This is a genomic window from Jezberella montanilacus (assembly GCF_003003055.1).
GTDB classification, from domain to species: Bacteria; Pseudomonadota; Gammaproteobacteria; order Burkholderiales; family Burkholderiaceae_B; genus Zwartia; species Zwartia montanilacus.
Window position 1 is genome coordinate 115344 of record NZ_PVTV01000017.1, and the last position, 57671, is coordinate 173014.

At 48.5% G+C, this 57671-nt stretch carries 60 protein-coding genes (2 of these 60 cut by a window edge); 37 read left to right on the forward strand and 23 right to left on the reverse strand.

What is annotated here, in order from left to right:
• Positions 1-436 carry the 5' portion of a TetR/AcrR family transcriptional regulator gene (locus BCM14_RS13685; RefSeq protein ID WP_259673639.1) on the reverse strand. 200 nt of this gene lie to the left of the window's left edge, so the window shows 436 of its 636 coding nt (coding positions 1-436); it begins with the start codon at positions 434-436; its stop codon lies beyond the left edge, outside the window.
• Positions 437-634: 198 nt separating this feature from the next.
• On the opposite strand from BCM14_RS13685, the gene BCM14_RS13695 reads away from it, so the two are divergent.
• The 5 genes from BCM14_RS13695 to BCM14_RS13715 are packed head-to-tail and all read left to right on the forward strand — an operon-like array spanning position 635 to position 5178.
• Positions 635-1117: an SRPBCC family protein gene (locus tag BCM14_RS13695; protein ID WP_106228611.1), complete on the forward strand. Its 483-nt coding sequence runs from the start codon at positions 635-637 to the stop codon at positions 1115-1117.
• A gap of 9 nt (positions 1118-1126) precedes the next feature.
• The gene (locus tag BCM14_RS13700; protein WP_106228612.1) at positions 1127-1981 is read left to right on the forward strand and encodes an FAD binding domain-containing protein; all 855 of its coding nucleotides are present in this window, start codon (positions 1127-1129) and stop codon (positions 1979-1981) included.
• 37 nt (positions 1982-2018) lie between these two features.
• A complete protein-coding gene (locus tag BCM14_RS13705) occupies positions 2019-2504 on the forward strand; it encodes a (2Fe-2S)-binding protein (protein WP_106228613.1) in 486 nt (161 codons plus the stop codon).
• Positions 2501-4897 (forward strand): xanthine dehydrogenase family protein molybdopterin-binding subunit, encoded by a 2397-nt coding sequence (locus BCM14_RS13710; protein ID WP_106228614.1) that lies wholly within the window; start codon positions 2501-2503, stop codon positions 4895-4897. The genes BCM14_RS13705 and BCM14_RS13710 overlap by 4 nt, the downstream gene beginning before the upstream one ends.
• Before the next feature lie 14 nt (positions 4898-4911).
• Positions 4912-5178, forward strand: coding sequence for a TIGR03643 family protein (locus BCM14_RS13715; RefSeq protein ID WP_106228615.1), 267 nt, complete (start codon positions 4912-4914; stop codon positions 5176-5178).
• Between the two features lie 7 nt (positions 5179-5185).
• Here BCM14_RS13715 and BCM14_RS13720 read toward each other — a convergent pair whose 3' ends face one another.
• Positions 5186-6196 (reverse strand): NAD(P)/FAD-dependent oxidoreductase, encoded by a 1011-nt coding sequence (locus tag BCM14_RS13720; RefSeq protein ID WP_106228616.1) that lies wholly within the window; start codon positions 6194-6196, stop codon positions 5186-5188.
• 236 nt (positions 6197-6432) lie between these two features.
• Between BCM14_RS13720 and BCM14_RS13725 the strand changes: the two genes are divergently transcribed.
• From BCM14_RS13725 to BCM14_RS13735, 3 genes are read left to right on the forward strand one after another with little or no spacing between them, the layout of a single operon-like run.
• Positions 6433-7725, forward strand: a complete 1293-nt coding sequence (locus BCM14_RS13725; RefSeq protein WP_106228617.1) for a DASH family cryptochrome — start codon at positions 6433-6435, stop codon at positions 7723-7725.
• Positions 7722-9257 (forward strand): cryptochrome/photolyase family protein, encoded by a 1536-nt coding sequence (locus tag BCM14_RS13730; protein ID WP_106228618.1) that lies wholly within the window; start codon positions 7722-7724, stop codon positions 9255-9257. Before BCM14_RS13725 ends, BCM14_RS13730 begins: the two co-directional genes overlap by 4 nt.
• 9 nt (positions 9258-9266) lie before the next feature.
• Positions 9267-9437 carry a DUF2256 domain-containing protein gene (locus tag BCM14_RS13735; RefSeq protein ID WP_106228619.1) on the forward strand — a complete coding sequence of 57 codons (171 nt, stop codon included), beginning with the start codon at positions 9267-9269 and terminating at the stop codon, positions 9435-9437.
• A 15-nt stretch (positions 9438-9452) separates the two neighbouring features.
• Here BCM14_RS13735 and BCM14_RS13740 read toward each other — a convergent pair whose 3' ends face one another.
• The gene (locus tag BCM14_RS13740; RefSeq protein ID WP_106228620.1) at positions 9453-10148 is read right to left on the reverse strand and encodes an SDR family NAD(P)-dependent oxidoreductase; all 696 of its coding nucleotides are present in this window, start codon (positions 10146-10148) and stop codon (positions 9453-9455) included.
• 70 nt (positions 10149-10218) lie between these two features.
• Between BCM14_RS13740 and BCM14_RS13745 the strand changes: the two genes are divergently transcribed.
• From BCM14_RS13745 to BCM14_RS13775, 7 genes are all read left to right on the forward strand, one after another.
• Positions 10219-10632 (forward strand): thiol-disulfide oxidoreductase DCC family protein, encoded by a 414-nt coding sequence (locus tag BCM14_RS13745; protein WP_106228621.1) that lies wholly within the window; start codon positions 10219-10221, stop codon positions 10630-10632.
• Positions 10633-10669: 37 nt separating this feature from the next.
• Positions 10670-11827: an acyl-CoA dehydrogenase family protein gene (locus BCM14_RS13750; RefSeq protein WP_106228622.1), complete on the forward strand. Its 1158-nt coding sequence runs from the start codon at positions 10670-10672 to the stop codon at positions 11825-11827.
• Position 11828: 1 nt separating this feature from the next.
• Positions 11829-12992 (forward strand): acyl-CoA dehydrogenase family protein, encoded by a 1164-nt coding sequence (locus BCM14_RS13755; RefSeq protein WP_106228623.1) that lies wholly within the window; start codon positions 11829-11831, stop codon positions 12990-12992.
• Positions 12993-13009: 17 nt separating this feature from the next.
• Positions 13010-13984, forward strand: a complete 975-nt coding sequence (locus tag BCM14_RS13760) for a Bug family tripartite tricarboxylate transporter substrate binding protein (RefSeq protein WP_106228624.1) — start codon at positions 13010-13012, stop codon at positions 13982-13984.
• A 195-nt stretch (positions 13985-14179) separates the two neighbouring features.
• A complete protein-coding gene (locus tag BCM14_RS13765) occupies positions 14180-14965 on the forward strand; it encodes an FkbM family methyltransferase (RefSeq protein WP_259673640.1) in 786 nt (261 codons plus the stop codon).
• Positions 14966-15010: 45 nt separating this feature from the next.
• Positions 15011-15973 carry a hypothetical protein gene (locus BCM14_RS13770; protein ID WP_146129785.1) on the forward strand — a complete coding sequence of 321 codons (963 nt, stop codon included), beginning with the start codon at positions 15011-15013 and terminating at the stop codon, positions 15971-15973.
• On the forward strand, positions 15963-16721 hold the full coding sequence (locus BCM14_RS13775; RefSeq protein ID WP_106228626.1) for a class I SAM-dependent methyltransferase: 759 nt from the start codon (positions 15963-15965) through the stop codon (positions 16719-16721). Before BCM14_RS13770 ends, BCM14_RS13775 begins: the two co-directional genes overlap by 11 nt.
• Before the next feature lie 67 nt (positions 16722-16788).
• Here BCM14_RS13775 and BCM14_RS13780 read toward each other — a convergent pair whose 3' ends face one another.
• The 15 genes from BCM14_RS13780 to BCM14_RS13850 form a co-directional block, all read right to left on the reverse strand.
• A complete protein-coding gene (locus BCM14_RS13780; protein ID WP_106228627.1) occupies positions 16789-17850 on the reverse strand; it encodes a WbuC family cupin fold metalloprotein in 1062 nt (353 codons plus the stop codon).
• Complete coding sequence (locus BCM14_RS13785) at positions 17843-18529, reverse strand: class I SAM-dependent methyltransferase (RefSeq protein WP_106228628.1); 687 nt, start codon at positions 18527-18529, stop codon at positions 17843-17845. Before BCM14_RS13785 ends, BCM14_RS13780 begins: the two co-directional genes overlap by 8 nt.
• Positions 18526-19764, reverse strand: coding sequence for a class I SAM-dependent methyltransferase (locus BCM14_RS13790; RefSeq protein WP_106228629.1), 1239 nt, complete (start codon positions 19762-19764; stop codon positions 18526-18528). The genes BCM14_RS13785 and BCM14_RS13790 overlap by 4 nt, the downstream gene beginning before the upstream one ends.
• A gap of 3 nt (positions 19765-19767) precedes the next feature.
• Positions 19768-20490: an SDR family oxidoreductase gene (locus BCM14_RS13795; RefSeq protein ID WP_106228630.1), complete on the reverse strand. Its 723-nt coding sequence runs from the start codon at positions 20488-20490 to the stop codon at positions 19768-19770.
• 28 nt (positions 20491-20518) lie between these two features.
• Positions 20519-21190 (reverse strand): class I SAM-dependent methyltransferase, encoded by a 672-nt coding sequence (locus BCM14_RS13800; protein ID WP_106228631.1) that lies wholly within the window; start codon positions 21188-21190, stop codon positions 20519-20521.
• Positions 21187-22275, reverse strand: coding sequence for an aminoglycoside phosphotransferase family protein (locus BCM14_RS13805; protein WP_106228632.1), 1089 nt, complete (start codon positions 22273-22275; stop codon positions 21187-21189). Before BCM14_RS13805 ends, BCM14_RS13800 begins: the two co-directional genes overlap by 4 nt.
• Positions 22224-22829: an HAD family hydrolase gene (locus tag BCM14_RS13810; RefSeq protein ID WP_106228633.1), complete on the reverse strand. Its 606-nt coding sequence runs from the start codon at positions 22827-22829 to the stop codon at positions 22224-22226. Before BCM14_RS13810 ends, BCM14_RS13805 begins: the two co-directional genes overlap by 52 nt.
• Before the next feature lie 29 nt (positions 22830-22858).
• Positions 22859-23782: a transketolase family protein gene (locus BCM14_RS13815; RefSeq protein WP_106228634.1), complete on the reverse strand. Its 924-nt coding sequence runs from the start codon at positions 23780-23782 to the stop codon at positions 22859-22861.
• Positions 23779-24615 carry a transketolase gene (locus BCM14_RS13820; RefSeq protein ID WP_106228635.1) on the reverse strand — a complete coding sequence of 279 codons (837 nt, stop codon included), beginning with the start codon at positions 24613-24615 and terminating at the stop codon, positions 23779-23781. The genes BCM14_RS13815 and BCM14_RS13820 overlap by 4 nt, the downstream gene beginning before the upstream one ends.
• Before the next feature lie 2 nt (positions 24616-24617).
• Positions 24618-25607, reverse strand: a complete 990-nt coding sequence (locus BCM14_RS13825) for a GDP-mannose 4,6-dehydratase (RefSeq protein ID WP_106228636.1) — start codon at positions 25605-25607, stop codon at positions 24618-24620.
• Complete coding sequence (locus BCM14_RS13830; RefSeq protein WP_259673641.1) at positions 25607-26671, reverse strand: zinc-binding dehydrogenase; 1065 nt, start codon at positions 26669-26671, stop codon at positions 25607-25609. Before BCM14_RS13830 ends, BCM14_RS13825 begins: the two co-directional genes overlap by 1 nt.
• Positions 26661-27254, reverse strand: coding sequence for an SIS domain-containing protein (locus tag BCM14_RS13835; RefSeq protein WP_106228637.1), 594 nt, complete (start codon positions 27252-27254; stop codon positions 26661-26663). Before BCM14_RS13835 ends, BCM14_RS13830 begins: the two co-directional genes overlap by 11 nt.
• Before the next feature lie 138 nt (positions 27255-27392).
• A complete protein-coding gene (locus BCM14_RS13840; RefSeq protein WP_106228638.1) occupies positions 27393-28337 on the reverse strand; it encodes an NAD-dependent epimerase/dehydratase family protein in 945 nt (314 codons plus the stop codon).
• Positions 28334-29071 carry a nucleotidyltransferase family protein gene (locus BCM14_RS13845; RefSeq protein WP_106228639.1) on the reverse strand — a complete coding sequence of 246 codons (738 nt, stop codon included), beginning with the start codon at positions 29069-29071 and terminating at the stop codon, positions 28334-28336. The genes BCM14_RS13840 and BCM14_RS13845 overlap by 4 nt, the downstream gene beginning before the upstream one ends.
• Positions 29071-30525: a PfkB family carbohydrate kinase gene (locus tag BCM14_RS13850; RefSeq protein WP_106228640.1), complete on the reverse strand. Its 1455-nt coding sequence runs from the start codon at positions 30523-30525 to the stop codon at positions 29071-29073. Before BCM14_RS13850 ends, BCM14_RS13845 begins: the two co-directional genes overlap by 1 nt.
• 181 nt (positions 30526-30706) lie before the next feature.
• Here BCM14_RS13850 and BCM14_RS13855 point away from each other — a divergent pair, with 181 nt between their 5' ends.
• From BCM14_RS13855 to BCM14_RS13880, 6 genes are all read left to right on the forward strand, one after another.
• A complete protein-coding gene (locus BCM14_RS13855) occupies positions 30707-31534 on the forward strand; it encodes a class II aldolase/adducin family protein (RefSeq protein ID WP_106228641.1) in 828 nt (275 codons plus the stop codon).
• A 16-nt stretch (positions 31535-31550) separates the two neighbouring features.
• Positions 31551-32492 (forward strand): oxygen-dependent tRNA uridine(34) hydroxylase TrhO, encoded by a 942-nt coding sequence (trhO, locus tag BCM14_RS13860; RefSeq protein ID WP_106228642.1) that lies wholly within the window; start codon positions 31551-31553, stop codon positions 32490-32492.
• Between the two features lie 58 nt (positions 32493-32550).
• Positions 32551-33432 (forward strand): LOG family protein, encoded by an 882-nt coding sequence (locus tag BCM14_RS13865; RefSeq protein ID WP_106228643.1) that lies wholly within the window; start codon positions 32551-32553, stop codon positions 33430-33432.
• 173 nt (positions 33433-33605) lie between these two features.
• Positions 33606-34979 (forward strand): hypothetical protein, encoded by a 1374-nt coding sequence (locus BCM14_RS13870; protein WP_106228644.1) that lies wholly within the window; start codon positions 33606-33608, stop codon positions 34977-34979.
• A gap of 155 nt (positions 34980-35134) precedes the next feature.
• The gene (locus tag BCM14_RS13875; protein ID WP_106228645.1) at positions 35135-35437 is read left to right on the forward strand and encodes a hypothetical protein; all 303 of its coding nucleotides are present in this window, start codon (positions 35135-35137) and stop codon (positions 35435-35437) included.
• An 82-nt stretch (positions 35438-35519) separates the two neighbouring features.
• Positions 35520-35858 (forward strand): hypothetical protein, encoded by a 339-nt coding sequence (locus BCM14_RS13880; protein WP_106228646.1) that lies wholly within the window; start codon positions 35520-35522, stop codon positions 35856-35858.
• Positions 35859-35927: 69 nt separating this feature from the next.
• On the opposite strand, the gene BCM14_RS13885 is transcribed toward BCM14_RS13880, so the two are convergent.
• Positions 35928-36914 (reverse strand): Bug family tripartite tricarboxylate transporter substrate binding protein, encoded by a 987-nt coding sequence (locus BCM14_RS13885; protein WP_106228647.1) that lies wholly within the window; start codon positions 36912-36914, stop codon positions 35928-35930.
• A gap of 229 nt (positions 36915-37143) precedes the next feature.
• Between BCM14_RS13885 and BCM14_RS13890 the strand changes: the two genes are divergently transcribed.
• From BCM14_RS13890 to BCM14_RS13925, 8 genes are all read left to right on the forward strand, one after another.
• Positions 37144-37395 carry a hypothetical protein gene (locus tag BCM14_RS13890; RefSeq protein ID WP_106228676.1) on the forward strand — a complete coding sequence of 84 codons (252 nt, stop codon included), beginning with the start codon at positions 37144-37146 and terminating at the stop codon, positions 37393-37395.
• A 127-nt stretch (positions 37396-37522) separates the two neighbouring features.
• Complete coding sequence (locus BCM14_RS13895; RefSeq protein WP_106228648.1) at positions 37523-38758, forward strand: hypothetical protein; 1236 nt, start codon at positions 37523-37525, stop codon at positions 38756-38758.
• A complete protein-coding gene (locus BCM14_RS13900) occupies positions 38745-39350 on the forward strand; it encodes a hypothetical protein (protein WP_106228649.1) in 606 nt (201 codons plus the stop codon). The genes BCM14_RS13895 and BCM14_RS13900 overlap by 14 nt, the downstream gene beginning before the upstream one ends.
• Positions 39351-39358: 8 nt before the next feature.
• Positions 39359-40228 carry a Flp pilus assembly protein CpaB gene (gene cpaB / locus BCM14_RS13905; RefSeq protein WP_106228650.1) on the forward strand — a complete coding sequence of 290 codons (870 nt, stop codon included), beginning with the start codon at positions 39359-39361 and terminating at the stop codon, positions 40226-40228.
• Positions 40221-41576 carry a type II and III secretion system protein family protein gene (locus BCM14_RS13910; RefSeq protein WP_106228651.1) on the forward strand — a complete coding sequence of 452 codons (1356 nt, stop codon included), beginning with the start codon at positions 40221-40223 and terminating at the stop codon, positions 41574-41576. Before cpaB ends, BCM14_RS13910 begins: the two co-directional genes overlap by 8 nt.
• Positions 41577-43205, forward strand: coding sequence for a TadA family conjugal transfer-associated ATPase (locus BCM14_RS13915; RefSeq protein WP_106228652.1), 1629 nt, complete (start codon positions 41577-41579; stop codon positions 43203-43205).
• 121 nt (positions 43206-43326) lie between these two features.
• Positions 43327-44079, forward strand: a complete 753-nt coding sequence (locus BCM14_RS13920) for a type II secretion system F family protein (protein WP_259673642.1) — start codon at positions 43327-43329, stop codon at positions 44077-44079.
• Complete coding sequence (locus tag BCM14_RS13925) at positions 44080-44970, forward strand: type II secretion system F family protein (RefSeq protein ID WP_106228654.1); 891 nt, start codon at positions 44080-44082, stop codon at positions 44968-44970.
• Positions 44971-45302: 332 nt separating this feature from the next.
• Here BCM14_RS13925 and BCM14_RS13935 read toward each other — a convergent pair whose 3' ends face one another.
• Together BCM14_RS13935 and BCM14_RS13940 are read right to left on the reverse strand one after the other, a co-directional pair.
• Positions 45303-46070: a BPSS1780 family membrane protein gene (locus BCM14_RS13935; RefSeq protein ID WP_106228656.1), complete on the reverse strand. Its 768-nt coding sequence runs from the start codon at positions 46068-46070 to the stop codon at positions 45303-45305.
• Between the two features lie 8 nt (positions 46071-46078).
• The gene (locus BCM14_RS13940) at positions 46079-47047 is read right to left on the reverse strand and encodes a homoserine kinase (protein ID WP_106228677.1); all 969 of its coding nucleotides are present in this window, start codon (positions 47045-47047) and stop codon (positions 46079-46081) included.
• Positions 47048-47187: 140 nt separating this feature from the next.
• Between BCM14_RS13940 and dusA the strand changes: the two genes are divergently transcribed.
• On the forward strand, positions 47188-48231 hold the full coding sequence (dusA, locus tag BCM14_RS13945; RefSeq protein WP_106228657.1) for a tRNA dihydrouridine(20/20a) synthase DusA: 1044 nt from the start codon (positions 47188-47190) through the stop codon (positions 48229-48231).
• On the opposite strand, the gene BCM14_RS13950 is transcribed toward dusA, so the two are convergent.
• Both BCM14_RS13950 and BCM14_RS13955 read right to left on the reverse strand, forming a co-directional pair.
• A complete protein-coding gene (locus tag BCM14_RS13950) occupies positions 48174-48644 on the reverse strand; it encodes a CBS domain-containing protein (protein ID WP_106228658.1) in 471 nt (156 codons plus the stop codon). The genes dusA and BCM14_RS13950 overlap by 58 nt on opposite strands.
• Before the next feature lie 22 nt (positions 48645-48666).
• A complete protein-coding gene (locus BCM14_RS13955; RefSeq protein ID WP_146129787.1) occupies positions 48667-49938 on the reverse strand; it encodes a YihY family inner membrane protein in 1272 nt (423 codons plus the stop codon).
• A gap of 82 nt (positions 49939-50020) precedes the next feature.
• Here BCM14_RS13955 and BCM14_RS13960 point away from each other — a divergent pair, with 82 nt between their 5' ends.
• From BCM14_RS13960 to asd, 7 genes are all read left to right on the forward strand, one after another.
• Positions 50021-50449: a DUF2069 domain-containing protein gene (locus BCM14_RS13960; protein ID WP_106228678.1), complete on the forward strand. Its 429-nt coding sequence runs from the start codon at positions 50021-50023 to the stop codon at positions 50447-50449.
• A complete protein-coding gene (locus BCM14_RS13965) occupies positions 50446-51984 on the forward strand; it encodes a protein adenylyltransferase SelO (protein WP_106228660.1) in 1539 nt (512 codons plus the stop codon). Before BCM14_RS13960 ends, BCM14_RS13965 begins: the two co-directional genes overlap by 4 nt.
• 88 nt (positions 51985-52072) lie before the next feature.
• Positions 52073-53149, forward strand: a complete 1077-nt coding sequence (gene aroC, locus BCM14_RS13970; RefSeq protein ID WP_106228661.1) for a chorismate synthase — start codon at positions 52073-52075, stop codon at positions 53147-53149.
• A gap of 149 nt (positions 53150-53298) precedes the next feature.
• Entirely contained in the window at positions 53299-54708 is a 1410-nt protein-coding gene (leuC, locus tag BCM14_RS13975; protein WP_106228662.1) for a 3-isopropylmalate dehydratase large subunit, read from the forward strand.
• Between the two features lie 6 nt (positions 54709-54714).
• Positions 54715-55371, forward strand: a complete 657-nt coding sequence (leuD, locus tag BCM14_RS13980; protein WP_106228663.1) for a 3-isopropylmalate dehydratase small subunit — start codon at positions 54715-54717, stop codon at positions 55369-55371.
• Positions 55372-55443: 72 nt separating this feature from the next.
• Positions 55444-56520, forward strand: coding sequence for a 3-isopropylmalate dehydrogenase (gene leuB / locus BCM14_RS13985; protein WP_106228664.1), 1077 nt, complete (start codon positions 55444-55446; stop codon positions 56518-56520).
• Between the two features lie 217 nt (positions 56521-56737).
• Positions 56738-57671: the 5' portion of an aspartate-semialdehyde dehydrogenase gene (asd, locus tag BCM14_RS13990; protein ID WP_106228665.1), read on the forward strand. Its footprint extends 194 nt past the window's final position; 934 of the gene's 1128 nt are visible here — the first part of the coding sequence; it begins with the start codon at positions 56738-56740; its stop codon lies off the right edge, out of view.

Sequence of the window (57671 nt, forward strand, 5' to 3'; positions counted from 1 at the left end):
GACGGTTGCAGTGCTTGCGAGTCTCGCGTATCAATCGGGGTATTAGATGCGTACGCAACATCTCCATAAAACGGTCACTAATACTACGATCACTGAGTCCTGAAAAAATCAAGATACGCACAAAGTCGTGTGTTAAGAAGGTCGCAGAATAATCAGCATAGAACGCTGTAAGTTTTTCTGTAGGTGATAGGTTTTTGTTGTCGAGAAGGCCTGCCCATTCCGGCTTCCAACGCGCTTCAAACACGTCTTCGTATACCTGTTTAATGAGGGCGTCTTTGGTTGGAAAGTAGTGATAAAGCAGTGCATGCGTGATGCCCAGTTCTTTTGTCAGCTGACGCAGTTGACCAGCTAGTCCGTGTTCGGCAAAAAACTTGATGGCACCGTCGATAATTTGACGTCGTCGATCACCGGTACTCATCCGTTTTCGTGCGTTCATAGATTGCGCAGGCGTGACGACAGGACCCATGGCTACGATGTTCCCCGGTTGGCTTGTGTCTGTCGTTGAATACTTGGCTAGGCTCATCGTGTATCAGGGTTTGTCCGTATTTGGACTTATTGACCAAAAGGTAAATAATGACGCATTGTTGAACATTTGGTCGATAATCGACTATCGGGATAAACCCCAAGGAGCAATATGGAACTCAATGGCGAACAACTGATATCGGCGTCAGTGCCAGAAGTTTGGAAAGCGCTGAACGATGTCGATGTCCTCGCTCGGGCCATTCCGGGGTGTGAAGAAATCAGTCGTATTTCACCTGAAGAAATCCATGCCAAAGTAATGTTTAAGATTGGTCCAGTCCGGGCACGGTTTGCGGGCAAACTGCTTTTGTCAGATGTGATTCCAGACCAATCGTGTGCCATGTCATTTGAGGGTTCGGGTGGCGCGGCTGGTTTTGCTAAGGGGCGCTCCCGAGTCGAATTGAAAGCGGCCGAACAAGGTACTTTAGTCAGCTACACAACTGAAGCCTCCATCGGCGGCAAACTGGGTCAAATCGGTGGCCGTCTTATTAGCGCTTCAGCCAAAAAAATAGCGGATGATTTCTTTGAAAGATTGTCTAAAGAATTGAGCGGCGAATCTTCAGAGCTGGACGACGGCTCGGTCGAGCCGGTTGCATAAGGATTAACCATGAAATCAGCGGCATTCGACTATGTCAAACCTAAATCCTTAGCGGAAGCCCTCTCAGCTTTAGCGATGGGGGGTGACGAAGCCCAGTTAATTGCGGGTGGTCAAACATTGCTGGCCACTTTGAATATGCGCTTGTCGGAGCCAGCCCTGTTGATCGACATCAGCTCAGTGGCTGAACTCAAAGGGATAGCACTTGACGGCTACACGCTTCGCATTGGCGCATTGGTGACACACACAGAAATTGAAGAGTCTGAGCTCATCGCTCAGCATGCCCCCTTACTAAAAGCCGCGGCTCCTCATATCGCCCACCGTGCTATTCGTAATTTAGGAACATGGGGCGGTTCATTGGTTTACGGGGATCCCGCTGCTGAATGGCCTGCCTGTAGTATGGCGTTAGATGCAACGATGATTCTGGCGAACGAGCGTGGCGAGCGCCGTGTGGCCGCCCGAGATTTTTTTGTCGATTTGTACACCACAGCTCTTGAGGACGGCGAAATTTTGGTCGCCACTGAAATCCCCGTTGCCTCACCAAATCACGTATTTTGCTTTCAAGAGTTGGCTCGTCGTCATGGCGATTACGCCATTGCCGGGTTAGCTGCTGCCGCTGATAAACACAGCAATACCTTGGATAGTTGCAGTTTTGCTTTCTTCTCGATCGCCTCGACGCCAGTGTTGTGTGAAGCGGCCCAGCTTGCCGTTAATGGGCAACCACTGACAGCGACGGTCATCAGCTCTGCTGTGCGGGCGGCTCGCGACAGTCTCGAAACAATTGGTGACATCACGAATAGTGCAGAGAATAAAACCCATCTTGCAGGGGTGTTACTTGAGCGAGCCTTGAAACAAATAATGGGTTGAGCGGCTGTTTGGCGCCCCTGAAGATATTGGAGACCACATGACTATCAAGAAACAAGTCACCATGACCGTTAACGGCACCGTTGTGACGACCGAAATCGAACCACGACGACATTTAGTAGATTTTCTTCGTGAAGACCTATATCTCAAAGGGCCACACTTAGGTTGCGAACAAGGAGCCTGTGGCGCTTGCACGGTCAAGGTTGATAACAAGATCGTTCGAGGCTGTTTGTACTTGGCTGTTCAGGCAGACGGTTGCGTTATTGAAACCATTGAGGGCGTAACTGAGTCAGGCGTATTGCGCGATCTGCAAGATGCTTTTGTGCGTCATAACGCCATGCAGTGCGGTTTTTGTTCATCGGGGATGTTGTTGGCCGCAGGTGAATTGATCGAGAAACAACCCAACGCAAGCCGAGAGCAAGTGCGTGAATGGCTGTCTGGCAACTATTGTCGCTGCACGGGTTATCACGCTATCGTGGATGCCGTGATGGCTGTGCTTGATGCAAGACTGGGAGTCGCACAATGAACAAACCTCATGAATTAGAGGGCCTGTTGTTGGATCCAGTGACTAACGACCAGCGCTACATCGGCGCGAGCGAGCCCAGAAACAGTATGCGCCGTTTGCTCGAAGGCGAGGGTACCTATGTTGATGATATTCAACTACCTCGTATGGCGCATGTCGTTTATTGGCGATCGCCCGTTGCACATATGAAGATAGGCAAGATTCACGCCGATGTCGTTAGAAAAATGCCAGGTGTGCTTGCGGTAGTAGATGGTAGTCAAATGGCCAAACTCTGCAAGCCATGGGTTGCAACGCTTGGGCATTTGGTTGGCATGAAGTCTGCCCCGCAACACGCTTTGGCGGTTGAACGTGCGTGCTGGCAAGGCGAGCCTGTTGTGGCCGTTGTTGCGCAAACCAGGGCGCAAGCAGAAGATGCCCTGCAACATCTTGAAGTTGAGTGGGACGAATTGCCCGCGGTCGTGTCAATGGAGACAGCGCTGGATGCCTCGACCCCATTGATTCACCCTGAGCTTGGTGACAATTTATGCTTTACCCGTAGCCTTGACGTGGGTCAGGTTGATGAGCAATTTGCACAGGCCGACGTGATCGTTGAGGCCACCTTTGGTTTTGGGCGCCATACTGGTGTCACCCTAGAGCCTCGTTGTCAGATTGCCGATTACAACGCGGGTGAGCATCGTTTGACTGTATATCACTCACAGCAAGCCCCTCATATGATGCAGGATTTGTATTGTCGTCAATTTGATCTCTCTGAGTCAGATGTTCGGGTGATCTGTAAGGACGTGGGCGGCTCGTTCGGCATCAAGGTGCATGCGTATCCTGATGACTTTGCCACCGTTGCGCTGGCCATTTTGTTAAAACGACCAGTCAAGTTTGTGGCTGACCGTCTTGAGTCCTTCACCAGTGATATCCATGCGCGCGAACATCGTGTCAAAGGCCGACTCGCTGCGAATAAAAACGGCAATATTCTCGCCTTTGAAATTGACGATTTAACTGGCATTGGGCCTTACTCAATGTTTCCCCGGACGAGCGCGATTGAGGGCAATCAGGTCGTTAATCTGGTGGGTGGTCCCTATAAGCATCAGCATTACCGTGCAAAACTGGATGTGGTTTTCCAAAATAAGACACCAACCTGCCAATATCGGGGTGTCGGTCACCCTGTGGCGTGTGCAGTGACTGAGGGCTTGGTCGATTTGGCCGCGCGCAAATTAGGCATGGATCCACTTGCCTTTCGCAAACAGAATGTAATCCCTGATGATGCGTATCCTTGTACAGGAGCATCGGGCATTAAATTAGAGGTGCTGTCGCACGAGCAGTGCCTCCGGACCATTGAAAAAATGATGGATTATCCGGCCTTGCGCAAAGAGCAGGCCGAGCTCCGCAAACAAGGTGTCTATCGAGGTATTGGGTTTGCTACGCTCATCGAATTAACCAATCCGAGTCCTGCTTTTTATGGTGTGGGCGGTGCCCGGATCGCATCGCAAGACGGTGCGACGGCAAGACTTGATCCCAGCGGGGTCGTGTCAGTCCTGATTGGCGTGGGTGAACAAGGGCAGGGTACTGAAGCGATTTTTGCCCAGATCGCAGCAGATGGGGTTGGTGTATCCATCGATCAAGTGCGCATCATTACCGGTGATACTGATGTCACTCCTTATGGCGGAGGTACGTGGGCATCGCGCGGCGCCGGGGTAGGTGGCGAAGCCGTATTACTCGCCGCGCAGGCACTGCAAGCCAATATTCTCAAACTCGCTGGTGCCATCCTGAATCGCAATCCAGATGAGTTATTGGTCAGGCAGAGTTTCGTCTTAGATAAAGCAAGTGGCGAGCAGTTGTTGCCATTCAGTGAGATTGGTCGAGTTGGCTACTTCAGAACAGACACCTTGCCAGCAGGCTTTTCAGCTGATCTGATGGTGACGCGTCACTATACACAAACCCAATATCCTTTCATTTTCACCAACGGTGTGCAGGCATCCTACGTTGAAGTTGATCCGGACACTGGATTTGTGAAGCTATTGAAGCACTGGGCGGTGGAAGACTGCGGCCGGGTACTGAACCCGATGCTCGTGACTGAGCAGGTGCGCGGGGCAATTGTGCAAGGCATTGGCGGCGCCTTGTTCGAAGAGTGCTTGTATGATGATAGCGGATTGCTTAGAAACGGTAACATGGCAGATTACCTGGTGCCCATGGCAAATGAGATGCCAGATATTGAGGTAGCTCATATTGAGACACCGACACAGTCATCTAAACTTGGCGCAAAAGGGGCAGGCGAAGCTGGTACAGCGGGTGCACCGGGCGCCGTTATGAACGCGATAAACGATGCTCTTTCACCCTTCGAAACTGCTGTGTTTGATCAGCCTTTTACCTCTGAAAAGATCTTAAAGGCATTGAACAAGATATAGGAAACACCTCATTTATGCTCAGTTCGCCAGCGCCTCTTGCTGCTCACGAGTTATCTCGTTTAATTGAAATGGCTTGGGAGGATCGCACCCCCTTCGAAGCTATCAAGAAAACGTTCGGACTGTCTGAGCCCCAGGTTAAAGCGCTCATGCGTAAGTCGTTAAAACGAAGTTCTTATGAGCTCTGGCGAAAACGCGTAACGGGTCGTGTGACCAAACACCTCGAACTAAGAAGCAAAGAGGTAACACGCGCTTATTGCTCGGGCCAATATAAGCAAAAATAGAAGCGAGTTACACCAGTGGGAATAAAGCAGCAAGACGTGTAGCGAGCTTATGGCCGCTTAACCATGCTCCCTCGATACGACCACCATGCAACCAGTCGCCGCATAAACCAAGTTTGATTTCGCCAGAGAGATAGCACTCAGGCGGGGTGGCAAGAGAGCCACTGGCGTAACGCCAGCGGTGAGTCGTTATTGCTGCGTCCTTGCAGTTAAAGCCGAGCTGAGCGAGACAAGCCACCATTTGAGCCGTTGCATCTTCTTTGCTTAATTCCACAAAGGTTTGGCTCCATTGTGGATTGGCGTGAACCACCCAGTACTCGTCGCCAACGCGTTCAGGTTTGGAATTATTGCGACAAACCCAGCTGATGATTTCATTATTGACAAAGCCCGCGTCCAGATCAAACGCCGGTTGAGTCACAAACTTAATCATCAGCGTCCAGCAGGCATTCATGTTGCTTGCTGCAGCGAGTGCGCTCGCCCAACTATCCACTTCTTTAACTAAAACCAGCGCTTGCGGTGAGGGGATGGCGAGTACCAACCCATCGTAGGCCGTGTTCATTCTTCCTGCTTCACTACTGTGCAGAACCCAAGTGCTGCCCACCCGTTCAATCTGACTGATGGTCTGCTCGAACTGAATAGGCAGGCGTTTAGCCAAATGCTTACCGAGCGAGCTCATGCCTGGTGTCGCGACATAACGCTGGTCTCTGGATTGGCTAGCGCGCCAGTGTTTATCTTCGAACACTTTCAGGTTAGGCGCCCACAGCGCCACTTGTTTTTGATCCATCCAGGAAGCAACGGTCTGAATAAACGCAGGGTCACGCGCCGTAAAGTACTGCGCCCCGTGGTCAGCTTCCCAGTTTGCACTACGCCGAGTACTCATTCGGCCACTCGCACCGCGACTCTTTTCGAACACTTCAACGATAAAGCCGAGTGCCTGCAGTTCTGTGGCACACGTTAAGCCGGCTAATCCAGCGCCGATTATTACGATTTTTTGCTTTGGTACATCAATAGAATTCAACATGTAGGGGTATTCTGAAACGGGGTAAGCGGAGTGGGGTATCGACGTTAGAATAACTCGTTTGGCTGGTTGCCTTTAATCCTGTGGGTAAAGTTAAAAATGGAAACACGAGACGATCGTTGCTGCGGGTCTGGCACCTGTATCATTAATGAAGAAGGCCAATGCTGGTGCGGGCAGGTGTGGGATGGTGAACAAATGTGCGCGCCGCGACTCGATTCCGATGGCTCAGACGAGGCGTCGTGACCGTCCTGATTTACTGGTTTCGACAGGATCTCCGCCTCGCCGATAACCCTGCGTTATCGCGAGCCTGTGCGGAAGCTGATTGTCTTTTACCCATCTATGTCTTTGACCCGGCAGACGACGCGCCAACCGAATGGGGGTTTAATCGGGTTGGTAGCCACCGGCGAGCATTTTTGCGAGAGTCACTTGATGACCTGAAGCGTCAACTGAGAGCGTTGGGTTCTGATCTTTTTGAGTTTTCTGGCGATCTTCAAACTGTCATAGCCTCACTGTCCGTAGCAGTAAACGCAACGGCTATCTATTGCGAGCAAATTGAAGCGCCTGAAGAGATTGATCAAGTAATTCGCCTTCAAAGCTTGGGTATCGCAGTCAGACAGTGTTGGCAATCAAGCATGCTTGAGCCACAGGATCTCCCTTTTGATTTAACGGCGATACCAGATGTGTTTACTGCCTTTCGTCAAAAGGTTGAGAAAGCAAATCTCAGATTTGCCAGCCCAGTCTCGTCGGTCACATGGATCCCGCCCCTACCTGTTTGGCAAACGCCGTCGGTGCAGACTAGTGATCTCCGCGCAGAAAGTCACCTTAAATCGTTTGTGGGTGGTGAAGTTGCTGCAGATCTCCATCTCAAGCAATATTTTGATCGCCGCTTGCCCGATACATACAAACAAACGCGTAATAAGTTATTGGGGATGGATTACTCAAGCAAGTTTTCTCCCTGGTTAAGCTTAGGCTGTGTTTCTGCCAGAACAATCGCCGCCCAGCTTGACAACTATGAAAGTGAGCACGGCGCGAACGAAGGCACTTATTGGTTGTCGTTCGAACTGCTCTGGCGTGATTATTTTCGTTTCCTGCACTTTAAGTACGGCAGAAAACTCTATCGTAAAACTGGTTTGAGTGATCACCCACCCAGCAAATTCGGTCGGAGGCAATTCGCGCAATGGTGCGGCGGCCATACGGGCGAAGGTCTAATAGACGCCGCCATGAGAGAACTCAGCACAACCGGTTATCTCTCTAATCGCTTAAGACAAGTTGTGGCGAGTTATTTGATATACGACATGATGGGCGATTGGCGCGCCGGTGCTGCCTGGTTTGAATCCCAGTTGATTGATTATGACGTTTATAGCAATCAAGGCAATTGGCTTTATATCGCTGGTCGAGGTACGGATCCGAGAGGTGGCAGGGCATTTAATGTTGCCAAGCAAACGAACGATCATGATTCAAATGGCAATTATCGAAGACGCTGGTTGCAACAATCTGACGAATCAGTCCAGATACAGAAGAATGAAGAATGACTAAGAAAAAAAGACTCGTGCTGATTCTGGGTGATCAATTAGACCTTCAGGGATCGGCTTTGCGCGGATTCGATAGAGAGACGGACGAAATCTTCATGATTGAATCGGCCGAAGAAGCTCAATACGTCTGGACGCACAAAGCGAAAATCGCTTTGTTTTTGTCGGCGATGCGTCACTTCGCTCAAGTGCTTGAAGCTGACGGATATCCGCTTCATTACCTCAAGGCGTCATCCCTTTCGATTACCGAGGCACTCAGAGCCTATCTGCTCGAAAAGCAGATCAAATACTTGGTGTGTACAGAGCCAGGCGAGTGGCGACTGAAGCAATCTTTAAAAGCCTTAGCAAAAGAGCTCGCTATTGAAATCGAGATGCGTGAAGATGAGCACTTCTTTTGTACACATCATATTTTTGATGAATGGGCTAAAGACAAAAAAGAATTAAGGCTCGAGTATTTTTACCGGCTGATGCGCAAGAAACACAACATTTTGCTCGATGAAAATGGCGAACCCGAGGGCGGGCAGTGGAATTTCGATCAAGATAATCGAAAACCATATCCTAAAAAAGGTCCAGGGATGATTGATGGCCCCTTGTCTTTTGAAACCGATCAGATCACCAGTGAAGTGCTTGAGTATGTTGGTGAGGCATATGAAAGTCACCCGGGTTCCTTAGCTCATTTCAATTGGCCCGTAACGAGACAACAAGCGCTTGAGGCGCTCAATTACTTCGTTACTTATCGCTTGCAAAACTTTGGTACCTTTCAAGATGCCATGTGGACCGATACGCCGTTTGGCTGGCACTCGATGCTTTCGAGTTCATTAAACTTGAAACTCTTGAATCCACGTGAAGTCATTGCCGCCGTGATCGATGGCTGGAGGCAACACGGATTTGATTTGTCAGCCGTTGAAGGTTTTGTCAGGCAAATTCTCGGGTGGCGTGAGTTCGTACGAGGGATGTATTACCTTGACATGCCAAAGATGGCTGAAGATAACTACTACGAACACGACAGAGCCTTGCCCAACTGGTACTGGACAGGCGAAACGGACATGGCATGCATGAAAGATGCCGTCAGGCAAACGATGAAATATGGTTATGCCCATCATATTCAACGTCTCATGGTGACTGGCAACTTTGCTCTGCTTGCAGAAGTGTTGCCTTCTGAGGTCTGCGCCTGGTATCTGGCAGTCTATGTTGATGCAATCGAGTGGGTAGAGTTGCCAAACACTGCAGGTATGGCCTTGTTTGCCAATGGTGGTCGATTTACCAGCAAACCCTATGTCGCGAGTGGCGCTTACATCAAGCGCATGAGCAATTATTGCTCGTCATGTAAATACAAACCAGACGTCCGCTTTGGTGAAATGGCTTGCCCCGTTACCACGCTCTATTGGAATTTTCTAATCAAGCACCGCGCGCAATTCGACGCAAGCCCGCGCACGAGGCTGATGACAGTTAATTTGAACAAAATTAGTGTTGAGGATCAGCAAGCGATTCAGGCTCACGCTCAAGTGGTACTCAATAACCTCGACCGACTATAAACGCACGCTATGGCTACTTCGTTCAAAGGCAATAAAAGTTTTCTGCCAAGTAAACAGTGTGTTGTCTGTAAAAAGGAAATGACTTGGCGTAAAGCTTGGGAAAAGAATTGGGACACGATCAAATATTGCTCCGATCGTTGTCGGGCTCAAAAAACGAGCTCAAGGACTTTTACGTCGTGACGCCTCTGAGCTTACTCACCACGGCAATTTTTCACCCGAGTAGGTCAGAAAGCTGCCCGAATCCTCTTTAGTCAGCCCGTCAATAACCTTGAACATGTCAGCGACCGCGTCACTTGCAGGACGACCAATCTGTTGACCGCGAAAGGGTTTTGATAAATCAGAGTTGACGGTGCCAGGATGCAGAGCAATCAACACAGCATTTGGCTTTGTCCTGTCTAATTCAATCGCTGCCGTTTTGAGCAACATGTTTAAAGCAGCTTTTGACGCTCGGTAGCTGTACCAGCCTCCCAGGCGATTATCCTCGATGCTGCCGACCTTGGCAGACAAGGTCACCATGACGCTATGCTGAGGATCCAGCAACTTTGAGAAATGACGAAGTGTCAAAGCCGGGCCGATCGCATTGATTTGCATCATTTGATGAAGCTGCTCGGCATTAAGATCATCCAATCTCTTTTCGGGCATGAAGCTATCCGAATGTAAGGCACCAATCGTGTTAATGATGAGTTGAAAAGGTGCTTGAGTAGCCAGCGATAGAGCAGATGATTCAATAGACGCCGGGTCGAAGTAATCGATAGGGGGATGGGTTTGACGGCTTAATCCGGTCACCGCAGAGCAATCAGGATGTTGTTCGAGTAGATCCATGAACGCCGTGCCGATCGTCCCAGAGCAGCCAACGACCAGAGCGCGAAATGGTTTGGATAATGTTGCCATAAAAGCTTACAGCCTTATATCGGTTGAGGGTTTGTGACCAAGGTTAAACAATACGCCGTAAACTAAGTCAATGAATAGCCAACTTCAAAAATTGACGCTTTTTTATGATGGGCTCTGCCCGCTGTGTCTTGCGGAGATCCGGTTTTTGTCGCGACGTAACGAAGCAGGGTTGTTGGATTTCATTGACATCAACTCGAGCCAATTTGAAGCCAACTCGGTTGGTGTGTCGTGCGAGCAGGCACTGGCGGCGATGTACGGTCAATATGCAGATGGACAATTGATCCAAGGGCCTGCTGTTTTCGCTGCCGCCTATCAGCGTGCCAGCTTATCGTTTTTAGCTTGGATTTTCTCAAGAAAATCGTTACAACCCTTACTTGAACTGGCCTATCAATTTTTTGCCCGTAATCGGCATAAAATTTCTCAACTAATCGGGCCATGCGCCTTATGGCTTGAAAGCAAGACGAATAAGACAAAAAAAAGCTAGACGAAGAAGACACATAAAACTAAAAAAATTGGCAGACATGATTACTGACAACGAATTAAACAAAAAACGACTCGACAACATACGTGAATTCGTTCGCGACCTCGCGATCCCGGCCGAAGCGCTGGTCGTTGAACGCAATCAAATCCCTGAATCTTTGGTTGAGGTGATGAGAGCCAATGGATATTTTGGCTGGAGCATCCCCGAAGAGTTCGGCGGCAGTGGGCTAACCACCGAAGAGCTCGCTCTGGCAAATATCGAGATCTCTCAAGCAGCGACGGCATTTCGAGCACGGGCAGGTACGAATACAGGGATCGGCTCTGAGGGCTTGGTTCAAGATGGCACCCCTGCTCAAAAAGCTAAGTGGTTGCCTAAGCTCGCATCGGGTGAGATCACAGGATGTCTTGCTCTGACCGAACCAGAGGCAGGTTCAGACGCTACCTCACTTAAGACGTCCGCGCTTCTTGACGCCAACAACAAGGGTCGTTTCCTGATCAATGGTACAAAACGCTACATTACGAACGCACCTATTGCGGATCTTTTTACTGTGTTCGCCAGAACTGATCCTGATAATTTAGGTGCTCGTGGGATTTCGGCATTTCTCATACCCAAAGACCGAGTAGGCATTACCGCAGGGCCTGAGCACAGAAAAATGGGGCAAGCGGGTTCACCAGTATCAGAGGTCTATCTAAAAGATGTACATGCAAGCTTTGACGATGTCCTGGGTGGGCAATTAGGGGCCGGGTTCGCGACCGCCATGAAGGCGCTCAATAAGCAGCGCATTAACCTGGCGGCACTATGTATTGGACCAGCCATTCGTCTGTTGGATGAGGCCTTAGATCACGTCAAGCGACGCACTCAATTTGGGCAACCCATCGGAGAATTCCAGTTGGTTCAAGCCATGATCGCAGAAAGTAAGGTCGAAATCGAGGCGGCCAAAGCACTTGTGCTGGAGACCGCTCGCGCCCGTGATCGTGGCGAGGACATTACGACGCAGGCGTCCATCTGTAAATACTTCGCCTCCGAGATGTGTGGTCGTGTCGCTGATCGTGTCGTGCAGATTTTTGGCGGAGCTGGCTATTGCGCCGATATTGGTGGGCCGATTGAAATGCTTTATCGGGATGTTCGTTTGTTTCGCCTCTACGAGGGAACCAGTCAGATTCACTTGTTAAATATCGCCAAGAGGATCATGAAATAACATGCTCGAGCACAGTGAACAGGTCACTACGATCAAACAGCGGGTGCGCCACTTCATCGAAACGGAGGCGATACCTAGAGAAGATCCCGCTATTGCGCATGATGTGATAGCGCTGGATCGAGTAGCCAGTGAGCTAAGGCAGATCGCCATCGATCATGGCATTTACGCCCCTCAGTTACCAGAGTCACTGGGCGGTCTTGGCTTATCGTGGCGCGATCTTTCAGTGGTCGTTGAAGAGTCCGGACGTAGTTTTCTTGGCCCTATCGCCATGAACTGTGCTGCCCCAGATCAACCAAATATGTTGACGCTGATGGATTGTGCTAATCCCGCTCAACGGGAAAAATATTTAGCCCCTTTGATCCAGGGGGAAGTGAGATCATGCTTCGCCATGACCGAGCCTGCGCCTGGCGCTGGCTCAGACCCCGCTATGCTGAAAACCAGGGCTGAACGGCGACACGGCAAGTGGGTAATTAACGGCAAAAAGTGGTTTATCAGTGGGGCCGTCAATGCCCACTTTGCACTGGTGCTTGCCCAGACCGCTGAGGGCGCGACGCTATTTATTGTCGAGACTAATAATCCCGGCTATCACTTGATCCGGAATATCCAGAGTATTGATGGTTATCAGATCGGTGGTCACGGCGAAATTGAATTCGTCGACTGCGAAGTCAGCGATGACGCGGTGCTAGGTGAAGTGGGCCAAGGTTTTCGTTATGCTCAAAAACGCTTGGAGCCCGCTCGCTTGCTGCATTGCATGCGCTTTATCGGACGAGTATCCAGAGCCATGGAGATTGCTCAACGTTACGTCACGACGCGCTCCTCATTTGGTGAGCCGCTGGCTGACTTACAACAAGTCCAGGCCATGGTTGCTGATTCTCATATTGATTTATATGCGAGCAGATTGATGACGTGGGATGTGGCGCAAAAGCTTGATTTGAACCAACCGGTGAAGCACGAATCGGCGATGACCAAGGTTTTTGTGTCGGAAGCGCTATATCGGGTTGCGGATCGCGCAGCACAAATGATGGGGGCACTCGGGATGTCTGAAGATTCACCCGTGTCGATGATCTTACGTGAGATGAGGCCTTTCAGAATTTATGATGGCGCCTCAGAAGTTCATCGAGCGACTTTGGCGAGACGTATTTTAAAAACAAGTATGCGACCTTAACGAGGGGTGCAAAAAATATGAAAAAGTTGATCCTCAAGTCGATTAGCCTGCTCGTCGTGGCGATTATGGCGGTTCCAGTTCAAGTGCACGCTCAGGATTGGCCAAATAAGTCGATCCGATTCATTTCGCCTTTCGCACCGGGTGGATCGAACGATATTGCTACGAGAGTCATTGCCGAGAAGCTGTCTCAAAAGCTAGTACAGCCCATCGTTGTCGAAAACAAACCTGGCGCGAACACTCGGATTGCGTCTGACTTGATTGCAAAGTCTGATCCGGATGGCTATAACTTCTTGATGGTTGCAGCACCACACACCACCAATCCTGCGCTTTACGGCAAACTGCCTTACGACACGTTGCAGGATTTCACACATATCGTTCAAGTTGTTCGGGCACCGCTGTTTTTAATTGTGCCGGCCAACTCTCCCTATACTAATGTCAAACAATTTTTAGATGCATCGGTCAAACAAGAGATTGGGTTCAACGTTTCTAGCCCGGGCAACGGAACAGCTCCCCATCTCGCACTCGAAGTCCTGAACTACATTGCCAAAGCAAACTTAAACCACATCCCGTACAAAGGTGATGCGCCTGCGGTGACTGACGTACTTGGAGGAAGGGTGGAGGCCGGTATACATCCTATCGTTGCGCCCCTGCCGCAAATTCAATCGGGGCGCATTCGTGTGTTAGCGGTCTTCGGTGATCACCGCTCGGGATTGCTGCCCGACGTGCCATCAATGGGCGAGTTAGGCTATCCGGATACAGGCGTTTACACGTGGTTTGGCTTAGTAGGCCCAGCCAAGCTGCCAGCCGACATGGTTAACCGGCTGAATCGAGACATCAATGATATTTTGGCTCAACCAGAGGTGACGGCCCGCTTTGTTGCATTGGGTATGGAGACTGTCGGCGGGACCTCACCGAAATTCACCGACTTCGTCCGCGCCGATATTGACAAGTGGAAGGATCTGGTTACCAAGAGGAACATCAGGCCAGATTAGTCTGAACTGCCGGTATTTGAGCCATTTTTCGCTCAAAGTGTTTTTGAATGGCTCAGATACAGTTCAGATTTAGCCTAAATGGCTAATTAGCCAGACAATTCTCAGCTTGATCAGTTATTTGCTAACTGTGAGGGCGATTAACATTTCGGCTGAATCATCCCGTTTATACAAAACCAGACTCTTAGGGGTATTTAATTGAGCACGCTGCGACCAATTGCTTTTGTTCTTGCAAGTACCAATCACGGCACCATGTTGGTCAACAGAAATGACTACGTGTTGAAGGGTAACGCGGGATACGGGATGGGTTTTCAATTGTTCAACACGTCTTCCTTTGATCCGACTGAGGTTGGTTTAGCTATTCAATTATTGATGTCAAGGCGAGCTAGCTATGGCGATGGAGTGGTCGCGATTGACTGCGGCGCGAACGTCGGGGTGCACACGATTGAGTGGGCAAAAGCGATGTACGGTTGGGGGGATGTGATTTCCTTCGAAGCGCAAGAGCGAATTTATTACGCACTTGCGGGAAACGTCGCGATGAACAATTGTTTTAATGCCAGACCCATCTTTGCCGCAGTCGGTGCGCACAGTGGTTCAATACCGGTACCGTCGCCAAACTACCTCTTGCCATCTAGCTTTGGCAGCTTGGAAATCAGAAAAACAGCGACGACTGAGTTTATCGGACAGGACGTCGACTATCGACCAGAAAATTGCATTCAGACTCGCTTGATGTCGATTGATGAGCTTAACCTTAAGAGACTGGATTTCATCAAAATTGATATTGAAGGAATGGAAATGGACGCCTTGATCGGCGCTGAAAATTCCATCAATCAACACCGTCCACAGATGCTGATCGAGAAGATCAAATCAAATGAAAATGATATCCGTCACTTTTTGACCGAGCATGGGTACAAAGTCATGGCTATCGACATTAACTTATTAGCTATTCATTCGAGTGATCCCGCGTCAATCGAGATCAAATGATGAGTACCACTGTTAACTTCAATCCCTGGCCGATGGATGATCAAAATGAGTGAAATTTGTATTTCGAATTTGGTTTACGGTGAGTCGTACACCAGTATTTTTTTGAATTTCCATTTAAAGTCATTACTTGAAAATCTCTCAGCGAACAATCCTTTTACCAAGTCTTACTATTTAATTTTCACTGCTGAGAGTAATGTCGCGACGATCGAAGCACATCCCAATTACAAAGAACTAAAAAAATATTTGAATGTATTTTTTTTAAAAATCCCAGACCATGAACTCACCTACAACGCACGTTATCAAATTCAAGGCACCCAATTAACAAATACTGCCCAGTTTGCTGTGACAAACAATTTGCTGATGTACATGGCTACGGCAGATCATTATTTTGGGCCTAACTTCTTTGAGAAGGCCCTAGCTTATTTCGATCAAGGCTTTGACGCACTCGTGCATCAGCCAATCCGGTCAACTTATGAAACTGCGGCGCCATCTTTGATGGGACCTCAAATAACCATTGACGAATTACTAGAGATTGGCCTAAACAATTCGCACCCGGTTTGGGTGACGGAAAACTGGGATAGTCCGAATTTTACTAAATACCCCTATCAAATAACTTGGTCGGATGACAGGTCGGTATGTCTAAGAGGCTTTTCGCTTGGGATAACGATTGTTGTTGCTAAGGACTGGATGACAACGGTGGGAGGATGCACAGATATGACTTTCTTGCCGCACTTGACGAATCCTTATTTCTCAAAGGATTGGTCAGAGCTACCCATGATTGAGTTATGTCATTTGATAAGTTTTTATCCGCCATTTTCTACCAAGAGGGCCAATGCTAAAGAGATTGCCGACTGGGCTAAAACGGCGGTGCCGCCTGATAATTTTAAAAATCTGTCCAAATACATCATCTTCAAAAAAACGACGGATCCCGTGAACCCCGAGCTAATTACCAGATCCGAAGTCATCGCTAAAGAAATTATGGCTTACGGAGGCCTTGATGTTAAATAGTTTCAGTAAATGCCCAATTTGTTACTGTGACGTCAAACTTTTTGACGTAGTCGATTTTAATAAGAGCTGTGAAGAAAACAGAGGTAAATTCCTACCCCTGGCAGGTATCCCGATTTACTACTCTCGCTGCACAGTTTGTTCGTTTACGTATGCACCAGAGTTCACCTCATGGACCGAGCAGGACTTCCTCGAAAAAATATATAACGACGAATATATCGAGATTGATCCTGATTATCTTGAGGTAAGACCGGGCGCAAACGCCAAGGGTCTAAGTGATATTTTTAAAGGTCAGAGCCAGCATATCCATCATCTCGATTATGGTGGCGGTAATGGTCGAATGAGTGATCTGTTGAAGGCCGAGGGCTGGCAATCTAAAAGTTATGACCCTTTTCCGAAAAATGATATTGATTTAGCTACGCTCGGAAAATTCAATCTGATCACTTCACTAGAAGTGTTTGAACATGTACCTGATGTCCAGGCGTTAATGGTAAATCTGACCACAGCGCTGGCAGATGATGGCTTGATTTTGTTTTCAACCCTCATTACCGATAACGATATCAAACCAAATCAGCGAATGACTTGGTGGTATGCCTCACCCAGAAATGGCCACATCAGTTTGTTTTCCCGACAAAGTCTGATGATGCTGGGTGCAACATACGGCCTTAACCTCGCCAGTTTTAGTGATGGATTTCACTGTTTCTATAAAAACGTTCCCGCTTGGGCTTCTCACATCATAAAAACGGCCTAACGTGCTACCGTTACGCCGTTTAAATTTCTAGTAGCTGACGAAGTGGGTCACATCACTTCGTCTAGTTTTAACTAAAGCGTTCCATCCTCTCTGCCAGATCCTTTGAGTAAGCCGCCACAGCTTCTTGGTCACTGTCTATAGGAGACCAGGAAGCCCAAAGTGTCTCTTCTCTATTGAACGGCCCAGGAGTTGCCTCGTGTATGACCAGCACATCACTTTTCATGATGATGGTGTGAAAAACACCTTGGGGAACTCGTACGAAAAAGTTTTTATTTGAACTTTTTGATCCCAAGGGTACGATTTCTATGATGTTGCCGTCATCATCGAAAAAGACAAAGTCAGCCTCGCCCTCGAGAATATGAAGTGATTCATCTTTGCCGATATGTTTGTTGGCTCTGACATAAGTCATGCCGGTATAAACGACAAACATTTCATGCAATAAATCGTCATCGGTTTGATGCACGCAGAGCCTGATTCGCTTGCGAGCTGTTTTGTACACTTCAGATTTGAAGTATTCGAGATCCGATCGTTTAATAGATACGACGCCTGGTTTAGCCCGGCACATCTCCTCAGTGATACGCTCGTACTGACAGCCTTGAACTGGCTTGACCGGTTGTGTCGTGTGAAACGCTCTGAACTGATCTGTTTCGGTTGACGTTTTATAATCAGGTGACCAGGAAGGGAATACTGTACTGGCTTTGTCAAAAGGACCAGTACAAACTTCGTGCGCGACAGCATGATCAGAGTACAGTACGAGAGAGTGATTTAAATTGCCCGGAATACGGCAATAAAATGGTAAATCGCTCTCGTAGTTACCGAGACGAACGTCGTCGATTTGAACGCCATTATCATCAAAAAATATATATTTTCCTGCGCCGTCAATCATGTGAAACGATTCGTCCCTGTTCACATGGTGGCTTGGCCGGACATAGCTTGATCCATCGAAGGCGATAAACATTTCTTGCTGACGATCTGTCGTAGCGTCGTGCATACATATTCTGGCTCGTTTCGTTGGCGACTGCTCGATAGCAGCGACATAGTCCTGTAGCCCTTCGTACGATATGTGCGGGAATCTTTCAAGGTTCTGCCATACACCTTCAACTAGTTTCTTCGTTTGAATCTTAGACATTTTTAACCCCACAACAGACGACAAAAAGATAGTTAGCCATTTTTAAAAAACCCGTATGCACGACCTCATCGTTCATTGAGAAAAGAAGAACACTGTTGAAGTACTCCTGATACAGTTTCTTCAAATCCTCACCATTCTTGCAGTTCACATGTCCCTCAAGAGACCCAGGCGAAGCGTATTTTTGTGATTCAAGCGAGGGACAGCCTATGATTACCATCCCATCAGGTTTAATCGATTTGATGAGATTTTCGATATAGCGACGCTCGTTGCTTGGATCAATGTGTTCGAAAACATCTAGTGAAAACGCGGCATCAAATTTATCGCTCTGGTATACGGGCTTTTCAACAATGTCGTGGACAGCGTAGGAGACATTCCATTTGTCGTTTGGCTGAATGCGATCAATACAGTCTTGAATAAAGATCGGATCAATATCTGTTGCAAGCACATTGGGCACAACTTGGCGAACCAGCCTTGTACCAAATGCGTCAGCACAACCAATCTCAAGCGCTGAATTCACCCCACTCAGCATTTTTGACACAAACTTATAACGAGAAAGCACGAAGAGCAATCTCTTAGGATCGTCCACCCAGACTTGGTTGCTCATCAGACCAAATTTTGCGCGTCCGAATTGTCTTTCCACTTCGATACAGTGGTTGTATTGCGGTTCTACTGTGCTCATTTCTTGATAATCCTTATCGCTGGGAATGGAATAACAAAAACACCACCTTGATCGAGAAATTCTTTATTTCGTTCAACAATTAGATCTGCAAAGCGCCATGCCGAGATAATTACCGTTTTGACGTGATGCTCAAGTAAAGCGCTAGCTGGTAAAACAGGCAACATGAACCCAGGACTCAGGCGCTGTTGGCGAACTGGATTATCATCAATAATGAGCGACCCATACTGGTTAATATCTAACATATAGTTCAGAACTGTTGCCGTAGCAGCTGCGCCGTATAACGCAATTTGTCCCTGACGCTGAATGACGTCTTTGCAAATCAAATGAAGCTCGGCTTTTATCTGTTCAACCTGTTTGGCCAGCTTTTTGAAGTTTGCTAAATCGTACAGTCCTGTCTCTAGCTCCTCGGTGATCATTGCCTGCACAACTGGTAACTCAGCGGCTGGGGATGATTTCTTAACCGCGTAGCAGCGAATGCTGCCGCCCTTGGTCGCCACACGGTCAACATTCACTAGTTTTAAGCCGCACAGTTCAAGAAACTGCTTGAGTGGCTTAATGCTATGGTGGCAAAGATGTTCGTGATACACGTAATCGATCACGGACTTGTCCACTAAATCTTTTAAATACGACACCTCAAAAACAAAGGTGGCATTATCAGTCATCAGTGTTTCAACAGCTCTCGCAAACTCTTGCAGGTTATCAGCGTGAGAAAAAACATTATTGGCCGTGACAAGATCGAACTTACCGTATTTCGCTGTGACTTGCGCAGCAGTGGCTTTGTTCAGATAACCAACATGCGTCTCGATTCCATGATTTCTCGCAATTTTTGCTACCGCCTCTGACGCATCTACCCCCAGGACAGAATGGCCAAACGCTTTGAATTTGCCGAGCAGTAAGCCATCGTTGCTGCCTACATCTAGCACTTTAAGCGCCTTCGGTTGATTCAAAAACCGCAAAACCACCTCTACATATTTGCCAAAATGCTCGTCTAAATCGGGTGAACTACTCGAGGTATAGATGTAGTTGCCGAACAAGATATCTGGATCTACAACATCCAACAACTGAGCATGGCCACACGCCTGACACATGTATAGATCCATCGGAAAAGCGGGTAATACTATTTCGGCGTCGCCCGGCAATCTGTAGTTATCGACAGGAGGCATACTTGGCATTTTGAAGGCAATCGATACGTCAGGTGAGTCACATAATCTGCATGTTGTTCGTGTGTAAAACATGTATCAGCCTATTAAAGTTTCTTGAAAAATATTTGAAATGCCACCATCTAACGACATAATCTGCCCATTAATCACGCTCGCTGCGTCAGAAATCAAAAAAGCAGCGAAATCAGCCAATTGATCTAAATTAATCAGCTGGTTCATAGGGTTATGTTCTTTCAGCGTGCGAAACCAATGTTGCTCTCTCTCTGAATACTCACTGAGGGGATACTTTAAAAATGAACCAAGCTCTATTGCATTAACGTTATATTTTTGGCTTTCTTTAGCGACTGAGAGGTACTTAACCAAGGATACCTGAGCGCTTTTAGTTAAGTGATACCAAAGAGGTAGCTGTTTATTGATCAATCTGTGATTGACTGACGTAAGAAACACCACTGAACTTAATTGTTCAATCTCTAGCTGCTGCAGTATTTCAACTATTTTGGCGCTCGACTGAACCTCTGTTTTTAGCGCCAGACTGAAGTGGTCAGCAAACTCTACTAAAGGCCTGTATCGTTGACCAAAGATAATGCCACTGGGTGGATACAACTGACTAAGACGTGTAATCGGGTCGAGTAGTTTGTTGGGATCCGCCAAGTCAATCGCCTCGTGAATCTCATCGGCAACAGCTGTCATACACTCAGCACGTCTATGCAACGATATGATTTGATACTGCGCACTTAGCTTCTCTGTCAGCCGGTTGCCAATTGCTGAGCCTCCTCCAACTATCCATAAGTTTTTTTTCATGATGAGTTGCTGGACAATATTAAGAGGGCTACTCAAAATAGATAAATGAATGATCACCGTCGTAATGGGTTAGCTTAAACCACCAATCCCATTCTTCAGGGGTGCAGAAAGCCTCGCAAGTCACCTGCCAATAAAGTAGGTTCGCCTTTTCAACTTCATTACGATAGGACTCCACACAGATATATTTTTTTTGTTTGCTGACACGATTCATTTCGCGCAGCGCTTGCTCAAGATCGTAGTTGTGCAGATTGTGGAATGTATTGAGCGAGTAGACAAAATCAAAATGTTTATCTGGGTAAGGCAACTTAATTGCATTGGCAACCGTCAATTTATCTTTAATTTCCTCCTTGGCATTTTCAATGGCATAGTTAGAAACGTCAGAGCCGTAGACATCCAAACCAGGCACAACCTTGGTGAAGTCAAACAACAAAAATCCTTTACCGCAGCCAATATCCAAAACCTTATCGCCAGCTTTTAATCCGTAGTGATCAGCCATCATCTTTGCGACCTTCTCCCAACGGCCTTCCATGTAGCGATAACCTCCGTAGTTAATCCGGCGATCACCATCCCAATAGTCAAATGACCAGTTCTTCGCAAGATCCGCCGCCTTTGCTTTTGGATATTCAGGATCGTTGACTCTGGCCAGATAATCACGCTGAGTACTCTTGTGAACAGGAGATAAAAAGTCGATGTAGCTCATAGGATGGCTTCTTCAAGAAGTTGTTTGGCTTTTAATAACTGTTGTCGTTTGATTTCCAGAACATTCATGCCAGGGTTAGCAAATTTTCTTCGGGCTAAATGCTTGGGTAGATAGATGTTTAACACGATGCAACACCACTTGATCTTATATAAAGGCAACAGGGCACTGGAGCGAGCACAAATGCTTTCATAGTCCAAGCGATGTTTAAACGCAGCACTGACAAAAAGGTCGAAATATTTGAGATCAACAGGGATTGCAACTTGTGCGAAAAAATCACCTACAAGTTTGGCTGGATCATCCCAACCGGCATACTCGAAATCGATGAAAGCGAGCCGCGCATCAGGTCGAATCAAAACGTTGTGAAAGCCAAAGTCCGACGGCGATAGTACTCGCTGGTCAACGGTAAGCGCCAAACTTAAGTCCAAGCTGGGATCTTGCTGAAATTGCTGAAGAAGAGCGGATTTAATATTTCGCCAACAATCGCAAATTTGAGTCAACGTTTGATTAAATTCAGCATCGTCGGGCTGAGCCAAACGTGAACGCTGCAGTTCACCTAATCGATCGTCGATAGTCTGGATATGTTGGTCAATTGAAAAACAGGCTTCAGAAGCTGAGGATAGATCCGCTATCTCTGTGAAATTTTCACCGGTATTCAATTTTGCGATGAATTGCCCCGCTTGCCGGACATAACTTTCAGTGACTTCTGAAACATGAGCCAATACATCTCCAGAGATGTACTCGTATAAAGCAGCAAGCTGTGAGTTACTTTTTGAATATGCCTTAGGAACCTCACCAGGTGCCCGCAACCCTGCGATTTTTAAAAATTCAAATTCAATGTTTAGACGATTTCTGTGATCTTCAGGATTTTGAAAATACTTTTTGAGTATCAGTTTTCGATCGTCACCAGTCACAAGAAAAATCTGATTATTTCCACCTCGCTTCACGCTAGTTATATTTTCGATTTTGTTTGAGATACCAGCCATCTCAAACAATTCACAGGCGATGGCCTCGAGCTGAGAATTTATTTTTCCCATCAGCTCAAAACCAAAGCGACTACTGCTTGCCACGAGTTTGCCTTTGCCCATGCGCCCGCTCGCTCTGGATGCTGGTGCTCAGGGTCAAACAGAATTTTGCGGGTGTGAGGCGGAAAACCGCTCATGGACAAGATTTCTGGCAAGTCATCGATAAATACATCACAATTCAACGAGTTGACTCTAGCAATTTTTTCTTCTTTGGTGAGTTCGTAAAAAATATGCGTTGGCTTGAATAACTGTTCACAACCAAACACCAGATTGGCATCAATCCAGTCTCTCGCGCTTTGATGCAAATCGTAAGACGGGCCCATGAAGGGGTGTTTGGTCTTATGGCTGACAATATATACATCATGGCCGGCAAGCTTTAGGGCGCTGATACTGTTAGTTGCCAAAGGATAGGCTTTGGCGTCATTCATCCTGAGGCCATAAGCCTCACCTTGCATCAAAGTCCAGGCGGCTTCTTGGTCAATGGACCTCAGGTGATTTCTGACAGCCACCTTGTTCACAGGTAATTCTGCTGGAATAAGCTTTTTTTCTTGTGCGATCTGATAGAAAAGCTCGTCATAACTGACGATGGTATTGTCGAAATCTATACCAATACGCATGATCAGATCAAGCCTTGGTTAACGAACGGCTAGACATCTGCTAGTCGCGCGTTTACTTGACGAACAATACCAGCTGAGTCCAGGCCGTAGCGGGTCCGTGCGTAGTCCTGAGTCCCCATCTCGTGCATGAATTCATCTAAGGTGCCCAAGCGCAGCAGAGGCGGATGAGAAGCGAACTGAGAGATATATTCTGATACAGCAGAGCCCAACCCGCCCAGACGACCATGTTCTTCAATCGTCACAATCAATTTGTGCCTGGACAAGCAGTTTCGCAAATACGCTTCGTCCAGTGGTTTGATACTGTGAAAACTGGCCACTTGAACAGAAATACCTTGTGCACCGAGCGCTTCTGCTGCTGTAAGCACTTGAGGCATGAGAGTACCCGCTGCAACAAACAAAACATCGCTTCCTTCTCGAACTGTAATAGCTTGGCCAATTTGAAATTGAACCTGGGGATCGTGAATCGCAGGTTCACCCTTCTTACCGATGCGAATGTAAGTTGGCTGATTGCTTTTAATCGCTTCGCGTAACGCAAGCCTCATTTCAATTGCATCGCACGGGGCAAGCACCTGCATGCCAGGCAAGGTTCGAAGTATCGCTAAATCTTCAAGAGAGTGATGCGTAGGCCCGAGTTCAGCGTAAGACAAACCAGAGCCTGTACCCACAATAATGACAGGTGCTTCGTGATAACAAACATCAACACGAATCTGCTCGAAACAGCGTGTCGTCGTAAAAGGTGTGATGGTATAGACGATGGGACGCAAGCCATTCAGAGCCAGGCCTGCCGCAACACCCATCATATTGGCCTCTGCAATGCCACAATTCAAAAATCGCTTGGCATCAACTGCTTTGAACTTATCGAACAGCTTATTACCGATATCGCCCGACAACAACATTACGCGAGAGTCAGTTTTAGCGAGCTGTGTGACCTCGTCCGCAAAAGCATTTCTCATGCTGTGATCCCCAGTTCTTTCTTGGACAAAGCGACCTCGTCGGCATTGGGAATTCTGTAATGCCAGTTATTGTCGTCTTCCATAAACGACACACCTTTGCCTTTGATGGTGTGTGCAATGATAGCCAATGGCTTGCCCGACTTACTGGGAAACTCCTCAAGGGCACCAACGACTGCAGCCATGTTGTTCCCGTCGATTTCCAAGGTATCCCAACCAAATGCACGCCATTTGTCAGCGAGTGGATTCAAAGCCATCACGTCTTCGCTGCGGTCTGTTGCTTGCCACTTATTGAAATCAATTAGTACACAAAAATTGTTCACCTTTTGGCCGCCAGCCAACAGGGCACATTCCCAAATCGATCCCTCGTTGCATTCGCCGTCGCCAAGCACCGCATAGACAGAGTAGGGCAGGTTGTTGACTCTGGCTGCAAGTGCCATACCAAGCCCCATTGGCATCCCATGCCCAAGGGATCCAGTCGCCGCTTCGATACCAGGTAAGTGAGATGGGGTAGGTGGATGCTCGCCGAACACCGTACCGTCTTCACCATAATGATCAAGATCAGATACTGGGTAGTAGCCGCGCATAGCCAACACTTGAAACAATGCTGGCACGCCATGACCTTTGCTCAGAATAAATCGGTCACGCTGGGGATCGTCCGGTTTAGATGGATCCACCTTAAGTTGGTAGAAATAAAGTGCGGTTAGCAGATCGACCGAAGACAGACAAGAGCCAAGATGTGGCAAGCCGGCTCGACTCGACGTTTCAATGATGCGAGCCCGCAATGTTGCGGCTTTTAATTGAAGGTCTTGAATCAGATCGGGCGAGGCGGTCATGACTAGGCCTTGTGTGTGTAGTTGTGCGGTTGATCTTTCAGCACGTCAAAATACTTTTTGACCCAGGCAATACACTCGTCTAGACCTGTGTCGAGACTAATTTTATCTGACCAGCCAAGCTCCTTACGTATCTTTGAACTTTCCAGATGATAGGCGGCGTCCTTACCCAAGCGCTCACCCACGATTTCAACGTGCTCTTCAAAAGGACGTTCCAAACGCTGGCAAAGTGTTTCAACTAAATCGCGAATCGAGATCACACTTTCGGTCGAGATGTGGTACGTGTCGCCGTTATGACCATCAACCATTATCTTCCATGTCGCATCCGACACGTCGTTGATGTGAATGAAAGACCGGGTTGAATGACCACCACCGTGCAACTGCAGTTTCTTGCCCATCAATATGAACAAAATCGTGCGGGGAATAATCCGATACAACTGCTGCCCTGGGCCGTAGACATTTGCTGCGCGTGTGCTGACGACCGGGAAGTCATAAGCCTGATGAAACGACCGCAAGCTCATGTCCGCTGCCGCACGCGAGACTGCATAAGGTGTACTGGGATTGAAGGGGTTATCTTCGGTCACAAAACCGGAGCAGCTACCGTAAACCTCTGGAGTAGAGATATGTACATACCGCTTGAGAAAATCGACCTTGCGTAAGTCATCGTGAAATTTAACGGTAGAGACAACGTTAGTCATGAACCAATCGGCTGGATTTAACCAACTCTCGGCCACCATACTCTGTGCCGCAAAGTTAACAACGTATGCCGGCTTTTCATCATTGATTAACGACATAATTGCCGCCAAATCTTTATTCAAGTCAAGTTGATGAAAACTAAACTGAGCATGATCATGCCATTTGTAGGGTAAGAGGGCATCGACCGGTTCACTTGACCGACTGGTCCCTAATACTCGCGCACCTTGAGCCAAGGCAAAGTCGCAAAAGCTCGCGCCTGAAAACGAATTACTGCCGATAACCAATATCTTATCCATCATCACAACCTGATCAGGCAACGACCGGCAGAGCTGCCATCGCGCATATTGGAAATCATCTGATTAATTTGATCCAATTTTTGGATCTCTGATATCAAAGGACGCAAATCAATCTTGCGCGACTCGAATAAATTCATATACCGCGGTATGTCTGTTTGGGGGATAGCCTCACCACCGTGCGTACCCACAATCGTTTTGCCAAAATGCAATGGCAAGGTATAGAGCGAAGCCTGTTGACCTTTGGCTGGCACACCTACCAACAAAACTCGACCTCTGGCTGAAATCAATTCGTAGCCTTTAGAGATGATGTCAGGATTACCCGTGTTGTCGATAAAAATATCCAGCTTCTGTTTAGCAAAAATTCGATTTAACTCTGCCCAGGCATCTTGTGTGGTTGAGTTGATCACAGTCGTTGCACCGTAAGTTCTTGAGAGTTCAAGCCGATTGTCGAAACGATCAATCGCCACGATTTGACTGGCACCTGCCAAGTGCGCCGCTTGCACGATATTTAAACCAATGCCCCCAGAGCCGAAAACAACCACCGATTCACCAAGCCGGAGTTCGGCGCGGTTATCAATGAGTCCCAGGCCTGTGGTGATGGCGCAGCCATATAGCGCAGCCGTTTGAAGGTCTGCCGAGCCATCAATTTTCGTCAAACGATTTTCAGCAACAACGGCGTGTTTGTTAAAGGTGGTCACCCAGCCTGCATTGACAACTTTGTCTCCCCATGAATACTTGGCAGGAGTCGCCTCTATACCTTGCGAGGGCTTCCAATGAAGCACAACCGTGTCGCCGGGCGCTACGTATTTCACCCCAGGGCCGATTGCCAGAACTTTGCCGCTGCCTTCGTGACCCAGCAAATGAGGCAACCAAGCATCAGGGCCTTTCACCCCGTCAATCTCACCTAATTGTGATCCGCAAATGCCACTGTAGGCCAGCTCTACCATAACCTGACCGATCCCCAGTTCAGTGGGCAGACCGATTTCAATGATCTGAAGCGGTTTTTTTTGCTCAACAAGAACGGCAGCTAGCGTTGTACGAGGTAAATTCATCGTGTCAAATTTCATCCTTGTGCGCGTAAAGGTATTGCATCAGCATATGTCCGACAACCAGTTGCAGATCCTCTGCGATCTGCATATCATCCACTGGAAAATGCAAAACAATGTCAGCAAGATTTTTAGCCTGACCACCCGAATAACCAAGGATGGCACACGAGCTCATTAGTTTTTCTTTTGCTGTCTTGAGCGCTTCCAAGATGTTCGGTGAGTTACCGCTACCGGACAGAACGATCAGCAGATCCCCTTTATTGCCAAGGACGGCCAATTGTTCTGAATAAATAGCGTGGTAACCCACATCGTTCGCGAGACAGGTAATGACGGCCGCGTTTGCAGATAGAGCGGTAATCCTCATGCCAGCGCCCGTTTTCTTTGCTATCCCATACAAGAAATCATTTGCTAAGTGGATAGCATTGCCTGCGCTGCCACCGTTGCCGCAAATAAAGACCTGACAGCCGCTCCTCCAGCAACGTAACATTTCTGAGGCTAAGTGACTAACCGGACTCCAGTCCGCGTTCAATAAAGTGGCAGCAAGTCTCTTTGAATAGTCTATAAACAAGTCGGTGCTGAGATTATTCGCGGGTGACGTTTGCATCGATTTGATTCCTAATGAGCCCTACTTGTTAAGCGTTAACTTTGTTCTCATCCGTCCATCATAGTCACGACCCATGCTCTCGAATCTGCAGAGTTCATAGGGTTTTTTAGCTTTAATCAAGCCTTTAGTCGTCAGGGATCATACGCCGGCTAAGCCCTTATGCTGCATCCATTTCAAGTTGTAGTACCGATCCTCGTCCTTAAGCTTGCCTGCCTTGAATGCCTCTACTATTTCGCGGATCGCGTGCTCGACAGTCTTAGTCGGTTTGAACCCTGTAGCCAAGAGCTTAGCGGAGCTGACGCGATAAGAGCGTGGGTCGTTAGACGGCTTAATCACTATTTTGGCACCGGTATGTTTAGCTGCCATTTCAGCGATGTCGCGTATCGAAATATTTTCAAAACCAGCGTTATAAATACCTTGAACGTCGGGCCTGTTTAACAAAAATAAGTACAGATCAGTGATATCGTCAATGTGAATATTTGGTCGAGTCTGATCACCGCCTAAAACTGTGATTTCGCCTTTGCTGATTGCTTGCATCGTCAGGAGATTCACCGCGACATCCAGCCGCATACGGTTGGATAACCCACAAACGGTCGCAGGTCTCACAATTTGCACTGTCATCTGATCTGAATAAGACATCAAAACACGTTCGCCTACCATTTTGGTCTTGTTGTATTCAGATAAAGGAACCAACTCAAGATCTTCAGTAACACTGTCCTCGTCTTTTAAGCCATATACGCTCCCAGACGACGCGTAGATGAAATGCTTAATCCCTTGTCGCGCTGCCTTATCTGCTAGCCGCATAGTCGCTAAGCATGAAATCTCCCAGGTGAGTAGAGGATTTAAGTCTGAGCAAGGATCGTTTGCGACCGAAGACAGATGAATGACTGCATCGAAACCAGACAGATCGAGCTGATCGGCATCGCGAATATCTCCCTGAACAACCGTCAGCCCAGGCGCTGGTGCGAGGTGATTATCAAACCACATGATGTCGAATGCAGTGACTTGATGGCCAGCCGCCAACAGTTTAGGGACTAAAACCGTACCTTTATAGCCACATGCACCAGTTAGGAAAATGTTCATGATGTTGATCGCGCCTGAATAAGTTGAAGGTAGTCTAGGTTGGCCTGCTGAAATGATTCGGGGGTCCCGATGTCTCGGTGATAAATATCGTTGTGAAAAGTCTGCATTTTGTGAATTCCTAAAGGGACTATATCCCTGCAAAAGTCACTGGCTTCTGGTTTTTGATCCAGCCAATCGAGACAACTATGTTCAAGTAAGAACACGGCTGCATTCGCTTTATTCCCTGGGGGGTTTGCGACTTTCTCGTGAAAATCGATCAACACACCCTCGTCATTCAATTCAACAATACCGCAACTCGACGGCGTGTCGGTCGTAAAGGTCATCATCGTCGCCATGCAGTGTGACTGGCGACGACTGTGCGAATCGGCGAATGCTTTGGCGTCGAAGAGCGTGAAATTATCAGCATGCGCCAGCAGTATTTTTTCATCAAAATAGTTGCGATTTGCTCGCAGGGTGCCAGCAGTACCTAGCAAGTCATTTTCATGTGTTAAATCAATCAAATGACGGTACGGACTATTGCTACAAAAATCAGCGACCTGTTCTGACAAATAATGAGTATTGATCAATATGCGGTCTATGCCTGCTTCGCTTAACGTTTCAAGCCAATAATCAAGCAAAGGGCGGCCAGCGATTGGCACGAGGCACTTAGGCGTGCGATCGGTCAGCGGTTTTAATCTGGTCCCGAAACCACCGGCAAGAAGTAATGCTTTAACTCCTTGAAACGGTGCGCTCATTATTGAAGTACCTGTTTCAGTTCAGATAATTTGATCGGGATATTGCCAACGCGCGATACTTGAATGGCGGCGCATAGCGATCCAAGGTAAGCAGCTTGAAACGCGCTGGCCTTACTTGCCATCGCTAAAGTCGAGGTCACAAGCAATGAATCACCTGCACCCGAGGTGTCGACGGGCACGGTATTAAGAGCGGGTAGCAAATCCGCCTTGAGGCCGCTTTGTTTGTCTGCATCACGGCAAACGACGAGCACGCCTGCTGAGCCTAGCGTGATGAAAGCGTTAGATGCATTCGTTTTATCAAGTAGTTGATTACCAATATGAGCTAAACCGGACTGACTGTCACGCAGCGCGAGCCTGGCTTCGTGTTCTGTTGGTGTCACAAATGTCGCGCCAACATACCGAGAAATATCACCAATCTGTGAGCTAGATTGGCAATCTGCGCCGATGATGAGTCGGTGCTGTTGTGCTAACTCAATCAACTTAATCACGAGCGACTGTGGCAGACAGCCATAATTAAAATCTGCAAAAATCAGCGCATCTGCCTGGGGGATAAGATCCCTTAGTGATGCTTCGATCTTATCTACAATTTCTTGATCGATCTCGTGTTGACGAAGGTGACTCACCCTGAGCATGGTTTTATCCGATACTCGGTACCGTTGTTTGAGTGTGGTTGGGCGACTTGGGTCAATAAAAAGAGTACTTTTTACTCCATACGAATTTAACAGGTCCTCGGCAAATTGAGCAGTGTTGTCGTCACCCGTCACTGAAATAAAATTAACCGTCGCACCTAACGAGTGTGCGTGTGATGCGACAATCCCAGCACCACCTAAAAACTTCTTCGAGTCTTGGGGCGACACAACCAGAGTTGGGTCTTCGCGAGACATACCGAGGGCATTGCAATTTACATACTCATCAATAATTAGATCACCGATGACGATGATGTGTTTTGACTGAAAGTTGTGGATTATTTCTTCAAGTTGCGGCGTGTCGCAACGGTGGCGAGACATGAATTCCTGTGGCTTAACCCAATAGGTATGCAGGTCTTTGGGTTTGGCTGGTAACAACTCGTCGCTTGAATAAGTGGATTCGCCGGAGGCAAATAGCAACTTGCCGCCCCAAGCAGAGAGCCACTCAACTTCTTCATTATGTTGGGCTTTATGTTCCTTGCCTTTCACTAAGGTATCAGGACGAAGATCTTCAAGAACTTCTTTGACGCTCGTCTCAATGATAAAAATCTCAGCTTCAAGATTCAGTGATCGAAGCGTTTCTAAGCGCTCTTTAGGGCTCGGAAAGTTTGGATTTGGCTGACTATTATTGATGCCAACATAGAGTTTGTCGCCGCAGCTCGCTGCAAACTTCAAAAAGCGCACGTGCCCCGGGTGAAGAACAAAAAAGTCCCCGTAGACAAACACTCTTTCAAGTTGAAATATCTTTCTGATATCCGATATGGACATAATCACTGAACAAAAGTTGGTCTTATCTGTGGATAGTAAAGATCAGTTGAGCCGAGGGATTGCGAGAACTCGTAGCGAATTATCACGCTAATCAATGATTTAGAGCGAAAGCTAAGCGGCTAGAAATGCAGATTGTTCTAATATATGCCAATGATATCTAACTTAGGCTTGATGACTAATCATGAATGCACCTGAAAAGATCAGTGGTTTGCAAGCATCACAACAGCGTGTGGGCTCTGGCAATGCTCCTCAATTGCCGCAACCGCCAGTTTTTAAAACAGTTGAGCAAGAGCGTCTGCATCGCAAACAGCGATTAGCTGGCGTGTTTCGGTTGTTTTCCCGCTTTGGGTTCGATGAAGGCGTAGCAGGGCATGTTACTGCGCGAGATCCCGAGTTTCCCGACACATTTTGGGTCAACCCCTACGGTATGCACTTTAGCCAGATTAATGTCTCGAGCCTGATTCGAGTGGATCACCATGGCGATGTGATCGAGGGGGATCACCCAGTTAACGCAGCCGCGTTCGCGATTCATTCAGCCATTCACGCGGCTCGCCCCGATGTCATTGCTGCGGCGCACACTCATTCTATCTATGGCCGCGCCTTTGCTGCCCTGGATCAGCCACTTGCAATGATCAATCAGGACGTCTGCGCCTTTTACCAAGACCACGCCCTGTATACCGATTATGGTGGTGTCGTCATCGACGCGGATGAAGGCGCGCGTTTGACCAAAGCCTTAGGTAACTATAAAGCTGCAATTCTCTCCAATCACGGCTTGTTGACTGTCGCAGATTCGGTTGACGCAGCAGCCTGGTGGTACATCGCAATGGAGCGTTGCTGCCAGGTCCAGTTGCTCGCCCAAGCTGCTGCGGCTGGCAAGCCACTTAAGCTTGTATCAACAGAATCCGCTGAACAAGTGTTTTCGCTGGTGGGTAACTCGTTTGCTGGTTGGTTTCAGTTTCAGCCCCTTTGGGATCGTATTCTCAAAGAACAGCCAGACTTTCTCAATTAGGCGGTTTTAAGTATTAATGCAATCCGGATCATATTTAACGGCCGCTTTTTACAAATTTGTTGAACTGACCGACTACGCCGAACGTCGTGAGCCGCTGCTTCTGCTGTGCAACAAGTTAGGCATTCGTGGATTGATTCTTCTTGCTCGAGAGGGCATCAACAGTACCATTGCAGGAGAACCAGATGCGGTGAGGTTGCTTCTGGCTCACTTGCGGGCAGATCCTTTGCTTGCAGACCTTCAGCACAAAGAGTCCTGGGCAAACAAGGCGCCGTTTCGACGCATGAAAGTGAAGTTAAAAAAAGAAATCGTCACACTTGGCGTCGCAGGAGTCAGTCCGACTAAGATGGTGGGTCAGTACGTTAAGCCACAGGACTGGAATGCCCTCATCAGCGACCCGAACGTTCTGGTAATTGATACACGCAACGATTATGAGGTTGAGCTCGGTAGTTTCAAAGGGGCGATTAATCCTAATATCGAAACATTTTCAGCCTTACCCGGTTGGCTCGACAGCACAACGCTGCTGAACAATCGGTCCAAAAAGACGACAAAAGTCGCTATGTTTTGCACAGGCGGTATCCGATGCGAGAAATCGACCGCGCTGCTCAAAGAGAAGGGCTATGAACAGGTCTACCACCTTGAAGGCGGCATTCTAAAATATCTTGAGCACATCACCCCTGAACAGAGCCTTTGGGAAGGGGCCTGTTTCGTGTTCGATGAAAGAGTTTCAGTTGAGCACGGCTTAAAACTTGGGCCGCATCAACTGTGCCGCTGCTGTCGGCAACCAGTTTCCGAGATTGCCGCGGCGTCACCAAAGTTTGAGTTGGGGGTCAGCTGCCCCCGTTGTTTTGAGAAAACAACCGACGAACAGAAACAAAGCGCCCGTGAACGACAGCGTCAATGTGAGTTGGCGGAGCAAAGACAGGAAACACATGTTGGTCAGTCGACGACCTTAAGCTGAATTTTGTTCCCCATCTCAGGTTTACCTGCAATTAGGACTTTCCGTCAGGATTTAAATAATGACACCGAATCTGTTGGCCGACAACGCCATTTCGATTGCTGATTTTCTGCAGCATGCCGGATCTGAACCGACCGATGATCAAAACAATGCCTATCGGTTTGCTTTCTTGGATCAAGAGTTCCTGACCAGCCCCGAAACCAGAGGCATACGGTTCCAGTTAGAGCTGCTTAAACCAGAGGTTGCCATGAAGAGTCTTGGCGTTGATCATACGATTACTGTATTTGGCTCAGCCAGATGCGTCAGCAAAGAGGCGGCCGAGCAAGCGAGCACGCTTGCCGTGACTGACGAAGAAATTCAGAAAAGTAATATAGATTTAACGCATAGCAAGAATTACGAAGCCGCCCGATCGTTTGGGCGCTTAGTGGCCCGCTACAATCTCGCTCAAAGCCAAAACAATCAGAAATTACGTATTTGTACTGGCGGTGGCCCCGGCATCATGGAAGCCGCCACTCGCGGCGCCAGCGAGATGGGTGATTTGACGGTCGGTCTGAACATATCTTTGCCGAGAGAACAGACCCATAATCCCTACATCACACCAGAGCTTTGCTTTCGGTTTCATTATTTCGCGCTAAGAAAAATGCATTTTCTTCTGCGGGCGAGGGCGATCGTTGCCTTTGCTGGTGGCTTCGGGACGATGGATGAACTGTTTGAGGTGCTTACCCTTATCCAAACTCGCAAAATTCATGCGTTTCCTGTCGTTTTAGTGAACAAGGCTTTCTGGTCGTCAGTCATCAATTTTCAAGGTTTTGTTGAAAATGGGCTAATCGACAAGACGGATCTCGCGTTGTTCCATCTGGTTGATACGCCTGAAGAAGCCTGGAAGGTGATCTACGACTGGTACGACTTAGGCAATAAAACAATTGAAAAGCGTCGAGATTAATGGCTTTTTCTGGTTGTTAGGCAATTTTGTCGACAAATTGCATCTCGCTTGGCTCGGGTCCTGAGTAGTGCGATAATTCAAAGTAGCATTGACAGCACGCCTTTGAGTGACACACCTAAAAGCATATTTACCGTTGTCTCCCATTCACACTAATCAGGGCTTTTTATCCTTTCATGGCACAGACTCTCGATTTATTGAAAATCGCTCAAGATGAGCAACATGGCGACCTATTCAAGACCTTGGATGGTATTTACAAACGCTCGGCTATTAAGCCCACTGGTTGCCCTGACGCGATCATCTGGGAAGGCGGCAGCACTGCTGGCGGTGTAAAACCAGTTGCTCACGCATTTACCGACATGTTCGCCCTCAACGGCACACTCATGGCCTTGGATGTTCTTGGTCTGCCATTTTTGGGCGTCCCAATGATGGCCCAGTTCAGGCACGACACCAACTTGGTGTCCCTCGAATGGTTCGGCAAACTGGATTTCATTGCGCTGAAATGGTCTACCGCAGGTGACTTCCTCGTTAATCAAGACGGTAAAAAAGTCGTTGTCGCCGGAAAATCCGCCAATGCTCCTTTGCGCACCGCAGCCGGCGTTTATTGCAACGTTCGCCCCTATGGCGGTGTAACGAGCATCCGCTTCATGCCAGGCCTGCCATACTCGCAGGACAAAAAGAAATTCAAAATCGATCCTGAGACCGGCAATATCCACTCAGAGATGAACACCCCCGGTATTCGTATGGCCTATGCAGCGCGTTTGTTCCTGCAAATGGTTCACGAGACAGGTCATATCGGTCGCGTTGCGACAAAGCCTACCCAAGCGCAAGAAGATGCTGTGAACGCTGGCATTATGCGTTGGTTATTACAAGGCACTAAGTTTGAGCTCAAGCGTAAGTACGCAGTTGATGCCTACGAAGAACATCGCGCAAACGTCGACGCAATCGTTGCCTTGTTGCCCAAAGACTTCAAAGATGGCATGGAAAACTGGGGCGGTGAGATTTACGAACACATCTCTGACACCAATTTCGGCCTCTTATTGCACGACATGATCCGTCAGCGTCCTTGCATCGTCTATGCAACTGACCTGGACGGTGACCGCTTGACCGACTTGATGGCCGACGCAGCTGACGTTCTGCGTGACTGGGGCCAGATTGTTTTGGACAAAGTCGGTGCGGGTGTGGATATGAAAAAGCTCTGGGTTGACATGGGTTTCACCATGACTAACGGTAAAGACATGACCAGTATCATGTACCGGGTTCACGGAGCCCCTATTTACGAACAGACTCTCGGCTCAGCCGACACCATGCTTCTACGCTTGTTGGCAGGTGATGAGACTGAGGGCGGTACCAAGTCTCCTTACGATCCACGCATTCACTTTGTTTTGATCAACGAAGCCTACAAGGCAGCAAATCCTGGCAATGAGAAATTAGCCAAATGGTTGGATGATCAATTGGCTACTTTTGACAAAGTCTATGCTGGCAAACGCCCACGTTACCTTGACGGCTACAAAGCTCTGAAAGAAGCAATCACACCCTGGGGTGCTTGATTTACTTAGTTTTGACTAAAAAACCTCGGTTCGCCGAGGTTTTTTGTCATTTCAGAGCTAAATAAGCGTCTTTGAGCTGCCCCAGTTGATCAGGACTTAAGAAATATTGACAAACACCGTTAGAGAGTTATAGTCTTAAGAAATAGGAGTGCGTCATGAATATCAGTTCAGCGTCGTCTTATTATTCGCCCAGCCCTTGGCAGGCTTTTGATCCCACGAAAGCCCAGCTCAAGTCGACATTAGATGCCTGTATCGCGTGTGCTTCCTCCAAAACATCTTCAGGCCAACAGAAAATCAACAACCTTGAAGTGCAGCTGAATGCACCAATTCAAGTGAATAGTGCAAGCGATACCTACCTGTATAGCAACCGGGCTCTTGATCCAGTTGCGGTAACCAACGCTCAAAACACAGCACTCGGTTTAAATGCAGCAGGCAGCTTGATTAACGTGTACGCTTAATGGAAGTAAGCAGTTAGTCGATTCAAGAAGTCCAGAAATCTACCGTTAAATGATTATCTAGTTAATTTTTAAGGAGAATATCGTGACTATTAATCCCGTATCTTATACTCCGCCTGATCCGATCTTACTTGCTGAAGGAAAGTCTGCTGAAGCCTCGATTCCAGGTGTCAAAACATCTGTTGATACCTATATTGCCAGTCCTTCGACTGTCACGACCTTGGATCCACAGATCACAAAAGCCCTTGAGAATCAGTTGCATCCAGAAACGACTGGGATTGTTGATGCTCACAGCAACACCGTGTTTTACACGACTAATGCCGCCAGCGCGGAAGCAAATGTCGCAGAAGCAAACGCGCCGGTTGAACCAAAAACACCCGCTGAGCCAACCGGACCAGGCAGCATAGTCAACACCTTTGCCTGATCGCTTGCACTCAGGTTTACGGGACACCCGCGTAAACTGCCGGACTGATAGAGAGTGAGATTTCGGCTACTAGTCAGCTTGAGCACCAGAGTCTTTGACAATTTTTGACCATTTCGCTATCTCAGTCACCACGAACCGATTAAACCCTTCGGTCGACATTGGGGTGATGATCACACCCTGAGCAAGCAGTCGTGTTTGTACATCTGGATCATTAAGAATAGTGTTGGTCACGTCGTGCAACTTTGCCACGATTGGTTCAGGCATACCTGCGGGCCCGGTTAACCCCCACCATGGACGTAGGTCAAACCCCTGCACAGTGTCCCCGATTGGCGGTACCTCTGGAGCTATCGGGCTGCGTACTGACGTGGCAACACCTAATGCTCTCAATTGCCCGCTCTTGACGTGAGGGTAAATGACAGGCACGTGATAGAAAGTCATTGCCACTTCACCAGCAAGCAAATCGCTAAATCCTTGCGTGATATTTTTGTAGGGCACGTGCTGAATGTCAATACCGGCCATTGTTTTAAGCAATTCGCCAGCCATATGCGGTGACGTACCCGAACCGTTGGATATGTAGCTCAATTTGCCGGGATTGGCTTTGGCGTAGGCGATCAATTCACTCATATTATGGACAGGGTACTTTGGGTTAATGACGAGCATATTCGGTGCCGCCACCATCAAGGCTATATGAGTGAAGTCTTTAACCGGATCAAACGAAACGTTTTTATAAAGTGTTGGATTGGTTGCATGTGTCGCGCTAGTCGAGAAAGTAATTGTGTACCCATCAGGCGCAGCTCGAGCCGTCATTTCAGATGCAATATTTCCACCAGCACCTGGTTTGTTATCAACCGTTACAGTCTGACCCAGGGCCTCGCTCAGCTTTAATGCATAAATGCGCGCGATCACATCGGTAGTAGAACCCGCAGAGTAGGGCACAATAAAGCGGATCCCATGATTGGGATAGTCACCGGTTTGAGCGCTGGCCACCGATCCGTAGATTACTGCACTAACCGCGAGTGCAAGACGAAGCGTTAATACTTTCGGTAAATTACCCATGATTCCTCTTGTCTCATTTTTATAGTTGGCCTCAGCCCAGCCGTGCCATTTGTTCGATAACTATATAACCAATAAGCTGAGACGTCGAGACACTTCGTATAACTTCGAATTGAGCCAATTTAGGGAGCCATTCATAATTTGAGGCTAATTAATTTTTGGAGGCTTTATGGCTCACTTTGCAATCACAAACGGTTCCATTCATCGTGCAAGAAAAAATCAGCCTCGGGTCATGCAACTGGGTCAGGGCATGACCGAATACATCATCATTGTCGCGCTTATTTCCATTGCAGCGATCGCTGCTTACCAGTACTTCGGTCAGGTTATTCGTTCTCAAACGGCAGCCATGGCAAAAGAGCTGGCGGGCGATGACGGGACCACACAAAACCGATCAGCAAAAGCAGCAGCTGACGGTGCTGCCAAACAAACTGGCAAAAAGACCTTGAACACATTCACGGGTAACGGTGCCACCTCCACTCGTTGAACCATCACAATTGAACTCGATTAGGCGACCTGAAGGTAAGTGCTCCGGGCAAGCCTTTGTTGTAGCGTTGCTTTTCCTGGCGATCGGTTCGCTTCTGTGCCTCACTAGTTATTCAATTGGTCAACTCATGTTTGCTAAGCTTCATTTATCTCAATCTGCCGATGCAGCCGCCTATGCTGCGGCCGTCTTTCAAGCACGCTCTCTAAACGCGCACGCCTACCTCAATCGATCACAATTGGCTCATCAAGTTGCCATGGCACATTGGGTCACGTTAGGATCTGCTGTTAAGTTCATGGGCACGCAAGCTAGCCGCTCAATGCAACGTAATCCGCCTCCCTGGTTAATCGGTACACTTTTTGGTGCGCAATATGCCGGATCTTATGTAAGTGCACAAAAGATGATTTCGCCTGAAAGTATTGTGCAGACGATTCAAAAACATCATGACAGCCACAATCGGCAAATTCATCAAGACATTGCCCGATCGCGAAGCACGCTTATCAATGTTGTCACCCAGGCTCGGCTCGACGTGATCGACGATATTCTGGCGCGCAATTTGTCAGCTGGTCACAACAGCTTAAAGGGAACAACACTGGCCAATATTGGCGTCTCTTATGAGCTTGTGCTGGATGAGTTTCAGAACCGTGTGCAGGTCAGTTCAACGCAGCATCCTGAATGGCGCGAATTCCTGGAGACTGTAACGGGTATGTACGGTTACCTTAAGCCCCGCAACGTTACCAAAATCAACTGGTGGTGGCCCAACCTCCAGTGCCCGATTTTTCGCCCTAAATTACGCCGCCGAGGTAATACTAGCCTGGATAAACATGGCCGTTGGCAATCAAGCGACAACCTGTCGTACCACGCCATCAAATTTAATCGTTTAATCGGTTGTTACGAGAGAGAGTACCCAATGGGCTGGGGTCTCGCGCAAGAGATCCAGTCCGATAGGCCAGCGATTCAAAACCAGTCTGCGCCCTGGGATTTCTCAAAGATGCCTTTTTGGCGTTGGTTTAAGTCAGTCGTTCAACTCGATGGGGTCTCGTGGTTCAGTAGCAAAAACTCTCTCGCTGATGCCTGGGCACAGCAAACGAGCCAGCGTTTTAGATCAGGTGGTTTTGCTCAATTTTCTCACTTAAATAGGACTGACAGACGCTCTTTCACATTTCAACTGGTCGTGAAACAAAAAGGTTTTTCTGTGCTGGGCATCCCATTTGAGTTGGTCGTACGCTCAAAAGCAGAAGCGTATTTTGAGCCACCCAGACTCAGCGCAGTCACTGAGTATCAAGACTCTCCCCATCTGTACTACGCATTCTGGCATGCAAAGCTTTCACCGCAGGACGAGTCGCTCTTGAATGCGCGCCCGTGATGCAGAAAGTAATCGCGATGGCCTTGCTCAATCAGGCCAGGCCTTGACTGAATCACTCTTAGCCGTAACCGCGTTAATTTCATTCATTTTGTGCCTAACCGAAATCAATCGTATTCAAACGCTCATCTTTCAGTCGCAATCAACCAGCCATTACCAGGCATTTTCCATGACAAAAATGAGACCACCGCCCACGTTGCTTGCGCCAGCTCATGTTGACTCAAAAGGATATACAAACATATCGACCAAAATAAGCATGATTGATAGGGGCGCATCGACCGGAACCGGAACTTTCGAGGATGTCATCGCAACATCCACCGCGGCGACACAGTTACTAACTCTAGTCATTAACAAAACTTCGTACACAATCCGTTCTGACAGTCATGCATCGAGCGAACGGCACATGCACCAGCGGCTAGAAAAGGATCAGAAAATTTGGGGCAAAGTAAGTAGTCAGGCTCAGCAGGACTTTCAAAAATTTGCCCAGCAACTTGGCACACTGGATACGCCGTGGATGCGTGCTCAACCTAGCTCTGATTGGTTAGATCGTTGGGGCCAAGTCGTCCCGCTCATCGCCCGACAAATCGGCAGGTGACACAGTCTATGCAGATGGATTTAGTCAAGCGGCCCCGAGGCTTGTTGCTACTGTCGCTCTCGTTGGGCCTGATGGCTGCATGGTCTGTACACCTGTACATTTCGAGAACCGAGCGAGCGATTCAGGACAAATTCAGTTTAGATTACATGCCTCGAATTGTTAGCGCAAGAACCCTTAAGCACGGGACACAGCTAACACACGATGATCTCGCGATCCAAGATTTCCCACAAAAATGGCTGATCGATCACAGCTACGGGACGGATCAACTTGACGAAGTTTTGGGTAGCTATCTGAGAACAGATCTATCGATTGGTCAATTGATTTTGAGCAGTCATCTCTCCGAGATCGATACGCAGCCCTTGAATTCCAAGCTTAAGGTTGGCATGCGTGCCGTATCTATCCCAATTGAAACAGGTGACTCATCAATCGATATGATTTCGATCGGTGACGAGGTGGATCTATTTGTAACGTTTGATCATGCAGGGCGCCGAACAACCTCTATGTTGTTGCGTTCAGTCTCTGTTTTAGCTGCGCCAACAAGCAATACTTCACCTGGTCACGCGAAGCAAACAACCCAGAACGCCCACGGTGTCCTGACCGTAGAGGTCTCTCAGGATGATGCCCAAAAACTCGTTACAGCAAAGCAGGGTGGTGTGATTTCAGCGGTCGTTCGTTCAGCGAGAACGTCGACTCGCGATCAAGACAACGATACCCGTCTATTACCGCCTCAGGATTTACCTTCCTTACTTGGTTTGGTTTCCAATACGCCAGGAAACGAGCTGCCGGAGATCATATACGGTGATCGCCTTGGGATAGATATCCAAAGCCCAAGCGATTCGGCCCGCAACTCGACGTTTGAGTCATCAACGCATGAGTAACAAAGTATTAATGATACTCAAGCGCATATTGCTATCCGGTTGTTTAATTATCGACCCACACAGTGCTCACGCTGTTGATCCCGTGCTGCGAACCATCGTTCTTGAGGTAGGTGGATCAGCTTTTCTAAACGTCAATCAGGTCAGTCGTATTGCGGTAGGTGACAGTCAAATTGCTCAAGTTTCGGCATCGGGTATGACCGGCATTTTGATCTTCGGTAAGGCTAGAGGAAGCACTCGTGCTGATGTCTGGTCTAAAACGGGCAGACATCACCAATACGAAGTCACAGTTAATCCCAGGGGCTTTGAAGCAAACTACCTGAGTGTAAAAAAGCTCCTCAGCGATATCTCGACAATCACCGTCTCTACTAGTGGTGACAAAATTATTTTAGAAGGCATGAACGTTAGCGACCACGATAAACGCCGTGTGGCACAAATCAGTGCACAGTACCCTGACATTCTTGACTTAACCAATGCAGTTGGCTGGGATCGGATGATCATGCTTGATGTGCTGGTGATTGAGCTACCGTCAGCTACGCTTCGAGAACTCGGTTTGAAATGGGACGCTAACCCCAACAGTGGTCTTAAGTCTGCACTGGACTGGACGACAGGTTCGCCGGATCCAGGCGTAACGCGGCTACCTGCTGGCCTAAATTCGAGTCACGCTGGTGCAATGATAGGCTTGAACACTATCCTGTCCGCGCGCATAGATGCACTGTCCCGCAAAGGTGAGGCTGTGATTTTGGCACAACCGCAATTGCTAACAAGAAGCGGATCAACGGCTAATTTCCTTGCGGGAGGTGAAGTCCCATATTCAAGTACAGATAAGGATGGACGGGTTAACACGTTTTTTAAAAAGTATGGAGTCAGCTTAAATATCACCCCACAGGCAAACGGTCGGGATACAGTTCGATCAAGTATTGAAATAGAGGTCAGTTCAGTCGATCCAACAATTATGTTGCCTAACGGACCTGCCATGCGAGTCAGGCGTGCATCAACTGAATTTAACGTCCGTTCGGGACAAACATTGATCCTAGGTGGATTTATTTCTCGCGAAAAATCCCGAGATTGGGAAGGCTTACCGGGGGTATCAGATACCTCGATCTTAAGACACGTCTTTGGTTCTGAACGGACGTCAGAACGACAAACTGAACTGGCTATTTTGGTGACACCACACATCGTCGACCCAGCAGAGCTCGAGTTTGATCAAAGGTCTGCAGTGGCGCGCGATGTGATCGATAAAGCGTTCTCAGAGTCAACCGGGTTAAGTGGCCTTGCAGGCAGCAATCATTTTGACCTCAAAGAAACATTTGTAAACAGCGAATCTTTAACTGACCAGTGGGATGAATAATTGATCGATATAACTATCTGCTTTCAAAATGATCGAACAGAAACATTCAAAATTAATACGCCATTTCTGATTGGACGCTCCGTTGATTGTGAGGTACCGATCAACCACTGGAGAGTCGCTAAGAGGCACGTCCGAATTGAGCACGTCGGGCAAGATCTCTTTGCGCAAGACCTTGGCAGTTTGCTCGGAACCTTAGTGAACGACAAGCGGATCGCAACGTACGGTCCATTAAAAGCATCTGATCGAATGGTCGTTGGCCCATGCTTAATAAAGTTCAGCGACAGTAACCAAGGTCTTAAAACCACCCTGCCAATAGAGCGAAAACATCTGACAGAGCCTGCTAAAGGGCTATCAAATCCGGCGATTTCGTTTGACCTTCAGCCTGCAAATGATGTCGAAGCGATCGACTCTATGTTGCCTGCTTGCGCGTCGATATCCAACGTGTTGTTTGTTGAAATGCATAGCAAATTAATGCAAGCATTCGATCTTAGAAAGCTAGACGTAACAGCGATGGCAAGTGATTCGCTCACTGACCAAGCAAGCAAATATTTAGAGGATGTCTATCAAAGCGATCCGAGATTTCCTGATCATGAACAGTTGCTTCGCTATGTCCACCAAGTCGTAGAAGAGTCATTGGGATTAGGGCTGATCTCGGACCTTTTGAAAGATTCGAGTGTCTCAGAAATCATGGTGAATCGTTTCGATGAGGTTTTTGTGGAGCGATCCGGGACAATCATGCCTTACCAGAGTACGTTTAGCAGCGAAGCAGCGCTAAAAGTAATACTCGATCGGATCGTTGCCCCGGTAGGGCGTCGGTTGGATGAAGCATCTCCAATGGTTGACGCACGACTAGCGGACGGTTCCCGCCTTAATGCTGTTCTGTCCCCGATTTCGACCAAGGGGACTAGCTTAACTGTGAGGAAATTCGGATTTAAGGAGCGATCAATCGGATCCTTGATACAGACCGGATTTCTTGACTCAGATATTGCCGGGTACTTAGCGCGAATTGTGCAAGCAAGGCTCAATATATTGGTTTCTGGTGGTACAGGTTCCGGCAAAACCACGTTACTCAATATACTTTCAAACGCGATCGCGAAAGATCAGCGGATCGTCACAATTGAAGACTCTGCTGAGCTAAGACTGAATCACCCACATGTCGTCAGTCTGGAATCACGCTCAGCTAATGCCGAAGGCACCGGGGCAATCACCATCCGTGATTTGGTAAAGAATGCAATGCGTATGCGGCCTGATCGTCTCATCGTGGGTGAGGTGAGAGGGGCGGAGGCCCTCGACATGGTCATGGCGCTGAACACTGGTCACGATGGGTCTTTCACCACCTTACACGCCAATACGCCTCGTGACGCCCTGAAGAGGCTAGAAGCGCTTGTTTTACTAGCTGCCCCAAACCTGCCATTCATTGCGATTAAAGAAATTATCGCCTCGGCGTTTCATGTCGTGGTTCAAATAAAACGTAACGATGCAGGAGTGAGACGCGTGATAAACATTTCTGAAATTGTGGGTATCGAGTCAGGCATTTTTCTACTACAACCATTTGTTCACTGGGACGATAAGGTATCTCAGTATGTCTATTCAAATCTTCCGTCCAGCCATTTAGATTTGGCCGTCTGACCTTTTATTTCGTGCACGGTGTCATTTGATGCATGCTTTGGCTCTTCTATTGCTAGTGGTGGCCGTGTTTTGTCTAGTTTACGCAATCGAGCGTCAAATCAGACGAGACGTCAAACACTATATGAGTTCGATCAACGATCAAACAGGTCGTGGGCTGGCTGAGCTCTTTTTATTTATTGATGTTCGACGAATATGGCCTGCCGTCATAGCCTTGTCGGGTTTCGGGGCCGTACTGACCTATCTTGTAATTAACAGCATAATAGTGACTGTTTCGGTGCTTGTTGGGGCACTTCTCATACCTAAACTATTGATCAGATGGGCGATCAATCGACGGTATCAGAAGTTCAATCTGCTATTGCCCAAAGCACTGCTGTCACTGAGCGCGATGCTGAAGTCAGGATTGAACCTAAGCACTGCCTTAACCCGATTAGAAACTGTCTGCCCATCACCCGTATCTGAAGAGATCAGCTTGTTAAGCAGGCAACTGCGAATGGGTGTTTCGTTTGAGCAATCTTTTACAAATCTATATTTACGAATCCCTCTCGAGAGCGTGATGATTACGACAGGCTTATTTAAAATTTCGTTTAAAACTGGTGGGTCTTTAGCGCAGTTGCTTGAATCACACGCTAAATCATTACAAAACCGACAACATCAGATTGCGAAGGCGGATGCGTTGACGTCGCAGGCGCGCTTACAGGCTTGGGTGATGGGGCTGATGCCTATTGCCATTTTTTTTGCTATTGCACTGGTGAGCCCCGAACTATCGAAATATTTTTACGAAACCGAACAAGGATTTTGGGTAACCGGTTTGATTGTGTTTTTAGACCTTTGCGGGATCTTGATGATTCAGCGTATTCTGCGGGCCAGTATTTAATTGGCACATGTTCTCTTGGTTCTTACTTTGGGTGTATCGGCAGGTTTGCTGTCGTTGTGTGTCATGACGATGGCGACCGTCGGCTTCCCTTCAGACGCTTGCGATCAGCGATCAGCCAACGGACGTTTATCTCAGGCAATCAATGGTTTAACGCGGCGACTCAGACCATTCATGACTTGGGGACAGCGCAGTTACTTAGAACGAAAGCTACGCAGAGCTGGGTTGGACGAATGGGCGCCAGAGGACCTCTTCGCTATTCAATTGGGTTTATTCGTCGTCGTTATTTTGGCTCTTTGTCTTGCGCTTTGTGTAAGCAACATCAGTCTCGGCGAAATTGAACCGCTAGTGATCGCTGGAGCTGGCCTCATGGCGATTGTGTTGGCTTTGATGACATCATTATCAGCCACGGCCTTATGGATTGACAATAAACACAAGAAACTCAGCAGCCAAATCGGTCGCGCATTACCTTCGTTCATGGATCTCATTGCGATATCGCTAAGTGCCGGCTTGAATCTGAGCGCATCCTTTCAATTTGCGACCCACGCCTTGGCAGAAAGTCAGTTCAAGTTATGGTGCCGTCAAATATTAAGGGATGTTGAAACAGGTCGCGCCCTTTGCCAAGTGCTTCAAGATTTTTCTAAAGAAATCGACTCCCCAGCGCTGGACTATTTTGTCGTTTGCGTTCATCAGACAGATACGATGGGAACAAGCCTAGCTAGACAGATCAGCGACCATGCTACGCAAATGCGTGAGGAGCGCTATATGCAGACTGAAAAACAATCCATGCAGGCACCTGTAAAAATGCTGCTGCCGCTCGCAGTGTGTATATTTCCGTGTAATTTTCTTGTTTTGGGATTTCCAATTTTGTCTCATATCCTAAACATAGGCTAAGAGAATGCATCATGATGAGCTGATAGAAATAATTGACTGCAATACCTGGCTTGATCGTTTGCGAGGCCTTGCTGGGCGATCTCTCGAACTAAAAACCCAAGCCTTGTGGCTCAGGCCGTGTCGATCCATCCACACCTTCACTCTTGCGAATCCGATTTCAGTGGCTTTCGTCAGCTCAGATTATCGCGTTCTTAAAATTCATCCTATTGTGCAACGGTTTAGCATAAGGTGGCACTGGCAAGCCGAGTCTGTGTTTGAAGCTGCGCCAATTAGTGATCTAGAAATCCAAAGGTACCAACGAAAACTTGAGATGTCGCTTCAGCAACACTTGTCTAAGTCTCGCTAGCCTCAAATACAGAGACGTAATTGGGATAGAAACTGCAATACATCACGCTAGCGGCGATGATATTAATCAGAAATTGCAGATTCACTGTTAAGGCACTGGGCAGTCCGAGCCACGCCAACAGACTGACCGCAAGGTCAATTGACAGAAACGCGACGACCCAGACCAGCCCATAGATCAGCATGCTGAGCTTGTTTCGCCAACACGCAACCAAACTGTAGAACAACGCCCGAGTCAGTGGAATGCTATGCCAGGCAACCAGCATTGGTGCATACCAAAACAGCATCGTGACAAGTGCATAAAAGCTTAAAAAAATTATCAACGGGATTTGCGCCGACTGGATTAGCGGTTCAAAATCACCGCTCGCATTAATCGCTTGTATTGCGTCACTTAAGTCGTTCATGAAGGGGATGAATGAAACAAGCGCACTGAGCAAACAAAGGGCTAAATATAAAGTCCCCAAGCCAATCATTTTTTTTAAGATCATCGGCTGTTTAAATGCTTGGAACCAGTCCATCGGCAATATTCGCTTATTTGCGGCAGCCTGTCGGCAACCTGACATAATCATGAAGGTCATCGCCGGCATCAGAATGACGAACGCAATTGGACCGACTGGTGAGGTTTGCGTAGCAAGCACCACCATTAGACTGATAAACAATGCCAACGAAGTAAAGGCGAGTGGTTGTCTCTTAAACAGGAGCCAGCCGTCTTTAACCCAATTCCAGCCCGAGATGAGGGGCAGTGCTGCTGCTTGCATGAGACGTCCTAGGGAAGATTCACAATTGCATCGTTCATACGAGCAAAAAGTACGCGTTCAAAATGTGTCGGGTCGTGAGGTTTGAGCATCTCGGCCGCACGAGGGACATGAAAATCATAGAGCCTCGACAACCAGAATCGTAACGCCGCGGCTCGTAACATCACTGGCCAAGCTTTGCGCTCAGCATCAGTGAACGGTCTGACTTGGTTATAGGCCTCGAGCCAAGCCTCTGCTAACTTTGGAATTAATAGACCCGTTTGCCTTTCGATGCACCAGTCATTCACACACACGGCGATATCAAATATCCACTTATCACAGCCAGCAAAGTAAAAATCAATAAAGCCACCCAAAACAGGTTCTGCCTGAGACCCTGCAAATAGAACATTGTCTCGAAACAGGTCGCAATGCGCCGGGCCTTCGGGTAGAGCACTGTATTGAGCAGTCTTAGCGTAGGCTTGCTGCTCGGCCAGACTCACGCTCAACAAGATGCTCTGGTCTTTCGTCAAAAATGGCTGAACAATCGGTGCCGTCTTTATCCACCAGTCCAGACCCCTAAGGTTAGGCTGTTGGATAGAAAAATCCTTTGCGGCCAAGTGCATATAGGCGAGGGTAGCAGCGCCCGCGGCACAATGCTTAGCGGTTGGATCGACGGTATAGCTGCCTGGTAGTTTGGTAACAATCGCTGCAGGTTTGCCGCAAAGTGTAGATATACGTGATCCATCGTCCCGAGTTTGTGGTTCGGGTACAGGGATCTTCCGTTGCGCAAGATAATGCATCAACTCAATGTAAAACGGTAGCTGCTTAAACGTCAGCACCTCGAACGTTGTCAGGACAAATTCGCCTTTGGTGGTCGTCAAAAAATGATTGGTGTTTTCTATACCAGCAGCAATGCCTTCTAAGGACACGAGTTCGCCTAACTGGTAATCAGCGAGGAGAGTGCGGGCGTCTTGCTGGGAAACGGGAGTAAAAACGGCCATATTGGCGTTGCAGATGATTTTGTATGAATAGACAGATTCTAACAAGGTTGATGGCGGGACTTGTGCATTGACACAAACCGCTAAAATGCTGGCTAACTCCGACCATATGATCATCCATCGCCTTGCACCCAGCTGACACCATGACTGTTTCGCCCGTCAATCAAGCATCGAAGAACGATGAATGGAAGCTCTGTGTCGCGCCAATGATCGATGTAACTGACAGACATTGTCGTTATTTTCATCGTTTGCTCTCGCCCCAAGCGAGGTTGTATACCGAAATGATCACGACGGGTGCCTTACAGCACGGTGATATCCCCAGACATCTGGATTTTTCAGGCGAAGAGCATCCCGTAGCATTGCAGTTAGGGGGCAGCGACCCCTCAGAATTGGCTGCCTCAGCGAAGATGGGAGCAGAGTGGGGCTACGACGAAATCAACCTTAACTGCGGCTGCCCGTCTGAGCGAGTGCAAAAAGGTTCGTTTGGCGCATGTTTGATGGCTGAACCGCAACTGGTCGCCGACTGTCTGAAGGCAATGCAGGATTCACAACCCTTGCCGGTTACGGTCAAACACCGTCTGGGACTTGATGCAGATCAGAGTTATGGCTTCGTCCGAGATTTCGTGGGTACGCTTTATGACAATGGTTGCCGCGTTTTTGTCGTGCACGCTCGTAATGCAGTCCTCAAGGGATTGTCTCCGCGCGACAATCGGGAAATCCCTCCGTTGCGATATCACGATGCGGCACGGATCAAAAAGGATTTTCCAGACGCGACGATTGTCGTGAACGGCGGCTTAACCACGCTCGCGCAATGCGACGAGTTGTTGCCTAACTTTGATGGCGTGATGTTGGGCCGAGCCGCCTGGCAAAACCCAGAAATCCTCGCTCAACTGAACAACCACTGGTGGGGGACGCACCGTTTGACGGAGCCCGAACTTATTGAAATGTTGGTAACCTACGCAGACCAGCAAATGCATAAAGATGTGCCGCTGAGGGTCCTGGTGAGACCGCTTCTGGGCTTGTTCACTGGTCGGGCCGGGGCACGCTACTGGCGCCGAATGTTGTCAGACAACAAACTCTTACAGACTTCATCGGCTCGAGTGATTGAACAAGCTTGGCAGAAGGTCGGTCAAGCCTGTGAAGCGCTTTCTCGATCTGATGACTCACCGGGCCAATCTTTAATATAGGCCTTGAGCATTGAGTTTTCAAACTTTTGAGCAGCCACAAGCGCTTGAGCCATATCGTAGAACGAGATGACGCCCATCAGAACTGGACCGTCCATCACGGGTACGTAGCGAGCATGATTATTGAGCATCAAGCGCTGCAACTCATCCCCGCTGGTGCTGGGTGAAACACTGACTGGCGCGTCATCCATGATGCTACGAATCCGTGTCTGACCAAGGTCACCGTTATTGTTGTAAAGGTGGCGAATGATTTCACGAAAGGTGAGCATGCCGGCAAGCTCGCCATGATCCATAATCACGAGCGAACCGATATCGTGCTCGCTCATGGTTTCCACGGCTTGCGCCACAGTCGCGTCAGGGCTCGCGGTATAAAGGGTGTCGCCTTTTACACGAAGAATTTCACTGACTTTTAACATTCTGGTTCTCCACGACCATTCACTAGTCAGCGGATTGTAGTGGCTCTATCACTGACTTGTCATGCCGCAAGCGCACATCTGCTAACGTCGGATCCCCAGATAAGCTAATCAGCTGACTAATCGCCGAACGCAACTCGGGGCGCAGATCCATCGCGAGGGCCGAGCGGTCAATGGCTAGGCGATCAAATAATGGACTCAATTTTGCTGTAACCGTATCACAAATCAGTACCCATCGCTCGCCACCTTTACCGTCGATTCTGGTTATTAAGTCTAAGTCTTCCAGAGTATGCAGAATGTCAATTAAGGTCTCGTATCGAACCTTGACCCCATTCATCAATGTCTCGGTGCTGGCGCCCGGGGGTTGCATTTGACGACTACCTGCAAGCGTCTCAAGCACAGCTAATGCTTCAATGAACGCTGAACCCGCAGCCGACTCAGATTCAAACCTGCCAGTTCGGATGACGGGCAGATTAGCTGCGATCAAAGCACCAATCAGTACTGCGAGCCAAGAACTATAGAGCCAAACCAAGAACACCGGGAGGGTTGAAAATGCGCCGTAGATCATCTTGTACGTCGGAAACTGAGTGACGTAATAAGTAAGACCGAGCTTGACTGCCTCCAAAATAATGGCAGTCACGGCACCACCGATTGAAGCGTCCTTAAAACCAACATGCCTGTGGGGCACCAGCATGAATAAAAAGGCAAAGCCGATACAGGTCAGGGCAAACGGCAAAAACGACAGGCTCAAACCGAAAAAGTTGGGGATATCGCCAAGAAATCCCATCGATTTTTTTGCAAGGTAGGCAGATATCCATAGGCTGGCGCCAACGATGATTGGGCCTAAAGAGATAACGCCCCAATACACGACAACTCGATGCGCAAGCGTTCTCGGTCGACTCACGTGCCAGATTTGATTTAAGCCTGAATCAATCGACATGACCAGCAAGACAGACGTGACGATCAGAAAAGAACTACCAATGGCGGTTAGCTTTGATGCTTGGGTAGCAAACTCGTGGAGGTGCTGCATGATCGTATCTGATATGTCAGCTGGCAACAGATTCTTGATCAGAAAAGTTTGCAAGGCGTCGCTGAACTCTTGAAACAAGGGGAAAGAAGTAAATAAGGACAGCACAACCGCGAGCAACGGCACGAGCGCCATCACGGTTGTTAAGGTCAGGTTCGATGCGTTTTCGAGAATTCGATCTTGTTGCACCCGCAACAAGAAGAACCGGCCAATCGTGACAAGCCTGTTAAGCCTTCGCTTATTATGGTCACTTTCTGAACGCTTCATCATTTTGATTGAATCAATCTCACCCAGGGCTGATGGCCAAGCGATAATAGCGTATCGATCCAACTATTGGTTTAAAAAAATGATGATGGCTGCAGGCGATACGGTTGATAAATCAAAAACTCTCTTTCTAAGCAATCAGTTAAGAAGAGTTTGTTGGGTCTGTCTACTCGCTTTGATTTTGTTAAGTGTCTTGTGGGAAACCTGGCTGGCACCTATTAAGCCAGGAGGTAGTCTATTGTTTTTGAAGGCCTTGCCTCTTGCATTTGCCGTCAGAGGAGTGATCGCGGGGAGGCTCTACACGGTGCAGTGGGCCTCTATGCTGATTTTGCTGTATCTGATGGAAGGTGTGGTGAGATTGATGTCAGATCCTCCCGGTCCGTCAGTTTTGTTGGCAGGCATTGAAATCTTTTTATCAACTGTATTTTTCTTTTGCGCGATTTTTTACGTGTATCCCGCTAAAAAACTGGCGAAATCTGAAAGCAAATTGGCTAAACAAGCGAATCCTCGTCCATGAACAGATACGATAGTTTTGCTGCACTTCCAAAAGTAAATTCTTTTGCCTCATTACCAAGTGCGTTCTACACCAGACTTGATACCAGACCACTTAGCGATGCAAAATTGCTTCATGCAAATCGAGATGTTGCAGACTCGCTCGGCCTGTCAGACAAAGCGTTGACAAGCAGTGAGTTCTTGTCAGTGGTGAGTGGTTCGAGCTCGATGGAGGCTGGCGCCACGCTCTCGGCAGTCTACAGTGGTCATCAATTTGGTGTCTGGGCCGGTCAGCTCGGGGATGGCCGCGCGCATCTGCTAACGGGGGTGGGGCACCCTGACAATGAACTAGAGATCCAACTGAAGGGCGCCGGCCCAACGCCTTATTCAAGGATGGGTGATGGACGTGCCGTGCTGCGGTCTTCAGTACGTGAGTACCTTGCCAGTGAAGCCATGCATGGCCTGGGCATTCCGACCACGAGAGCGCTCGCACTCGTTGCCTCGAGCCAACCGGTCATCAGAGAAACGATTGAGTCGGCAGCGGTCGTGACTCGAGTGGCGCCGAGTTTTATTCGTTTTGGGTCTTTCGAGCACTGGTCAAGTCGCAAACAACCTCAAGAGTTGAAAATCTTGGCGGATTACGTGATCGACCGATTCTATCCAGATTGCCTCGAGGCGGCTGACAGCGTCAAGCCAGGACAGGTCTATATTGAATTACTTCGTCGAATCACGGTGAAAACTGCTGAGTTGATGGCTGCCTGGCAGGTGGTTGGATTCTGTCACGGCGTGATGAATACTGACAACATGTCTATCATCGGTTTAACCTTGGATTACGGCCCTTTTGGCTTTATGGACGGTTTTGACGCACGGCATATTTGTAATCACACCGATAGTAACGGTCGCTATGCGTGGCATGCTCAGCCGGCGGTAGCTAACTGGAACCTATTCCAGCTAGCCAATAGTTTGTACGATTTAGTTCCTGATGCTGAGCGCCTGCAAGGCGCTTTGGCGGAGTTTGAACCCAGATTTTTGTCTTCAATGCAAACAAAGATGCTGAGCAAGCTCGGCCTCAATGAATGGCTGGCAGGTGACGAAAGTTTGATTGATGCGTTATGGAGCCTGATGCACGAAAACAAAGCAGATTTCACCCTGACGTTTAGGCAACTAGCCCACGCTCCAGGTTTGAGCGGTGCCGTGTCTGAACAAATTTCCGTCGATCTGGGTGGCACCACGAGCCCAAACGTTCAACCATTTGTAGACCTTTTCCTGGATAGGGACGCGGCCAACGCCTGGCTAACGAGTTATCAAGCGCGGCTTAAGCGGCAAGGGACCTCTTGGCAAGATCGAGTTTCCGGCATGCTCTCAACAAATCCTTTGTATGTCCTGCGCAACCACCTTGCTCACCAAGCCATTGATGCCGCACAGAAAGGTGATCCGGGTGAGATAGATCGTCTGATGTTGCTACTCAAAAATCCCTGCAGCGCGGTTAAGGGAATGGAGTCATATGCTGCCTTGCCACCGGCCTGGGCCAGCAAGCTTGAGGTCAGCTGCTCGTCCTGAGGCGCACAGTGTAATAATGTCATCATCTAAAATATTAGATGGCAAGGCGGTGACGCTCTGTCATCTTTAACTTAAGTAAGCACGCAACATGTCTGGCAACACCTTAGGTAGTCTCTTTAGTGTCACGAATTTTGGCGAATCACACGGCCCGGCGATCGGCTGCGTGATTGACGGCTGCCCGCCAGGCTTATTACTCCGTGAAGACGACATTCAGCTCGATCTTGACAGACGTCGCCCGGGTACATCGCGTCACGTCACCCAGCGTCAAGAGGGTGACCAAGTCGAGATTCTGTCTGGCGTGTTTCAAGGCCGCACAACAGGTACACCCATTGCCCTGTTGATCCGAAATGTTGATCAACGCAGCAAGGATTACGCCGCCATTACCGATACTTTTCGCCCTGGTCATGCGGACTATACCTATACCAAGAAATACGGATTCAGAGACCCTCGTGGAGGAGGCCGGTCGTCTGCTCGATTAACTGCTCCAACCGTTGGCGCCGGGGCGATCGCAAAAAAGTGGTTACGAGAAAACTACGGTGTGACCGTGCGAGGCTATATGAGTCAACTCGGTCCGATCACCATGCCGTTCAAGGTTTGGGACGACGTCTCAAATAATCCATTTTTTGCTGCAGATATGGCTCTGGTCCCTGAGCTCGAAGCCTATATGGATCAGTTGCGTAAAGATGGTGACTCGGTGGGTGCACGAATAGAAGTTGTTGCAGAGGGCTTGCCAGCAGGTTGGGGTGAACCTGTCTACGATCGACTAGACGCGGATATCGCTCACGCAATGATGGGTCTTAATGCGGTAAAAGGCGTTGAAATCGGTGCGGGTTTTGCCAGTATTGAACAACGCGGCTCGGTACACGGCGATGAGATCACTGCTCAGGGATTTTTAACCAATCACGCTGGTGGGGTTCTCGGAGGTATCTCGACTGGACAACCCATTCTTGTCAGCTTGGCGATCAAGCCGACCTCGAGCATCCGTATCGAACGACAATCTATCAATAGCGACAGAGAACCAGTGATGGTTCAGACGCTGGGTCGTCATGACCCTTGTGTGGGCATACGTGCGACCCCGATCGCAGAGGCACTCCTGGCCATCGTTTTGATGGATCACGCACTCAGGCATCGCGCCCAATGTGGTGAGCCCTTAACAGGTATTTAGCCCAACAAAGTTGCCACTGACCGCAAGGATTGCCCTGTGGCATAATCAAATGTCGGCTTGGTCCGGAGCAGTCCGCCTAAGCGCCGAGCCTATCAACGGCCATTAGTTGAAAGCCGGTAGTCAACATTACTGTTTGGCAACAATAAAACATGAAAAAAACTTTATACGACAAACTTTGGGACGCGCACGTTATTCATCAAGAATCGGATGGAACGGCAATCCTTTATATCGATCGACATTTGTTACACGAAGTCACTAGCCCTCAGGCGTTCGAAGGACTGGAGCTTGCTGGGCGCAAGCTTTGGCGCTTGCATTCGAACTTGGCGGTGGCAGATCACAACGTACCAACGGTCGCAGCTGACCGGGCGCAGGGGATCGCTGATCCGATTTCGCGTTTGCAAGTCGATACCCTAGATGCCAATTGCGATCGGCATGGCGTAACTGAATTCAAAATGAACGATGTCCGTCAAGGTATTGTTCACGTGATTGGACCAGAGCAAGGCGCTGTTTTACCTGGTATGACAGTCGTTTGTGGTGACTCGCACACGAGTACCCATGGAGCTGTCGCCGCGCTCGCCTTCGGCATCGGTACGTCGGAAGTCGAGCATGCAATGGCCACGCAGACGCTTCAGGTCAAGAAAAACAAAAACATGCTGGTGCGTGTTGAGGGTAACCTTGGCCTTGGCGTGACAGCAAAAGATGTGATTTTGCATGTCATTGGCGCAATCGGCACAGCCGGCGGAACGGGTCACGCTATCGAATTTGCTGGCAGCGCCATTCGCGGTTTGTCGGTCGAAGGCCGTATGACGCTTTGCAATATGTCGATTGAGGGTGGCGCTCGCTCAGGCATGGTTGCTGTCGACGAAAAAACGATTGAGTACTTCCGCAACCGACCCTTCGCGCCGAGCGGAGCACTCTGGGATGCGGCCGTTTCATATTGGAAGACACTACACTCTGATGAAGGGGCTCAGTTCGACACTATCGTCGAAATCGACGCTCGAGACATCCAACCCCAAGTGACTTGGGGTACATCGCCAGAGATGGTCTTGCCAGTGACAGATCGGGTGCCTGATCCAGATAAAGAGAAAGACTCTGTGCGTCGCAGCGGCATGGAACGCGCACTCGAATACATGGGTCTTAAACCCAATACACCCATTGTCGATATTAAGATTGATCGGGTCTTCATCGGCTCTTGTACCAATTCTCGGATTGAAGACCTACGCGCTGCAGCGACGGTCGTACGTGGCAAACGAGTTGCAAGCAATGTCCGTCAAGCAATGGTCGTGGCTGGATCGGGCTTAGTCAAACTTCAAGCTGAACGGGAAGGTCTCGATAAGATATTTATCGAAGCCGGTTTTGAATGGCGTGAACCCGGCTGCTCGATGTGCTTGGCGATGAATGCAGACCGTCTGGAGCCTGGTGAACGTTGTGCGTCAACTTCAAACCGCAATTTTGAAGGCAGACAGGGGCACGGTGGCAGAACCCACTTGGTGAGCCCTGCAATGGCGGCGGCGGCGGCCTGTGCGGGCCACTTCGTTGACATACGTAACTTCCGGTAGGACAACATGGACAAATTTATTACACATGAAGGCTTAGTTGCCCCACTCGACCGCGAGAACGTCGACACGGATTTAATCATCCCCAAACAATTTCTAAAGTCGATCAAGAGATCAGGGTTTGGTCCAAATTTATTTGACGAACTACGTTACCTCGATCACGGCGAGCCGGGCATGGATAACACCAAACGACCACTTAATCCGGATTTCGTGTTAAATCACTCTCGCTACCAAGGAGCATCGATCCTGTTGGGGCGTAAGAATTTCGGCTGTGGATCGAGTCGTGAGCATGCGCCCTGGGCGCTTCAGCAGTATGGATTTAAAGCCGTTATTGCACCGTCGTTTGCCGATATATTCTTTAACAATAGTTACAAAAACGGTTTTCTGCCTATCATCCTGTCTGAGCTGCAAGTGGCAAGACTGTTTGACGAAGTCAGGGGATTTGTTGGTTACAAGCTAACCATTGATCTTGAAAAACAAGTGGTCATTGCACCCGATGGTCGTGCAATGGGATTCGATATCGACGCTCACCGTAAGTACTGCATGGTAAACGGCCTGGATGAAATCGGGCTAACTCTCAGACACGCTGACAAGATTAAAGCTTTTGAAGCAGAGCGCCTCGCTCGACATCCTTGGCTCGACGTCAGACCGGTCGTTGTGAACTAAATTTTGCTTTTTTTCTACAAATTGATTGCCAAGGAGCCGGTTTAATCCGGCTCCATCACATTGAGAATAGATATGACACAGAAAATAGCGGTGCTTTCGGGAGATGGTATTGGTCCAGAGATCGTTGAACAAGCGGTCAAGGTTTTGCGAGCATTAGATTTGTCGCTGGAAATTCAAGAGGCACCTGTTGGGGGCAAAGCCTTTGATCTGCATGGTCATCCCCTGCCTACTGCAACCTTAGCACTTGCTAAAGAATCCAATGCCATTTTGTTTGGGGCAGTCGGAGACTGGAAATACGACAAGCTGCCGAGAGAGCATCGGCCGGAGCAGGCACTACTCGGTCTACGGAAAGCACTGGGTTTGTTCGCAAATTTGCGTCCCGCCATTCTTTACCCCGAATTAGCCAACGCATCGTCCCTCAAACCTGAAATCGTATCTGGCTTAGATATCCTGATTTTGCGCGAATTGACTGGGGATATTTATTTTGGTAGCCCTCGAGGTATTCGTACGGCGCCTGACGGCGCTTTTGCCGGCTCACGTGAAGGTTTCGATACGATGCGTTATGCCGAACCTGAGATTCGCCGCATTGCTCACATTGGTTTTCAAGCTGCACAAAAGCGGAACAAAAAACTCTGTAGTGTTGATAAAGCAAATGTCCTTGAGACTTCGCAGCTCTGGCGCGATATCGTCACCGAGGTTAGTGCTGAATACCCAGAGGTCTCACTTTCACATATGTACGTCGATAATGCTGCGATGCAGTTGGTGCGCGCACCGAGGGAGTTTGACGTCATCGTGACAGGTAATATGTTCGGTGATATTTTGTCAGACGAAGCAGCCATGCTGACGGGCTCTATTGGCATGCTGCCATCAGCATCACTTAATGCAGCAGGTCAGGGGTTGTACGAGCCGAGCCACGGCTCAGCGCCTGATATCGCAGGCAAAGGGATCGCAAATCCGTTAGCAACCATTTTGTCGGCTGCGATGATGCTACGGTATTCGTTAAACAACTCTGCTGCGGCAGACAAAATTGAAAAAGCTGTTCAGAAAGTATTGTCACAGGGTTTGAGAACTGCGGACATCTACGAAGTTGGAACCACACAAGTGGGTACGCAAGCCATGGGTGATGCAGTCATTCAGGCGTTGGCGTAAAGCGATCCCTCAAAGCACTGGTTTAATGCCATGAGCGCACACTTGTGGCGCTTAAATCCGGCGTGAGCGTTCGATTTTTTTGAGTTTGGCCTAAAAGTGGTGCTTTTACAGCGTGGTTATGGGTCTTTTATGAGTCTTTTCGACTCTTTTGTCATAATTACTCCCTAAGTAATTGTAAACTTGAGTCAATTCCATTTAAAGGCAACGGCAAGTTCAAATGAAGCAATCAGTAGGTTTAGTTGGTTGGAGAGGGATGGTTGGATCTGTGCTCATGCAACGTATGCGTGATGAAGGCGATTTTGACCTGATTGACCCGGTTTTTTTCTCTACCAGTAACGCAGGGGGACGTGCACCAGAGTGGGCAGGTTCAACTGCCCTGCATAGCGCTTTTGACATTGATGCCCTCAAAAAGCTACCAATAATCTTGACGGCACAAGGCGGGGACTACACGACTGAAGTCTATGCAAAACTGCGCGCCGCTGGCTGGACTGGCGTATGGATCGATGCAGCCAGCACGTTAAGGATGAAAGACGATGCAATTATCGTGCTTGATCCTGTGAACCGGAACGTCATTGATGCCGCCATAAAAAAAGGCGTAAAGGATTTTATCGGCGGTAATTGCACCGTTAGTTGCATGCTGATGGGCTTAGCAGGCCTGTTCAAACACGATTTGATCGAGTGGATGACCAGCATGACTTATCAGGCAGCGTCGGGCGGCGGTGCTCAACACATGCGCGAGTTGCTGGTGCAATTTGGATTATTAAATCAATCCGTTAAATCCTTACTGGATGACCCCGCGTCTGCGATTCTGGAAATTGATCGTGGGGTTTTGGCTAAGCAACAGTCAGCTGACTTACCCCAGGAACACTTCGGTATACCGCTAGCAGGTAATTTGATCCCTTGGATTGATAAAGACCTCGGAAATGGGATGTCGCGTGAAGAGTGGAAAGCAGAGGCAGAAACAAACAAAATATTGGGTCGCGGCCCCGGGTTTGGTAACACAGCGACACCAATAGACGGTTTGTGTGTGCGAGTCGGCGCCATGCGTTGCCATAGCCAGGCATTGACGATCAAGCTAAAGAAAGATGTGCCTATGGACGAAATAGGTGATATCTTGGCGCAAGGCACTGCTTGGGCTAAGGTAGTCGATA

Bases quoted from the DNA above. Each gene is read 5' to 3' on its own strand.
- BCM14_RS13720 (WP_106228616.1), bottom strand. From the start codon at position 6,196: ATGTTGAATTCTATTGATGTACCAAAGCAAAAAATCGTAATAATCGGC.
- BCM14_RS13855 (WP_106228641.1), top strand. From the start codon at position 30,707: ATGAATGCACCTGAAAAGATCAGTGGTTTGCAAGCATCACAACAGCGT.
- BCM14_RS13795 (WP_106228630.1), bottom strand. From the start codon at position 20,490: ATGAAAAAAAACTTATGGATAGTTGGAGGAGGCTCAGCAATTGGCAAC.
- BCM14_RS13960 (WP_106228678.1), top strand. From the start codon at position 50,021: ATGGCTGCAGGCGATACGGTTGATAAATCAAAAACTCTCTTTCTAAGC.
- BCM14_RS13895 (WP_106228648.1), top strand. From the start codon at position 37,523: ATGTTTGCTAAGCTTCATTTATCTCAATCTGCCGATGCAGCCGCCTAT.
- BCM14_RS13755 (WP_106228623.1), top strand. From the start codon at position 11,829: ATGCTCGAGCACAGTGAACAGGTCACTACGATCAAACAGCGGGTGCGC.
- BCM14_RS13815 (WP_106228634.1), bottom strand. From the start codon at position 23,782: ATGAGAAATGCTTTTGCGGACGAGGTCACACAGCTCGCTAAAACTGAC.
- BCM14_RS13890 (WP_106228676.1), top strand. From the start codon at position 37,144: ATGCAACTGGGTCAGGGCATGACCGAATACATCATCATTGTCGCGCTT.
- BCM14_RS13735 (WP_106228619.1), top strand. From the start codon at position 9,267: ATGGCTACTTCGTTCAAAGGCAATAAAAGTTTTCTGCCAAGTAAACAG.
- BCM14_RS13955 (WP_146129787.1), bottom strand. From the start codon at position 49,938: ATGATGAAGCGTTCAGAAAGTGACCATAATAAGCGAAGGCTTAACAGG.
- BCM14_RS13775 (WP_106228626.1), top strand. From the start codon at position 15,963: ATGTTAAATAGTTTCAGTAAATGCCCAATTTGTTACTGTGACGTCAAA.
- leuC (WP_106228662.1), top strand. From the start codon at position 53,299: ATGAAAAAAACTTTATACGACAAACTTTGGGACGCGCACGTTATTCAT.
- BCM14_RS13850 (WP_106228640.1), bottom strand. From the start codon at position 30,525: ATGTCCATATCGGATATCAGAAAGATATTTCAACTTGAAAGAGTGTTT.
- BCM14_RS13715 (WP_106228615.1), top strand. From the start codon at position 4,912: ATGCTCAGTTCGCCAGCGCCTCTTGCTGCTCACGAGTTATCTCGTTTA.
- leuB (WP_106228664.1), top strand. From the start codon at position 55,444: ATGACACAGAAAATAGCGGTGCTTTCGGGAGATGGTATTGGTCCAGAG.
- BCM14_RS13965 (WP_106228660.1), top strand. From the start codon at position 50,446: ATGAACAGATACGATAGTTTTGCTGCACTTCCAAAAGTAAATTCTTTT.
- BCM14_RS13900 (WP_106228649.1), top strand. From the start codon at position 38,745: ATGCGCGCCCGTGATGCAGAAAGTAATCGCGATGGCCTTGCTCAATCA.
- BCM14_RS13760 (WP_106228624.1), top strand. From the start codon at position 13,010: ATGAAAAAGTTGATCCTCAAGTCGATTAGCCTGCTCGTCGTGGCGATT.
- BCM14_RS13845 (WP_106228639.1), bottom strand. From the start codon at position 29,071: ATGAGCGCACCGTTTCAAGGAGTTAAAGCATTACTTCTTGCCGGTGGT.
- BCM14_RS13825 (WP_106228636.1), bottom strand. From the start codon at position 25,607: ATGATGGATAAGATATTGGTTATCGGCAGTAATTCGTTTTCAGGCGCG.
- BCM14_RS13710 (WP_106228614.1), top strand. From the start codon at position 2,501: ATGAACAAACCTCATGAATTAGAGGGCCTGTTGTTGGATCCAGTGACT.
- BCM14_RS13920 (WP_259673642.1), top strand. From the start codon at position 43,327: ATGAGTTCGATCAACGATCAAACAGGTCGTGGGCTGGCTGAGCTCTTT.
- BCM14_RS13750 (WP_106228622.1), top strand. From the start codon at position 10,670: ATGATTACTGACAACGAATTAAACAAAAAACGACTCGACAACATACGT.
- BCM14_RS13865 (WP_106228643.1), top strand. From the start codon at position 32,551: ATGACACCGAATCTGTTGGCCGACAACGCCATTTCGATTGCTGATTTT.
- BCM14_RS13800 (WP_106228631.1), bottom strand. From the start codon at position 21,190: ATGAGCTACATCGACTTTTTATCTCCTGTTCACAAGAGTACTCAGCGT.
- BCM14_RS13770 (WP_146129785.1), top strand. From the start codon at position 15,011: ATGAGTGAAATTTGTATTTCGAATTTGGTTTACGGTGAGTCGTACACC.
- BCM14_RS13950 (WP_106228658.1), bottom strand. From the start codon at position 48,644: ATGTTAAAAGTCAGTGAAATTCTTCGTGTAAAAGGCGACACCCTTTAT.
- BCM14_RS13780 (WP_106228627.1), bottom strand. From the start codon at position 17,850: ATGTCTAAGATTCAAACGAAGAAACTAGTTGAAGGTGTATGGCAGAAC.
- BCM14_RS13805 (WP_106228632.1), bottom strand. From the start codon at position 22,275: ATGGGCAAAGGCAAACTCGTGGCAAGCAGTAGTCGCTTTGGTTTTGAG.
- BCM14_RS13730 (WP_106228618.1), top strand. From the start codon at position 7,722: ATGACTAAGAAAAAAAGACTCGTGCTGATTCTGGGTGATCAATTAGAC.
- BCM14_RS13790 (WP_106228629.1), bottom strand. From the start codon at position 19,764: ATGTTTTACACACGAACAACATGCAGATTATGTGACTCACCTGACGTA.
- BCM14_RS13940 (WP_106228677.1), bottom strand. From the start codon at position 47,047: ATGGCCGTTTTTACTCCCGTTTCCCAGCAAGACGCCCGCACTCTCCTC.
- BCM14_RS13910 (WP_106228651.1), top strand. From the start codon at position 40,221: ATGAGTAACAAAGTATTAATGATACTCAAGCGCATATTGCTATCCGGT.
- leuD (WP_106228663.1), top strand. From the start codon at position 54,715: ATGGACAAATTTATTACACATGAAGGCTTAGTTGCCCCACTCGACCGC.
- BCM14_RS13835 (WP_106228637.1), bottom strand. From the start codon at position 27,254: ATGCAAACGTCACCCGCGAATAATCTCAGCACCGACTTGTTTATAGAC.
- cpaB (WP_106228650.1), top strand. From the start codon at position 39,359: ATGCAGATGGATTTAGTCAAGCGGCCCCGAGGCTTGTTGCTACTGTCG.
- BCM14_RS13695 (WP_106228611.1), top strand. From the start codon at position 635: ATGGAACTCAATGGCGAACAACTGATATCGGCGTCAGTGCCAGAAGTT.
- BCM14_RS13740 (WP_106228620.1), bottom strand. From the start codon at position 10,148: ATGGCAACATTATCCAAACCATTTCGCGCTCTGGTCGTTGGCTGCTCT.
- aroC (WP_106228661.1), top strand. From the start codon at position 52,073: ATGTCTGGCAACACCTTAGGTAGTCTCTTTAGTGTCACGAATTTTGGC.
- BCM14_RS13820 (WP_106228635.1), bottom strand. From the start codon at position 24,615: ATGACCGCCTCGCCCGATCTGATTCAAGACCTTCAATTAAAAGCCGCA.
- BCM14_RS13870 (WP_106228644.1), top strand. From the start codon at position 33,606: ATGGCACAGACTCTCGATTTATTGAAAATCGCTCAAGATGAGCAACAT.
- BCM14_RS13700 (WP_106228612.1), top strand. From the start codon at position 1,127: ATGAAATCAGCGGCATTCGACTATGTCAAACCTAAATCCTTAGCGGAA.
- BCM14_RS13705 (WP_106228613.1), top strand. From the start codon at position 2,019: ATGACTATCAAGAAACAAGTCACCATGACCGTTAACGGCACCGTTGTG.
- BCM14_RS13810 (WP_106228633.1), bottom strand. From the start codon at position 22,829: ATGCGTATTGGTATAGATTTCGACAATACCATCGTCAGTTATGACGAG.
- dusA (WP_106228657.1), top strand. From the start codon at position 47,188: ATGACTGTTTCGCCCGTCAATCAAGCATCGAAGAACGATGAATGGAAG.
- BCM14_RS13785 (WP_106228628.1), bottom strand. From the start codon at position 18,529: ATGAGCACAGTAGAACCGCAATACAACCACTGTATCGAAGTGGAAAGA.
- BCM14_RS13745 (WP_106228621.1), top strand. From the start codon at position 10,219: ATGAATAGCCAACTTCAAAAATTGACGCTTTTTTATGATGGGCTCTGC.
- BCM14_RS13840 (WP_106228638.1), bottom strand. From the start codon at position 28,337: ATGAACATTTTCCTAACTGGTGCATGTGGCTATAAAGGTACGGTTTTA.
- BCM14_RS13830 (WP_259673641.1), bottom strand. From the start codon at position 26,671: ATGAAATTTGACACGATGAATTTACCTCGTACAACGCTAGCTGCCGTT.
- BCM14_RS13885 (WP_106228647.1), bottom strand. From the start codon at position 36,914: ATGGGTAATTTACCGAAAGTATTAACGCTTCGTCTTGCACTCGCGGTT.
- BCM14_RS13875 (WP_106228645.1), top strand. From the start codon at position 35,135: ATGAATATCAGTTCAGCGTCGTCTTATTATTCGCCCAGCCCTTGGCAG.
- BCM14_RS13935 (WP_106228656.1), bottom strand. From the start codon at position 46,070: ATGCAAGCAGCAGCACTGCCCCTCATCTCGGGCTGGAATTGGGTTAAA.
- trhO (WP_106228642.1), top strand. From the start codon at position 31,551: ATGCAATCCGGATCATATTTAACGGCCGCTTTTTACAAATTTGTTGAA.